The organism is Variovorax sp. 770b2 (assembly GCF_900115685.1).
Lineage (GTDB): Bacteria > Pseudomonadota > Gammaproteobacteria > Burkholderiales > Burkholderiaceae_C > Variovorax.
The window spans coordinates 56,939-113,589 of record NZ_FOXJ01000008.1 but is presented as its reverse complement, the minus strand read 5'-3'; the positions used below and the strand labels follow the sequence as shown (position 1 = coordinate 113,589).

The 56,651-nt window shown below is 67.6% G+C and carries 49 protein-coding genes and 1 riboswitch (2 of these 50 running past the window's edge); of the genes, 9 read left to right on the top strand and 40 right to left on the bottom strand.

Annotated features, from left to right (window positions below):
* Positions 1–598: the 3' portion of an HAD-IIB family hydrolase gene (locus BM133_RS29930; protein WP_093442303.1), read on the top strand. The gene continues 251 nt to the left of window position 1, outside the view; the window shows 598 of its 849 coding nt (coding positions 252–849); the start codon falls outside the window, past its left edge; it ends in the stop codon at positions 596–598.
* Here BM133_RS29930 and BM133_RS29925 read toward each other — a convergent pair.
* Entirely contained in the window at positions 588–1,853 is a 1,266-nt protein-coding gene (locus BM133_RS29925; RefSeq protein WP_093442300.1) for an MFS transporter, read from the bottom strand. The two genes, BM133_RS29930 and BM133_RS29925, sit on opposite strands and share 11 nt — an antisense overlap.
* Before the next feature lie 88 nt (positions 1,854–1,941).
* On the opposite strand from BM133_RS29925, the gene BM133_RS29920 reads away from it, so the two are divergent.
* A complete protein-coding gene (locus BM133_RS29920; protein WP_093442298.1) occupies positions 1,942–2,517 on the top strand; it encodes a TetR/AcrR family transcriptional regulator in 576 nt (191 codons plus the stop codon).
* A gap of 21 nt (positions 2,518–2,538) precedes the next feature.
* On the opposite strand, the gene BM133_RS29915 is transcribed toward BM133_RS29920, so the two are convergent.
* The 5 genes from BM133_RS29915 to uvrA form a co-directional block, all read right to left on the bottom strand.
* The gene (locus tag BM133_RS29915) at positions 2,539–3,585 is read right to left on the bottom strand and encodes a T3SS effector HopA1 family protein (RefSeq protein WP_093442295.1); all 1,047 of its coding nucleotides are present in this window, start codon (positions 3,583–3,585) and stop codon (positions 2,539–2,541) included.
* A gap of 177 nt (positions 3,586–3,762) precedes the next feature.
* Entirely contained in the window at positions 3,763–4,731 is a 969-nt protein-coding gene (locus tag BM133_RS29910; RefSeq protein WP_093442293.1) for a Bug family tripartite tricarboxylate transporter substrate binding protein, read from the bottom strand.
* Between the two features lie 94 nt (positions 4,732–4,825).
* Positions 4,826–5,872, bottom strand: a complete 1,047-nt coding sequence (locus tag BM133_RS29905) for a histone deacetylase family protein (RefSeq protein ID WP_093442291.1) — start codon at positions 5,870–5,872, stop codon at positions 4,826–4,828.
* A 36-nt stretch (positions 5,873–5,908) separates the two neighbouring features.
* Positions 5,909–6,958 (bottom strand): ornithine cyclodeaminase, encoded by a 1,050-nt coding sequence (locus tag BM133_RS29900; RefSeq protein WP_093442288.1) that lies wholly within the window; start codon positions 6,956–6,958, stop codon positions 5,909–5,911.
* Positions 6,959–7,193: 235 nt separating this feature from the next.
* Complete coding sequence (gene uvrA, locus BM133_RS29895; protein WP_093442286.1) at positions 7,194–12,944, bottom strand: excinuclease ABC subunit UvrA; 5,751 nt, start codon at positions 12,942–12,944, stop codon at positions 7,194–7,196.
* 176 nt (positions 12,945–13,120) lie between these two features.
* On the opposite strand from uvrA, the gene BM133_RS29890 reads away from it, so the two are divergent.
* The 3 genes from BM133_RS29890 to BM133_RS29880 all read left to right on the top strand — a co-directional run bounded on the left by BM133_RS29890 (position 13,121) and on the right by BM133_RS29880 (position 16,814).
* Positions 13,121–14,233 (top strand): ABC transporter substrate-binding protein, encoded by a 1,113-nt coding sequence (locus BM133_RS29890; RefSeq protein WP_093442283.1) that lies wholly within the window; start codon positions 13,121–13,123, stop codon positions 14,231–14,233.
* Between the two features lie 178 nt (positions 14,234–14,411).
* Positions 14,412–15,524: an ABC transporter substrate-binding protein gene (locus BM133_RS29885; protein WP_093442281.1), complete on the top strand. Its 1,113-nt coding sequence runs from the start codon at positions 14,412–14,414 to the stop codon at positions 15,522–15,524.
* Between the two features lie 174 nt (positions 15,525–15,698).
* On the top strand, positions 15,699–16,814 hold the full coding sequence (locus tag BM133_RS29880; RefSeq protein WP_093442278.1) for an ABC transporter substrate-binding protein: 1,116 nt from the start codon (positions 15,699–15,701) through the stop codon (positions 16,812–16,814).
* Between the two features lie 31 nt (positions 16,815–16,845).
* Here the strand turns inward: BM133_RS29880 and BM133_RS35255 are convergent, their stop codons facing one another.
* The 13 genes from BM133_RS35255 to BM133_RS29820 form a co-directional block, all read right to left on the bottom strand.
* Positions 16,846–16,992, bottom strand: a complete 147-nt coding sequence (locus tag BM133_RS35255; RefSeq protein ID WP_177224982.1) for a hypothetical protein — start codon at positions 16,990–16,992, stop codon at positions 16,846–16,848.
* A gap of 127 nt (positions 16,993–17,119) precedes the next feature.
* Complete coding sequence (locus BM133_RS29875) at positions 17,120–18,814, bottom strand: MFS transporter (protein WP_093442274.1); 1,695 nt, start codon at positions 18,812–18,814, stop codon at positions 17,120–17,122.
* A gap of 180 nt (positions 18,815–18,994) precedes the next feature.
* Positions 18,995–19,639, bottom strand: coding sequence for a 2-hydroxychromene-2-carboxylate isomerase (locus BM133_RS29870; RefSeq protein ID WP_093442272.1), 645 nt, complete (start codon positions 19,637–19,639; stop codon positions 18,995–18,997).
* Positions 19,636–19,902, bottom strand: a complete 267-nt coding sequence (locus BM133_RS29865; RefSeq protein ID WP_093442269.1) for a DUF1289 domain-containing protein — start codon at positions 19,900–19,902, stop codon at positions 19,636–19,638. The genes BM133_RS29870 and BM133_RS29865 overlap by 4 nt, the downstream gene beginning before the upstream one ends.
* Positions 19,899–20,387 (bottom strand): YbaK/EbsC family protein, encoded by a 489-nt coding sequence (locus BM133_RS29860; RefSeq protein WP_093442266.1) that lies wholly within the window; start codon positions 20,385–20,387, stop codon positions 19,899–19,901. The genes BM133_RS29865 and BM133_RS29860 overlap by 4 nt, the downstream gene beginning before the upstream one ends.
* A gap of 39 nt (positions 20,388–20,426) precedes the next feature.
* Complete coding sequence (gene rhtB / locus BM133_RS29855) at positions 20,427–21,065, bottom strand: homoserine/homoserine lactone efflux protein (RefSeq protein WP_093442264.1); 639 nt, start codon at positions 21,063–21,065, stop codon at positions 20,427–20,429.
* A 25-nt stretch (positions 21,066–21,090) separates the two neighbouring features.
* Positions 21,091–22,011 carry a hydroxymethylglutaryl-CoA lyase gene (locus tag BM133_RS29850; RefSeq protein ID WP_093442261.1) on the bottom strand — a complete coding sequence of 307 codons (921 nt, stop codon included), beginning with the start codon at positions 22,009–22,011 and terminating at the stop codon, positions 21,091–21,093.
* Positions 22,012–22,170: 159 nt separating this feature from the next.
* Positions 22,171–23,340, bottom strand: coding sequence for an acyl-CoA dehydrogenase family protein (locus tag BM133_RS29845; RefSeq protein ID WP_093442259.1), 1,170 nt, complete (start codon positions 23,338–23,340; stop codon positions 22,171–22,173).
* A complete protein-coding gene (locus BM133_RS29840) occupies positions 23,337–24,578 on the bottom strand; it encodes a CaiB/BaiF CoA transferase family protein (protein WP_093442256.1) in 1,242 nt (413 codons plus the stop codon). Before BM133_RS29840 ends, BM133_RS29845 begins: the two co-directional genes overlap by 4 nt.
* The gene (locus tag BM133_RS29835) at positions 24,575–25,588 is read right to left on the bottom strand and encodes a Bug family tripartite tricarboxylate transporter substrate binding protein (RefSeq protein WP_093442254.1); all 1,014 of its coding nucleotides are present in this window, start codon (positions 25,586–25,588) and stop codon (positions 24,575–24,577) included. The genes BM133_RS29840 and BM133_RS29835 overlap by 4 nt, the downstream gene beginning before the upstream one ends.
* 27 nt (positions 25,589–25,615) lie before the next feature.
* Positions 25,616–26,005 (bottom strand): cupin domain-containing protein, encoded by a 390-nt coding sequence (locus BM133_RS29830; RefSeq protein ID WP_093442251.1) that lies wholly within the window; start codon positions 26,003–26,005, stop codon positions 25,616–25,618.
* Complete coding sequence (locus BM133_RS29825) at positions 26,002–26,751, bottom strand: IclR family transcriptional regulator (RefSeq protein WP_093442249.1); 750 nt, start codon at positions 26,749–26,751, stop codon at positions 26,002–26,004. Before BM133_RS29825 ends, BM133_RS29830 begins: the two co-directional genes overlap by 4 nt.
* Positions 26,752–26,840: 89 nt before the next feature.
* The gene (locus tag BM133_RS29820; protein WP_093442246.1) at positions 26,841–27,761 is read right to left on the bottom strand and encodes a 2-hydroxyacid dehydrogenase; all 921 of its coding nucleotides are present in this window, start codon (positions 27,759–27,761) and stop codon (positions 26,841–26,843) included.
* 88 nt (positions 27,762–27,849) lie between these two features.
* Between BM133_RS29820 and BM133_RS29815 the strand changes: the two genes are divergently transcribed.
* Positions 27,850–28,164: an EthD family reductase gene (locus BM133_RS29815; RefSeq protein WP_093442244.1), complete on the top strand. Its 315-nt coding sequence runs from the start codon at positions 27,850–27,852 to the stop codon at positions 28,162–28,164.
* Between the two features lie 19 nt (positions 28,165–28,183).
* On the opposite strand, the gene BM133_RS29810 is transcribed toward BM133_RS29815, so the two are convergent.
* The 8 genes from BM133_RS29810 to BM133_RS29775 all read right to left on the bottom strand — a co-directional run bounded on the left by BM133_RS29810 (position 28,184) and on the right by BM133_RS29775 (position 38,221).
* On the bottom strand, positions 28,184–29,122 hold the full coding sequence (locus BM133_RS29810; protein ID WP_093442241.1) for a DUF4349 domain-containing protein: 939 nt from the start codon (positions 29,120–29,122) through the stop codon (positions 28,184–28,186).
* Between the two features lie 89 nt (positions 29,123–29,211).
* Positions 29,212–31,212 carry an acetyl-CoA carboxylase biotin carboxylase subunit gene (locus BM133_RS29805; RefSeq protein ID WP_093442239.1) on the bottom strand — a complete coding sequence of 667 codons (2,001 nt, stop codon included), beginning with the start codon at positions 31,210–31,212 and terminating at the stop codon, positions 29,212–29,214.
* Positions 31,205–31,879, bottom strand: coding sequence for a DUF4126 domain-containing protein (locus tag BM133_RS29800; RefSeq protein ID WP_093442236.1), 675 nt, complete (start codon positions 31,877–31,879; stop codon positions 31,205–31,207). The genes BM133_RS29805 and BM133_RS29800 overlap by 8 nt, the downstream gene beginning before the upstream one ends.
* A 16-nt stretch (positions 31,880–31,895) precedes the next feature.
* Positions 31,896–32,687 carry an enoyl-CoA hydratase/isomerase family protein gene (locus tag BM133_RS29795; protein WP_093442685.1) on the bottom strand — a complete coding sequence of 264 codons (792 nt, stop codon included), beginning with the start codon at positions 32,685–32,687 and terminating at the stop codon, positions 31,896–31,898.
* Between the two features lie 22 nt (positions 32,688–32,709).
* Positions 32,710–33,573 (bottom strand): alpha/beta hydrolase family protein, encoded by an 864-nt coding sequence (locus BM133_RS29790; protein ID WP_093442234.1) that lies wholly within the window; start codon positions 33,571–33,573, stop codon positions 32,710–32,712.
* Between the two features lie 20 nt (positions 33,574–33,593).
* Complete coding sequence (locus BM133_RS29785) at positions 33,594–35,222, bottom strand: carboxyl transferase domain-containing protein (RefSeq protein WP_093442231.1); 1,629 nt, start codon at positions 35,220–35,222, stop codon at positions 33,594–33,596.
* Positions 35,219–36,901, bottom strand: a complete 1,683-nt coding sequence (locus BM133_RS29780; RefSeq protein ID WP_093442228.1) for an AMP-binding protein — start codon at positions 36,899–36,901, stop codon at positions 35,219–35,221. Before BM133_RS29780 ends, BM133_RS29785 begins: the two co-directional genes overlap by 4 nt.
* Positions 36,902–37,048: 147 nt before the next feature.
* Entirely contained in the window at positions 37,049–38,221 is a 1,173-nt protein-coding gene (locus tag BM133_RS29775; RefSeq protein ID WP_093442226.1) for an isovaleryl-CoA dehydrogenase, read from the bottom strand.
* A gap of 140 nt (positions 38,222–38,361) precedes the next feature.
* Between BM133_RS29775 and BM133_RS29770 the strand changes: the two genes are divergently transcribed.
* Positions 38,362–39,390 (top strand): AraC family transcriptional regulator, encoded by a 1,029-nt coding sequence (locus BM133_RS29770; protein ID WP_093442223.1) that lies wholly within the window; start codon positions 38,362–38,364, stop codon positions 39,388–39,390.
* A 29-nt stretch (positions 39,391–39,419) separates the two neighbouring features.
* On the opposite strand, the gene BM133_RS29765 is transcribed toward BM133_RS29770, so the two are convergent.
* The 5 genes from BM133_RS29765 to BM133_RS29745 all read right to left on the bottom strand — a co-directional run bounded on the left by BM133_RS29765 (position 39,420) and on the right by BM133_RS29745 (position 45,008).
* The gene (locus BM133_RS29765; RefSeq protein ID WP_093442220.1) at positions 39,420–39,746 is read right to left on the bottom strand and encodes a thioredoxin family protein; all 327 of its coding nucleotides are present in this window, start codon (positions 39,744–39,746) and stop codon (positions 39,420–39,422) included.
* A 59-nt stretch (positions 39,747–39,805) separates the two neighbouring features.
* Positions 39,806–40,498, bottom strand: a complete 693-nt coding sequence (locus tag BM133_RS29760) for an HAD family hydrolase (RefSeq protein ID WP_093442218.1) — start codon at positions 40,496–40,498, stop codon at positions 39,806–39,808.
* A gap of 55 nt (positions 40,499–40,553) precedes the next feature.
* Positions 40,554–42,440, bottom strand: coding sequence for a phosphomethylpyrimidine synthase ThiC (gene thiC / locus BM133_RS29755; RefSeq protein WP_093442215.1), 1,887 nt, complete (start codon positions 42,438–42,440; stop codon positions 40,554–40,556).
* Positions 42,441–42,527: 87 nt separating this feature from the next.
* A riboswitch (TPP riboswitch) is annotated at positions 42,528–42,633 on the bottom strand.
* Positions 42,634–42,669: 36 nt separating this feature from the next.
* Positions 42,670–43,101, bottom strand: coding sequence for a YchJ family protein (locus tag BM133_RS29750; RefSeq protein ID WP_093442212.1), 432 nt, complete (start codon positions 43,099–43,101; stop codon positions 42,670–42,672).
* A 65-nt stretch (positions 43,102–43,166) separates the two neighbouring features.
* Positions 43,167–45,008 carry an ATP-binding response regulator gene (locus tag BM133_RS29745; RefSeq protein WP_093442210.1) on the bottom strand — a complete coding sequence of 614 codons (1,842 nt, stop codon included), beginning with the start codon at positions 45,006–45,008 and terminating at the stop codon, positions 43,167–43,169.
* Between the two features lie 127 nt (positions 45,009–45,135).
* On the opposite strand from BM133_RS29745, the gene BM133_RS29740 reads away from it, so the two are divergent.
* Positions 45,136–45,870, top strand: coding sequence for a helix-turn-helix transcriptional regulator (locus tag BM133_RS29740; RefSeq protein WP_093442207.1), 735 nt, complete (start codon positions 45,136–45,138; stop codon positions 45,868–45,870).
* A 15-nt stretch (positions 45,871–45,885) separates the two neighbouring features.
* Here BM133_RS29740 and iaaH read toward each other — a convergent pair whose 3' ends face one another.
* The 8 genes from iaaH to BM133_RS29700 all read right to left on the bottom strand — a co-directional run bounded on the left by iaaH (position 45,886) and on the right by BM133_RS29700 (position 56,023).
* On the bottom strand, positions 45,886–47,394 hold the full coding sequence (iaaH, locus tag BM133_RS29735) for an indoleacetamide hydrolase (protein ID WP_218158407.1): 1,509 nt from the start codon (positions 47,392–47,394) through the stop codon (positions 45,886–45,888).
* Between the two features lie 126 nt (positions 47,395–47,520).
* Positions 47,521–49,179: an alpha,alpha-trehalase TreF gene (treF, locus tag BM133_RS29730; protein ID WP_093442205.1), complete on the bottom strand. Its 1,659-nt coding sequence runs from the start codon at positions 49,177–49,179 to the stop codon at positions 47,521–47,523.
* Positions 49,180–49,262: 83 nt separating this feature from the next.
* Entirely contained in the window at positions 49,263–50,393 is a 1,131-nt protein-coding gene (locus BM133_RS29725; protein WP_093442202.1) for an acyl-CoA dehydrogenase family protein, read from the bottom strand.
* Between the two features lie 31 nt (positions 50,394–50,424).
* Entirely contained in the window at positions 50,425–51,675 is a 1,251-nt protein-coding gene (locus BM133_RS29720) for a M20 family metallopeptidase (RefSeq protein WP_093442200.1), read from the bottom strand.
* 92 nt (positions 51,676–51,767) lie between these two features.
* Positions 51,768–52,952 carry an acetyl-CoA C-acyltransferase gene (locus BM133_RS29715; protein WP_093442197.1) on the bottom strand — a complete coding sequence of 395 codons (1,185 nt, stop codon included), beginning with the start codon at positions 52,950–52,952 and terminating at the stop codon, positions 51,768–51,770.
* Positions 52,953–53,015: 63 nt separating this feature from the next.
* Positions 53,016–54,836 (bottom strand): bifunctional isocitrate dehydrogenase kinase/phosphatase, encoded by a 1,821-nt coding sequence (gene aceK / locus BM133_RS29710; protein ID WP_093442195.1) that lies wholly within the window; start codon positions 54,834–54,836, stop codon positions 53,016–53,018.
* Positions 54,837–54,849: 13 nt separating this feature from the next.
* Complete coding sequence (can, locus tag BM133_RS29705; protein ID WP_093442193.1) at positions 54,850–55,584, bottom strand: carbonate dehydratase; 735 nt, start codon at positions 55,582–55,584, stop codon at positions 54,850–54,852.
* A gap of 31 nt (positions 55,585–55,615) precedes the next feature.
* A complete protein-coding gene (locus BM133_RS29700; RefSeq protein ID WP_093442191.1) occupies positions 55,616–56,023 on the bottom strand; it encodes a MerR family transcriptional regulator in 408 nt (135 codons plus the stop codon).
* Positions 56,024–56,143: 120 nt separating this feature from the next.
* Between BM133_RS29700 and BM133_RS29695 the strand changes: the two genes are divergently transcribed.
* On the top strand, positions 56,144–56,651 hold the start of the coding sequence (locus BM133_RS29695; protein ID WP_093442188.1) for an MBL fold metallo-hydrolase. It continues 563 nt past the right edge of the window; only the first 508 of its 1,071 coding nucleotides appear in the window; its start codon is at positions 56,144–56,146; its stop codon lies beyond the right edge, outside the window.

The following is a 56,651-nucleotide window of genomic DNA, read 5'->3' as shown; positions in this document are numbered from 1 at the left end:
CTGGCCGGTCGATGCGATCGTGGCGGAGAACGGCGCGGTGGCGCTGCTGCCCACGGCGGATGGGCGGATCCAGAAGCGCTACCAGCAGGATGCGCCCACGCGCGCCGCCAACTTCGAGCGCATGCAGGCGGTGCTGGCGCGCATCGAGCGCGAGATCCCGGGTGCGCAGCGCGCCACCGACTCGGCGGGGCGTGAGACCGACATCGCCATCGACCACAGCGAGTTCGTGCAGCTGGACGAGGAGACCATCGCGCACGTCGTCGCGCTGATGCGCAGCGAAGGCATGCATGCCACGGTGAGCAGCATCCACATCAACGGCTGGTACGGCGACAACGACAAGCTGGAGGGCGCGCGCTGGATCGTGCGCGAGCTCTGGGGCCGCACGCTCGACGATGAGCTCGACCGCTGGGCCTACGTGGGCGACTCCACCAACGACCAGCTGATGTTCCGCACCTTCGCGAGCAGCATCGGCGTGGCGAACGTGGCGCGCTTCGTGCCGCAGCTGGAGCACCTGCCGCGCTACGTGACGGAGGGCGAGCGCGGCGTCGGCTTTGCCGAGGCGGCGCGCGCGATGCTCTCGGTGCGCGCTAGCCGCTGACCGGCAGGCTGCGCGCGTTGCTGCGCAGCGCCGCCCATTGCCGCCAGATGCCGAAGGCCGTGATCAGCAGCAGCACTGCCGCATAGCCTTGCACCGTGTTCAGCAGGCCGAGCGGCTTCACCAGGAAGCCCGCCAGCATCGCGGGCAGGCTGAACGCGAGGTAGCAGACCACGAAGATGGCGGCGAACAGCTCGCCGCGCTCGTGCGAATCGGCGAGCGGCGCCAGCGTCTGCACCAACGCCGAGAACGCGCCGCCGAAGCCCAGGCCCGCGATCGCGGTACCCACAAAGAACAGCGCGAGCGATTTCGTCGCCAGCGACGCCAGCAACAACACCAGCCCCACCGCGATGCTGGCCGCGCCGAAGACGACCGTGCGCGGTGCGGGGAAGCGGCCGAGCAAGGTGGGCGCGAGCGCGCCGAAGCCCGAGAGCACCGCCACCGTGAGGCCGTTGACCACGCCGTTGTCGACATGGAACACATGCAGCATCAGCGACGGCGCGAGCGACAGGTACAGGCCGCCCAGCGCCCACACCGCGATGAGCACCGGGAGACCCCGCACGAAGTCGGCCCGGGCTCGCGTGGGAATCGACACGCGCGGCACCAGCGAAGCAAGAGCGCCAGCGCGCGGCGTGACGGTCTCGGGCATCCACAGCACCACCGCCGCGCCGACAGCGAACACCACGGCCAGCACGCCGAACACCAGCGTCACCGGCTGGTCGGTGAACCTGACCGCCATGCCGGTCAGCAGCGCCCCTACCGCGAGCCCCGCGAGCGGCGACACGCTGGTGATCAGCGCGCCCAGGCGCTTGCGCGATGCCGGCGCGGCCTCCACCACCGCCGCGCTCAGCGCGCCGCTGGCGATGCCCGTGGCCACGCCCTGCACGATGCGCGCGACGATCAACCCGGCGATGTCCTCTGCCAGCACGAAGAGCCCCATCGCCACCGCCTGCAGCACCAGCGCCGCCAGCACCACCGGGCGGCGGCCGATGTGGTCCGAGAGCGAGCCGGCGACCAGCAGCGAGATCAGCAGCGCAATCGCATAGATCGCGAACGCCACCGTGAGCATCGACGCCGAGAAGCCCCAGGCGTGCTGGAACACCACGAACAGCGGCGTGGGCGCGGCCGCGGCGAAGAAGAAGGCGAACAGCACCGCGGCCAGCAGCGGGAAACCGACCGCCGACGGCAGGCGCCAGGGCTTGGAACGGGCAGCGACGTCGGCGGTGGCAACGGCGAGTTCAGGGCAGGAGGAAGGCATTGGAGATCCTTAACGCAATTTTTTTAGCTTTTGTGATTCTAGACCTGTAGATTCACTAAAGCAAACAACTTTGCGTTAAAGTCTCTCCATGAACGATGTCGTCCTTCCCAGCAAGCGTCCCGGCGGCCGCAGCGCCCAAGTGCAGGCGCTGGTGCGCACTGCCCTCGAACAACTGGTGGCCGAACAGGGGAGCGAGCGCGTCACCGTGCCGGCCGTGGCCGAACGCGCGGGCGTCAGCGCCTCCAGCATCTACCGCCGATGGGGGGATCTGTCAGGGCTTCTGGCCGAGACGGCCACGCGCCGGCTGGACCCGGACCGGCCGCTGCCGAACACCGGCGCGCTGCGCGCAGACCTGACCGCGTGGGCGCAGGAGCTCATCACGCACCTGGCGCAGCCCTGCAGCAAGTCCTTGCTGAAAGCCGCGGCCGCGCTGGCCACCGGCGATGCGGACACCGACTGCCTGCGCAACCGCCGCAGGGAAGCGCTGACGCTGGTCGAGCAAGCCCAAGCCCGCGGCGAGCACGCGCCCGAGGCGCAGCAGGTGATCGATCACCTCATTGCGCCAATCGTGTTCCGGCTGGTGTTCGGGGCCGAACCGGTGAAGCCGGAACTGGCAGAGCGGCTGGTGGGCGAGCTGTTTGCGATTGCGGCAAGCAGTATCTGAGGCCCGCAGCAGGCCAGCCCCTCATTCATGAGGCTTCATTGGATCCAGGCCTGCCTGCTCGAAGAAGCGCCGAACGAGCCGGTAGAACATGACCTGCTGGCGTCCGCTGTGATTGAGGGCACACAGAATGACTTCGCACCGAAACTTGCCGAAGCTCTGCTGCGTGACCACCAGAAGCGCGAGCAGATTCTGGGTGCTTGCGGCAAAGTTCACGCCCACCATCAGCGGCTCCGAACCGATCGACACCCCGTGTGCCACCCGCAGCGTCATACGAGGCAGTTGTTCGCGAAAGCAGTGGGGTAGAAGCTGGCCGAGGCCGGCGACGATCTGCGTCTGCTCGGAGTCACCCGTGAGATAGATCACCAGGTTGTCCGAGCGAACCGACATTCCCTGCATCGAGTCGCAGAACTTGAACGAATGGACCGTCGTGCGGTTCTGCAGCACCTTGAACACCCCCTTGATCGCCGAGCCGCAGTGGCTCGGATTGATATTGATGTAGATGCGACGCGTGACGAGGGTCACGAGCGGAATCACGGGAGTGAACACGCAAAACCCGGTCATGGCAGAGCGAGTGAAGCGGGTGCTGAAGTCACTCGCCAGCCGGCCCACCATGGGTGCGAAGAACTCGCTGCCGTTGCTGGGCGCGTTGTTGTGGTTTCCGTAGAGGTGGTAGAGCTGCACCACGCGCTGATGACTGCAAACGTCGTGCGTCGGTCCGTATGTCTCCCACACCAGCTTGAGCAGTTGGAGGAACCCCTCGCTACAGACCGGCCCCAGCGCAAATTTCAGCTGGCTGATCTCCTGGAGAAGATTGCGCAGGTGCAACTCCTCGGCGGAGGGAAATCCGATGCCGCTGACGATGGCGAGCTTGCCCACCTGTTGCAGGCTGCCCGAGAGCGGCTGGACATGGTTGCAGGTGCGGTGGGTGCAACGCACCTGGCCGAGCGGATATCGCTCGCGAACGATCTCGCGGATTTCATGGTCGCTCCACGGCGGTCCCCGGCCAGCGTCTGCGTAAAGCGTGAAGTTGGTCCCGCATCGCTGGCACCTCATGACGATTTCGCGCATGGTCCCTCCGCAGATGTGTTGAAAAGGCCGATAGACGGCTCTGACACATGATCGCCCCGCCAGGTGCTCGCACCGGGCGGGAGCGAAGGGCGAGCGTAAGCCTGGGTCGCCGGCGTGGCAAGCGACTCGCTCCGGCACCGAGAAAGCCTTGCGAGGGCGCGCTCAATCGCCGCAGGCTCACTTCTCCTTGGCCAACCCCAGCTTCTCGATCACCACCTTCTCCTTCACCACCGTGTCCTGCGCAAACTTGGTGTACGTCGCCGAGCTCATGTAGTTGGGCAGCATGTCGTAGCGCCCGAGCGAGGCCACGTAGCTCGGCTCCTCCATCGCCTGCTTGAACGCATCGTGCAGCTTCTTCACCACCTCGGGCGACGTGCCCTTGGGCGCGCCGATGCCGAAGGGCGAGTTCTGCACGATGTCGTAGCCCAGCTCCTTCAGCGTGGGCGCATCGGGGAACTTGGCCAGGCGCTTCTCGCCCCAGGTGTTGAGCACGCGCAGCTTGCCGGCCTCCACTTGCGGCGCGAAGCCGGTGCTGTCGGCGGCGGCCATGAGCTGCCCGCTGACCACGGCGAGCATCAGGTCTGCGCTGCCCTTGTAGGGCACGTGCTGCAGTTCGATGCCGGCCTTCTGCGCAATGATTTCGGTCGTGAGATGCGGACTCGTCAGGTTGCCGGTCGAGCCGTAGGTGAGCTTGCCGGGGTTGGCCTTGGCGTAGGCGACGAAGTCGGCCCAGGTCTTGAACGGGCTGTTGGCCGGCACCACGATGCCGAAGGCGTAGCCGGTGACGTTCAGGACGTAGGTGATGTCCTTGAGCGGGTCCCAGTTGATCTTGGTGGTGTAGCCGAGGCGAAACACGCCCAGCGGAATCTGCGCGACCGTGTAGCCGTCGGGCTGTGCGGTCTGCAGTGCCTGCGCGGGCAGCGTGCCGCCGGCGCCGGGCTTGTTGTCGATGATGACCGGCTGGCCGAGGATCTTGCTCGCGTTGTCGGCGAGCTGGCGCATCGTGATGTCGGTCGGGCCGCCCGCGGGGAACGCGATGACCAGCTTGATGGGCTTGGCGGGAAAAGCCTGGGCAAGTGCCGCCAGCGGAGAAGCGAGGCCGCACGCGGCGAGCGTGGCAGCGCAGAGAAGGGAACGGCGGGACATGGCAAAGGCTCCTGAACTTGAAGAACCGCGGATTGGGCCCTGCCCCGCCCGATGCGGCAATCGGGGCTCACCCGATGGCTGTCGCCGACGTTCCTCAGCCCGCCGCCTGGCCGAAACCTTCGAGCACGTTCACTGTGTTGACGCCCACTTCGGCCACCGCATAACCGCCTTCGAACACGAACACCGTGGGTAACCCCACGCGCGCGAGGTCTTCTCCCATGCGCAGGTAGTCGTCGCTTTTCAGCTTGAAGCCGGAGATCGGATCGCCCTCGAAGGTATCGACGCCGAGCGAGACCACGAGTGCGCCGGCCTTCACTCGGGCGATGCCGTCGAGCGCCGTTTTCAGCGCTGTGCGCCATGCGGTGAAGTCGGTGCCGCGCGGCAGCGGCAGGTTGTGGTTGAAGCCCTCGCCCTGCCCTGCGCCGCGCTCGTCGGCGTGGCCGAGGTAGTACGGGTAGTCGGTGAACGGATCGCCGTGCAGGCTGGCGAAGTGCACGTCGCTGCGCTCGTAGAAGATGGCCTGGGTGCCGTTGCCGTGGTGGTAGTCCACGTCGAGCACCGCGACACGCTCGACGCCCGCATCGCGCAGGGCCTGCGCGGCCACCGCGGCGTTGTTGACGAAGCAGTAGCCGCCGAAGAAATCGACGCCCGCATGGTGACCGGGAGGCCGCGTCAGCGCAAAGGCCGAGCGCTCGCCACCGACAACGCGCTGCGTCGCAGTCCACGCGCAGGCCGCGCCCTGTCGCGCAGCGGCCCAGCTGCCGGCCGTGAGCGGCGTGCCCGCATCGAACGAGAAGAGGCCCATGCGCGCCGGAAAGCTCTGCGGCAGCACATCGGTGCGCATGCCGCGCGTGGGCCAGTACGACGGGAGCGCGTCGCGCGATGCATTCGCCGGATCGAGTGCCACCCACTCGTCCCACGCGCCGGCGATGAAGTCCAGGTAGCGCGGCGCATGCACCTTGGCGAGCAGCGCGCCGTCGAGCGCATCGGGCGCCTGCAGCGAACCGAGGCCCCGGCGCTCCAGCTCATGCTTCACATGGTCGACGCGGGCCGGCACCTCGAAACAGGGCACCAGCTCGCCACGGAACATTTCGACTTTGCCCTGGTGCAGTGCGTGCTGGTCGTTGTAGATGGTGCGCATGAAGAAAAACAGGGTCGGCGTTGCGGATGCCGCCGATCATGCCGCACGCCGCAGCACCGCCCGGCGCCTGCCGGACGCGGTGAGCCCGAACAGGTCCTTGGGGTCGTCCAGCTCCGGCACCAGCGCGATCTTCTGGCCGATGCCGCGCTCGATGGCCAGCTGGTGGATGTAGCGCAGCGCGGTGTAGTCCTCCAGCGCGAAGCCGACCGAATCGAACACCGTGACCTGCTCGGCGGTCTCGCGCCCGGGCACTTCGCCGAGCAGCACCTTCCAGAGTTCGTACACCGGGAAATCGGCCGCCAGCTGCTGGATCTCGCCCTCCACGCGGGTCTGCGCCTCGTACTCGACGAACACGCGCGCGCGGCGCAGCACGTCGGGGTGCAGCTCGGTCTTGCCGGGCGAATCGCCGCCGACCGCGTTGATGTGCATGCCCGGCTCGATCATCTCGGGCGTGAGCACGGTCGCGCGGCCCTGGTAGGCGGTGACGGTGGTGACGATGTCCGCGCCGCGCACCGCCTCGGCCACGGAGCGGGCACGCACGATTTCCAGCGGCGTGCAGGCCGAGAGATGCCGCACCAGCTTGTCGGTGGCGTGCAGGTCGGTGTCGAACACGCGCACTTCCTCGATGCCCAGGAGCGCGTGGAAAGCCAGTGCCTGGAATTCGCTTTGCGAGCCGTTGCCGATCAACGCGAGCACGCGCGAATCGGGCCGCGCCAGGGCCTGCGCGGCCATCGCCGAGGTGGCGGCCGTGCGCAGCGCGGTGGTGAGGGTGAGTTCGGACAGCAGCACCGGATAGCCCGTGTCGACCTCCGCCAGAACGCCGAAGGCCATGACGGTCGGCAGCCCGACCGAGGTGTTGTGCGGATGGCCGTTGACGTACTTGAAGGCGTAGGCGCCATCGTCGGCCACCGGCATCAGCTCGATCACGCCGAGGTGCGAATGGCTTGCGACGCGCGCCTTCTTGTCGAACTCGCGCCAGCGCATGAAGTCGTCGCGCAGCGCGTCGGCCAGCGCCTGGAGGAATTGCGGAACGCCGGTTTCATCCACCAGGCGAACCAGGCTGTGAACATCGATGAAGCGGGTCATGACATGGCTCCTTGCGTAGCCCGGCACGGCGCTTCATCCCCTCGCATGTCGACTCCACCATGGCTGATTCAGGATGCGCCTGCGCCAAGGGTTCAAGCCATTCTGCGCCCGCTTTCAGTCCATTGCGAGCCCCTTCGCGGAACACCGCGGAACCGGCTTTGCCGGGCCGCAGGTGTTGCCCCCGGCAGGGGGAAGACGCGCGCAACACGAAGTGCGCGAAGGCTCGGGGCGAGCGCTATCGCGCCAGTACCGGTGCCAATGCCACGCCCGTGTGGGTAGCCAAGCGCACGACCTCTTCAGGCGGCGCTGCCGCAACGATGCGCCCGCCGGCGTTTCCGCCTTCCGGACCGAGGTCGATGATCCAGTCCGCCTCGGCGATCAGGTCCAGGTCGTGCTCGATCACCACCACGCTGTGGCCGCCGTTCACCAGCCGGTGCAGCACGTGGATCAGCTTCTCGACGTCGGCCATGTGCAGGCCGACCGTCGGCTCGTCGAGCACGTACAGCGTGTGCGGCGCCTTCTGGCCGCGGCGGGTGATGTCGTCGCGCACCTTGCTGAGCTCTGTCACCAGCTTGATGCGCTGCGCCTCGCCGCCCGAGAGCGTGGGCGACGGCTGCCCCAGCGTGAGATACCCGAGCCCCACGTCCTTGAGCAACTGCAGCGGATGGCTGATGTTGGGCATGGCCGAGAAGAACTCGACCGCCTCGTCCACCTCCATCTTCAGCACGTCGCCGATGCTCTTGCCGCGCCAGCTCACGGCCAGCGTCTCGGGGTTGAAGCGCGCGCCGTGGCACACCTCGCAGGGCACCTTCACGTCGGGCAGGAAGCTCATCTCGATGGTGCGCACGCCCGCGCCTTCGCAGCCCGGGCAACGGCCTTCGCCGGTGTTGAAGCTGAAACGCGCCGGGCCGTAGCCGCGCGCCTTGGCTTCGAGCGTGTCGGCAAAGAGCTTGCGGATGGTGTCCCAGAAGCCGATGTAGGTGGCCGGGCAACTGCGCGGCGTCTTGCCGATGGGGGTCTGGTCCACCTCGAGCACGCGGTCGATGGTCTCGTACCCCTCGACCTTGCTGCAGCCGGACCAGGCCGCGCGCTTGCCCGCGGCATCGGCGTCGCGGCCGGCCTTGGTCATGCGCTGGATCACGATGCCCTGCACGCTGGCGAGCAGCACGTCGCGCGCGAGCGTCGACTTGCCCGAGCCGCTGACGCCGGTGACCACCACGAGGCGGTGCAGCGGCAGCGTGGCGGTCACGTCCTGCAGGTTGTGCAGGTCGGCGCCGTGCACGGTGAGCCATTGGCCGCTGTCCTCCGCCTTGGGATTGGGCGAGGGAATCAAACGCCGGGCCTGCAGCGGATGCTTGATGGCATCGCGCAGGTACCGCCCGGTCTGCGAATCGCCCGCGGCCTGGATGTCGGCCACCGAGCCTTCGGCCACCAGCCGCCCGCCGCGCTTGCCCGCGCTCGGGCCGATGTCGATGATGTGGTCGGCACGGCGGATGGTGTCTTCGTCGTGCTCCACCACCACCAGCGTGTTGCCCTTCTCGCCGAGCTTGTGCAGCGCGTTCAACAGGATCTGGTTGTCGCGCGCGTGCAGGCCGATGGTCGGCTCGTCGAGCACGTAGCACACGCCCTGCAGGTTGCTGCCCAGCTGCGCGGCCAGGCGGATGCGCTGTGCCTCGCCGCCGGAGAGCGTGGGCGCGCCGCGGTCGAGCGTGAGATACCCCAGGCCCACTTCCTCGAGGAATTCGAGGCGGCTCTTGATCTCGGGCACGAGGTCGCGCGCGATCTCGGCTTCGCGGCCGGTGAGCACCAGGCCTTCGAACCACTGGCGCACCTCGGTCACGCTCATGCGCGCGAGCTCGGTGATGCCGATGCCGCCCGAACCGTCGGCCGCGGTGCCGAAGCCGACCGCGCGCGCCGTGGCGTTGAGCCGCGTGCCTTCGCAGGTCGGACACGCGGTGTCGGCCAGGTCTTCGATCTCGGGCTCGGCGAAGGTCTGTTCGCGGCCCTTGTTGTCGTCGTCGCGGATGGAGTCGTCGAAGACCTTGCGCTGGTCCTTGCTGAGCTTGACGCCCGTGCCCACGCAATCGGGGCACCAGCCGTGCTTGCTGTTGTAGCTGAACAGGCGCGGATCGAGCTCGGCGTAGCTGGTGCTGCAGACCGGGCAGGCGCGCAGCGTGGAGAACACGTTGACGCGACCGAGGCCTGCGGCGGACACGCCGGCCATCATCGCGGCCTTCAGGCCGTCGAGCTGGCTCAGCACATGCACCACGCCCTTGCCGTGTTCGAGCGCCTTGGTCAGCGCCTCGCGCAGCTCGGTTTCCTTCGAGGGCAGCACGTCGAGGCTGGCCACCGGCAACTCGATGCTGTGCTCCTTGAAGCGGTCGATGCGCGGGAAGCCCGTGGTCGGCAGGAAGTCGCCATCGACGCGCAGGTGCGTGAAGCCACGCGGGCGCGCCCAGTCGGCCAGCTCGGTGTACACGCCCTTGCGGTTGCTCACCAGCGGCGCGAGCAGGCCGATGTGCTGGCCCTTGAAGTTGCGCATCAGCTGCGCGGCGATGCTGTCGGGCGTCTGCGGCTGCACGGCCGCGCCGTCGTGGATGCAGTGCTGGATGCCCAGCTTCACGTACAGGAGGCGCAGGAAGTGCCACACCTCGGTGGTGGTGCCCACCGTGCTCTTGCGGCCGCCGCGCGAGAGGCGCTGCTCGATGGCCACGGTCGGCGGAATGCCATACACCGCGTCGACCTCGGGCCGGCCCGCCGGCTGCACGATGCTGCGCGCATAGGCGTTGAGCGATTCGAGGTAGCGCCGCTGCCCTTCGTTGAACAGGATGTCGAAGGCCAGCGTCGACTTGCCCGAGCCGCTCACGCCCGTCACCACGCTGAACTTGCCGCGCGGAATGTCCACGCTCAAGTTCTTCAGGTTGTGCTCGCGCGCGTTGACGATCTCGATGGCGTTGCTGCCGGGCGCCGTCTTCGCATTCGCGATGTAGCGCCTTGCCGCGCGTTCTGCCACCTTGTAGGCCTCGGGGCCGATGGCCAGTTCGTAGTCGGCCAGTGCCGCGCCGGTGAGCGAGGCGCGGTTCTCGCGCAATTGCTCGGGCGTGCCTTCGGCCACCACCTTGCCGCCGCCCTCGCCGCCTTCGGGGCCGAGGTCGATCAGCCAGTCGCTCGCGCGGATCACGTCCAGGTTGTGCTCGATCACGATGAGCGAATGCCCGGCGTCCAGCAGCTTGCGCAGCGCGCGCATCAGGCGCGCGATGTCGTCGAAGTGCAGGCCCGTGGTCGGCTCGTCGAACAGGAACAGCGTGCCCTTGCGCGCGACCGATTGCTTGCTCGCGGTCGCGCTTTTCGCGGCTTCGGCGAGGAAGCCCGCGAGCTTCAGGCGCTGCGCCTCGCCGCCGGAGAGCGTGGGCACGGGTTGGCCGAGCTTCACGTAGTCCAGGCCCACGTCGGAGATCGGCTGCAGCACGCGCAGCACGTCGCGGTCGGCCTCGAACACCACGGCCGCCTCGGCCACGGTGAGGTCGAGCACGTCGGCCACGTTGTAGCTTCTGCCCTTGCGCTCCACGCGCACTTCGAGGATTTCGGGGCGGTAGCGCTTGCCGTCGCAATCGGGGCAGCGCAGGTACACGTCCGACAGGAACTGCATCTCGACGTGCTCGAAGCCCGAGCCGCCGCAGGTCGGGCAGCGCCCGTCGCCCGAGTTGAAGCTGAACTTGCTCGCGGTGTAGCCGCGCTGGCGCGAGAGCGCCGCGGTGGCGAAGATCTCGCGGATCGCGTCCCACGCGCCCACGTAGCTCGCGGGGTTGGAGCGCGCGGTCTTGCCGATGGGCGACTGGTCGACGAAGACCACGTCGCCCAGGTGATCGGCGCCCAGCAGGCGGTCGTGCGCGCCCGGCGTTTCCGTCGCCTTGCCGAAGTGGCGCATGAGCGCGGGTGCCAGCACGTCCTGGATCAGCGTCGATTTGCCCGAGCCGCTGACGCCGGTGACGCACACCAGCCGCGCGAGCGGGAATTCGACCGTCACGTTCTGCAGGTTGTGCTCGCGCGCGCCTTCCAGGATGAGCCGGTGCGTGTTCTCGCTCACGAGCCGCTTGAAGCCCATGCCGATCTTCTTGCGCCCGCCCAGGTACTGGCCGGTGAGCGTGTCGGCGTCGCGCAGTTGGTCGGTGGTGCCGTCGAACACGATCTGACCGCCGCGAATGCCGGGGCCGGGGCCCATGTCGATCACGCGGTCGGCCGCGAGCATCACGGCCGGATCGTGCTCGACCACCACCAGCGTGTTGCCCGCATCGCGCAGGCGCAGCATGGCCTCGGTGATGCGGTTCATGTCGCGCGGGTGCAGGCCGATGCTGGGCTCGTCGAGCACGAAGAGCGTGTTGACCAGCGAAGTGCCCAGCGCGGTGGTGAGGTTGATGCGCTGCACCTCGCCGCCCGAGAGCGTGCGGCTCTGGCGATCGAGCGTGAGATAGCCGATGCCCACGTCGTGCAGGTAGCGCAGGCGCGTGGTGATTTCCTCGAACAGCAGCTTCAGGGCCTGCGCCTCGCCTTCGCTCGCGGGGCTGCCGTTGCCGTGGTGCTCGACGCGGTCGAAGAACCTGCGCAGCCGCTCGATGGGCAGGAGCATCAGGTCGTGCAGGCAGAGGCCGGGCAGCGCCTCGAGTTGCGCGCGCGACCACTTCACGCCGGTCGGCATGAAGCGCTTTTCGGGTGGCAGCACCGCGTCGGCGTCTTCCTTGCTGCCGATGCGCCACAGCAGGCTGTCCAGCTTCAGGCGCGCACCACTGCAGACGGGGCACGGCGTGTAGCTGCGGTACTTGGACAAGAGCACGCGGATGTGCATCTTGTAGGCCTTGCTCTCCAGGTAGGCGAAGAAGCGGCGCACGCCATACCACTGCTTGTTCCAGTTGCCTTCCTTGTAGTTGGGCGTGCCCTCGATCACCCAGTGCTTCTGCTCGTCGGTGAGCTTGTTCCAGGGCGTGTCGCGCGGAACGCCGGCCGCCTCGGCGTGGCGCATGAGGTCGTCCTGCGCCTCTTTCCACGCGGGGGTCTGGATGGTCTTGATCGCGCCGGCGCGCAGCGTGAGCTTGTCGTTCGGGATCACGAGGCCGAGATCCACGCCGATCACGCGGCCGAAGCCGCGGCAGGTCTCGCAGGCGCCGACGGCCGAGTTGAACGAGAACATCGACGGGATCGGGTCGGTGTAGCGGATGTCGCTCTCGGGGCAGTGCAGGCCGGTGGAGAACTTCCAGACGTCCGTCGGAGCGTTTTCTTCAGCGCCCGTGGCATGCACGGTGACGCGCCCGCTGCCGCGCTTGAGCGCCACCTCGATGGCTTCGACCACGCGCGAACGCTCGGCGCTGGAGATGCGGAAGCGGTCGGCCACCACGTCGAGCACCTTGCGCGGGCCGGTGGGCGTGGCCACTTCGCGTTCCGACTGCACGCGGGTGAAGCCGCTGGCCGAGAGCCACTGCGTCACTTCCTCAGCCGACGTGCCCGCCGGCAGCTCCACTGGAAAGGTGACGACCAGCCGCGGATCGCCCGCCGCGGCCGCGCGCTCGGCGATCTGCGCGTAGATGCTGTCGGGCGAGTCGTGGCGCACCGGCAGCGCGGTCTCGCGGTCGAAAAGCTGCGCCGCGCGGGCGTAGAGCAGCTTCAGGTGGTCGTTCAGTTCGGTCATCGTGCCGACCGTGGAGCGCGAGGAGCGCACCGGGTTGGTCTGGTCGATGGCGATGGCGGGCGGCACGCCCTCCACCTTGTCGACGGCCGGCTTGTCCATGCGGTCCAGGAACTGGCGCGCGTAAGCGGAGAAGGTCTCCACGTAGCGCCGCTGGCCTTCGGCATAGAGGGTGTCGAACACGAGGCTCGACTTGCCCGAGCCGCTGGGCCCGGTGACCACGGTCATCTCGCCTGTGCGGATGTCGAGGTCGAGGTTCTGGAGGTTGTGCTGGCGCGCGCCGCGAATCCGGATGGAGCCCTGTGTCATGAATGCCTTGGGGGGTGGGGCAAACATTCTAGGGAGAGCACCGTGACGCATCTGTGCACTGCGTCACATGGTCCGGGCTTACGCAGGGGTTTGTCCGGATTCAGGCACTGACACTTTTGATAACAAATACGACGTTTGTTTTCAACTTCTCTCCGAGCATTCCCCGAAAGGCCTCCATGACGAAGACGCGAACGCTTTGCGCTGCCGCCATTCTGGCGTTGACGGCGATGGGCGCCTCGGCCCAGATCCTCATCGGCCAGACGGCCGGCATGACCGGTTCCGTGGCCGCCAGCGTGAACGAGACCATCGGTGGCGCCCAGCTGGTGATCGACGCAGCCAACGCCCAGGGCGGCATCCACGGCGAGAAGATCGAGGTGATCCGCATGGACGACGCCTTCGACGTGAAACGCGCCGGCGACAACGCCCGCGTGCTGATCGAGGACAGGAAGGTGCTCGCGCTCTTCATGAGCCGCGGCACGCCGCACTCGCAGGCCATCATCCCGTGGCTCGACAAGAACGAGGTGGCGCTGATCGGCCCCTCCACCGGCGCCATGGTGCTGCACAAGCCGCTGCAAAAGCACGTGTTCAACGTGCGCGCCACCTACCAGCGCGAAGCCGAGAAAGCGGTGCAGCACCTCCTGACCATCGGTCTCACGCGCATCGCCGTGGTGTACGTGACCGATTCGTTCGGCAAGGACGCGCTCGAAGGCGCGATGACCGGCTTCACCAAGGGCAAGGCCACGCCGACGGTGACCATCCCGGCCGACCGCGACAAGCCCGACTACACGGCGATCGTGCCGGCCATCAAGGACGCCAACGCGCAGGCGGTGCTGTGGATCGGCTCGGGCGTCGCGGTGGTCGACGGCATCAAGGCACTGCGCGCGTCGGGCTCGGCGGCGCAGGTGGTCACGCTGTCGAACAACGCGTCGTCGGGCTTCATCAAGCAGCTGGGCGATGCGAGCCGCGGCGTGATCGTGACGCAGGTGTTTCCGAACGAACGCTCGCTCGGCCAGCCCATGGTGAAGGAGGCGCTCACGCTCGCCAGGGCCAAGGGGCAGGCGGAGCTCTCGCCCGCCGCGCTCGAAGGCTTCGCTTCGGCGAAGGTGCTGGTCGAGGCACTGCGCCGCGCAGGCCCCAGGCCCACGCGCGCCAAGGTGCTCGCTGCGCTGGAAAGCATCCGCAGCTACGACCTCGGCGGCGGTCTCGAAGTGAGCTACACGCCGCAGGACCACAGCGGCATCGACTTCGCGGACCTGGCGATCATCAGCGACGGGCGCTTCAAGCGCTGAGCCTCCGCCCTCTTTCTCCTCTGTTGCGGCCCGCCGGCTCCCCGGCGGGCCGTTGTTCTTTGCGATTCTGCAAACAATGGTTTGACAGGGTTTCCACGAGCAAACTAATGTCACCAGTAGCAACACATTACACATCTTCTGACAGAGGCAAATTCGCCTCGTGGAAAGGCTTTGTTCGATGAAGACGATGTTCGCGTCCTGCGCCGTTGCGCTACTCCTGGCAGCGGTGGCCCCTGCGGCGTCGGCCCAGATCCTGATCGGCCAGTCGGCCGACCTCTCGGGCCCGGTGGCCGCCAGCGTGAAGGAAACAATCCTGGGCTCGCAACTGGTGATCGACCAGGTCAACGCCCAGGGAGGCATCAACGGCGAGCAGGTCGAGGTGATCCGGCTGGACGACGGCCTGGACGCCAAGCGCTCGCTGGAAAACACCCGCATCCTGATCGAGGACAAGAAGGTCGTCGCGCTGCTCTTGAACCGCGGCACGCCCAACACGATCGCGGTGATCCCGCTGCTCGACAAGTACGGCGTGGCGCTGGTCGGCCCTTCGACCGGCGCGATGGCCCTGCACAAGCCCTTGCAGAAGAACATCTTCAATGTGCGCTCGACCTACCAGCGCGAGGCCGAGAAGGCGGTGCAGCACCTGCAGACCACCGGCATCCAGCGCATCGCCGTGGTCCAGGCCGAGGACTCCTTCGGCAAGGACGCGATGGAAGGCGCGAACAAGGGCTTCGAGAAGGCGAACCTGAAGCCGGCGGTGGTGGCGCTGGCCGACCGCAACAAGCCCGACTATTCGGTGATCGTGCCGCAGATCACCAAGGCCAATGCGCAGGCCGTGCTGTGGATCGGCTCGGGCACCGCGGTGACGGAAGGCGTGAAAGCGCTGCGCGCAGCGGGCTCGGCGGCGCAGATCATCACGCTGTCGAACAACGCCGCCTCGGGCTTCATCAAGGAACTGGGCACGGCGAGCGCGGGCGTGATCATCACGCAGGTGCTGCCCTATGAGCGCTCGTTCGGCCATCCGCTCATCAAGGAAGCGATGGCGCTCGCCAAGGCCAAGGGGCAGAACGAGTTGTCGCCCGCGCTGCTCGAGGGCTTCGTCGCCACCAAGGTGCTGGTGGAGGCGCTGCGCCGCACGGGCCCCAAGCCCACGCGCGCGAAGCTCATCGCCACGCTCAACAGCTTTCAGTACGACGTGGGGGGCGGGGTCGACGTGAGCTATTCGCCGACGGACCACACGGGCATCGACTACGTCGACCTGTCGATCGTGAGCGAAGGCCGGTTCAAGCGCTGACCGCGCCCTCTTTCCTTCCCCGCAAAACGGCCCGCCGGCGCACCCGGCGGGCCGTTTTGCATTGGGGCATTGAAAACAACGGTCCGCAGGGTTTCCACAAGCAGGAAAATGTCACTTTCAGAAACACACTACACATCTTTTGACAATGATGAGCAGTTTGTGGAAAGACTCCCGATGAAGAAGACATTCAAGTCCTGCGCCGCCGCGCTCGTGCTGGCGGCAGCCGCCCAGGGGGCGTCGGCCCAGATCGTGATCGGCCAGTCGGCCGACCTCTCCGGTCTGGTCTCGGCCAGCGTGAAGGAGGCGATCCTGGGCTCGCAACTGGTCATCGACCAGGTCAATGCGCAAGGCGGCATCAATGGCGAGCGGATCGAAGTGATCCGCATGGACGACGGCTTCGACCCCAAGCGCTCGGTGGAAAACACGCGCATCCTGATCGAGGACAAGAAGGTCGTCGCGCTGCTGCTCAACCGCGGCACACCCAACGCGCTGGCCGTCATTCCCCTGCTGGACAAGTACGGCGTGCCACTGGTCGGCCCCTCGACCGGCGCGATGGCGCTGCACCAACCGGTGCCCAAAAACATCTTCAACGTGCGCTCGACCTACCAGCGCGAGGCCGAGAAGGCCGTGCAGCACCTGCACACCATCGGCATCCAGCGCATCGGCGTCGTGCAGGAGCAGGATTCGGCTTTCGCCACCGACGCGATGGTGGGCGCCACCCGGGGCTTCGAGAGCGCGAAGATGAAGCCCGCGGTGCTGGTGCCGGCGGACCGCCGCAAGCCCGACTACGGCACCATCGTCCCGCCACTGACCCAGGCGAACGTGCAGGCGGTGCTCTGGATCGCTTCGGGCACGGCCGTCACAGAAGGCGTGAAGGCGCTGCGCGCAGCCGGATCGGCCGCGCAGGTGATCACCCTGTCGAACAACGCGGCGGCGGGCTTCATCAAGGAACTGGGCACTTCCAGCGGCGGCGTCATCGTCACGCAGGTGCTGCCCTATGAGCGCTCGTTCGGCCACCCGCTGATCAAGGAAGCGATGGCGCTCGCCAAGGCCAAGGGGCAGAACGAGTTGTCGCCCGCGCTGCTGGAGGGCTTCGTCGCGACCAAGGTGCTGGTGGAGGCGCTGCGCCGCACAGGCCCCAAGCCCACACGCGCGCGGTTGCTTGCCACGCTCAACAGCTTCCAGTACGACGTGGGCGGCGGGCTCGACGTGAGCTATTCGCCGACGGACCACACGGGCATCGACTACGTCGACCTGTCGATCGTCAGCGAGGGCCGGTTCAAGCGCTGATCGCCTCCGCCGCACGCCTTCCCTGTTTTCCTTACTTCGGCGCGGCGGCAGGCGCAGGCTCGTGCGTGGTGTCCCCACCATGCTTCTCGCCCGACATGTCGACCTTGTCGCCGGCCTTGGAGATCACGTACAGGGCAATGGCGGCGAAGATGACGAAGCCGACGGCGAGTTTCCACATGGGTGTTGTCTCCTGGAGAGGGTGAGGGATGGCTGGGGTTCAAGAAAAGGGCCTCATGCCGATGGATGGCATGAAGCCCCTTTGTTGAACGGAGGACCGCTTGCGCAGCCCTCCTTCGCGTGTGCGATCAGTCGTTCGCGTAGATGTCCACGTCCTTCGTCTCGCGGATGAAGAGGGTGCCCACCACGAGCGTGATGCCCGCGATGATGATCGGGTACCACAGGCCGTTGTACATGTTGCCGGTGGAGGCCACGATGGCGAAGGCCGTGGTCGGCAAGAGGCCGCCGAACCAGCCGTTGCCGATGTGGTACGGCAGGCTCATCGAGGTGTAGCGGATGCGCGTGGGGAACATCTCGACCAGCATCGCGGCGATCGGGCCGTAGACCATCGTCACCAGGAGCACCAGCCAGAACAGCAGCAGGATGGTCAGCACCTTGTTGATCTTCGCCGGGTCGGCCTTGCTCGGGTAGCCCGCGATCTTCAGGTCTTCGGCCACGCCCTTCTTGAAGGCCGCGATTTCCTTGGCCGAGCCTTCGTCGAACTTCAGGTTCACGACGTTGCCGATGGGGGCCTCGACCGTCTTGTCGCCGATCTTCACGACGGCCTTGGAACCCGGCGCGCCGGCCACGTTCTCATAGCTCACCGAGTTCTGCACCAGGTAGCGCTTGGCGATGTCGCACGAGCTCTTGAAGTCGATCTCGCGGGCCACCGGGTTCCCCTGGAACGAGCAGGTCGCCGGGTCGGCCGTCACCGTGACGCCGGCCGTCGCCTGCGCGCGGGCCAGGTCCGGGTTGGCGGCTTCGGTCAGCATCTTGAAGACCGGGAAGTAGGTGACCACGGCCAGGAGGCAGCCGGCCATGATGATCGGCTTGCGGCCGATCTTGTCCGACAGCGTGCCGAAGATCACGAAGAACGGCGTGCCGAGCAAAAGCGCGGCGGCGATCATCAGGTTGGCCGTGGTCGCATCGACCTTCAGCTGTGCCGTGAGGAAGAAGAGCGCATAGAACTGGCCCGAGTACCAGACCACCGCCTGGCCCGCCGTGAGGCCGACCAGCGCCAGGATCACGATCTTCAGGTTCTTCCACTCGCCGAACGATTCGGACAGCGGCGCCTTGGAGGTCTTGCCCTCGGCCTTCATCTTCTGGAAGGCCGGCGATTCGCTCAACGAGAGACGAATCCACACCGAGATGCCCAGAAGCAGGATCGACACCAGGAACGGAATGCGCCAGCCCCAGTCGTTGAAAATCGCTTCGCCCAGCCATTCGCGAACGCCAAGAATCACCAGCAGGCTCAGGAACAGGCCCAGCGTTGCCGTGGTCTGGATCCACGAGGTGTACGCACCGCGCTTGCCGTGCGGCGAGTGCTCGGCCACGTAGGTGGCGGCACCGCCGTACTCACCGCCGAGCGCCAGGCCCTGCAGCATGCGCAGCGCGATCAGGATCACCGGCGCCGCGACGCCGATGGTCGCGTAGCTGGGCAGGAGGCCGACGATGAAGGTCGACAGGCCCATGATCAGGATCGTCACGAGGAAGGTGTACTTGCGCCCGATCATGTCGCCCAGGCGGCCGAACACGATGGCGCCGAACGGACGCACCAGGAAGCCGGCGGCAAACGCCAGCAGCGCGAAGATGAAGGCGGCGCCCGCATCCAGCCCGCTGAAGAACTGCTTGGCGATGATCGCGGCAAGCGAACCGTAGAGATAGAAGTCGTACCACTCGAACACGGTGCCGAGCGAGGAGGCGAAGATGACTTTCTTCTCCTCCGAGGACATGGGCCGGGGGGCCGGGTGCGGCACTCCCCGTGAATCTAGTGTGGCGGCCATTGCGTCGTCTCCTGTGTGTTTGCGTTCATGCGGCGCCCGATATCCGGGGCCGTGCGGCATTCTTGGAGGCGTGACTGACCCGAGACTTGCGCGAAACTGAACCGATGCTTACGGATTAAGGTGAAACCCGTGGTGCGCGTTTCAGCCTGTAAGAAATCGCAACCCTCCGCGGGTTTGTCCTCAGGGCTTGCTGTTGCGCAGCAATGAGGGGCGCTGGTCGGCGCCGGCCCATTGCGGACCGTCGAACCACGCATCGCCCGACAGGTACGCGCGCAGCATCGCGAGGCCGTCGAAGCCCCAGAAGAGACGACCGTCGACCGCGTAGGCGGGCGTGCCGAACACGCCGAGCGCGAGCGCCTCGTCGGTGTTGCGCTTCAGGAGCGCCTTGCTCTCGTCGCTGCCCGCTTCGCGCTTCGGCTTCAGTTGCGCGGTGAGCGCGGCGAGCCGCGCGGCATCGGCCGCTTCTTCGCCGCCGCGCCACACGTTGCGCAGGATGGTCTCGGCCGCGAGGCGGCTGATGCTGCCGTCGTCGCTCGTCGATACCGCAAGCCGCAGGTGCGGCAGCGGGTTGTAGGGGTGCGAGGCCGGCATCTCGATCTGGATGCCATGCGCATGCCCGAGCCACAGCACGTGGCGATAAGTCCAGCTGCGTTTCGACGGAATCTCGGCCGGCCCGAGCTGGCCGTGCTGCTTGAGGATCGCGCCGAGCAGCACCGGCTTGTAGGCCACGCTGTAGCTCAACCCTTCGAGCGCCTCCGGCAGGTGCTCGAACGCGAGGTGCGCGTAAGGCGAAATGAAGTCGAGATAGAAGTCGATGTGCTTCATGCGTCGTGGTCTCCAAAGGTCTCCGGAACGCGCCAGATGCCGGCCCGGGCCCGCAACTCTATCGCGCGCCACACGCCGCGCCGCCCGTCGTCTTCCATCTTGCTCCAGCCCGCGATCTCGGGAATGGTGCGCAGGCACCCTTCGCAGAAGCCGCTCAGGCGGTCCATGCGGCAGACCGAGGTGCAGGGCGAGGGAACGTCTTCGGGCAGCTCGCGCACGGCCACCGCACGGGCGGCCAGTGTTTCTGCTTCCGCGAAGTTCAAACCACGTCCGCCACCGGCGCGCCGGTGAGGGTTTCGAGGTCCTGCGGCCTGAGCTGGAACACCGCGTGCGGATGGCCCGCCGCGGCCCAGATCTCCTCGAAGCGGAACAGCTCGCGGTCGATCAGCACCACGGGTTTCGTCGCATGCCCCACGGGCGACACGCCGCCGATGGTGAAGCCGGTGCGCGCCTTCACGAACTCGGCATCGGCGCGGCCGGTCTTGCCGATGAGCGCATCGACCTTCTTCTCGTCCACGCGCTTGTCGCCCGAGGTGATGACCAGCACCGCCGCGTCGTCGCTCTTGCGGCGAAAGATGATGCTCTTGGCGATCTGCCCGACCGAGATGCCCAGCGCATCGGCCGCCTGCTGCGCCGTGCGGCAGGCGTCGTCCAGCATGCGCGGGGAATGGGGGTGGCCGGCGTCCTGCAGCACGCGGGAGACGCGCTGCACGCCTTCGGGGAGGGAGTGGAGTTCAGAGCCGCACATGGGTTCGAATTTAAGAAAAGACCGCGCGAGACCGCGCCATCAGGCGCTGCGCTTGAACATGAAAAGGAACGCGCCCATCGCCATCAGCACGCCGCCGAAGACGCGGTTCTGCGCGCGCCGCGCGCGCACCGAGCGCAGCACGCCCTGCAGCCGCGCGGCCAGCCAGGCGTAGCCGTGCATCACGGTCACGTCGACCATCACCGTCGTGGCCAGCAGCACCAGCAGCTGCAGCCACAGCGGCCGCGTCGGCTGGATGAACTGCGGCAGCACGGCCGCCATGAAGACGATGCCCTTGGGGTTGGTCACGTTGGTGAGAAAGCCGCGCAGCACGCGCTGCGGCGCCGTGAGATCGGGCTCGCCGGTGGCCTGCGCGGCGTCGCCGTCGACCTTCGCAACCGGCGCGCGCCACTGGCGCCAGCCCAGCCAGAGCAGATAGCACGCACCGACCACCTTGATCACCGTGAACGCGGTGGCCGAGGCGGTGAGCACCGCGCCCACGCCGAGCCCCGCCACCAGCAGGATCACCGCCAGCCCCAACTGCAGGCCGACGATGGTCGCCGTCGTGCGCCGCACGCCGTAGCAGAGGCCATGGCTCATGCTGAGCACCGCGCCCGAGCCGGGCGAAACCGCGATGACGCAACTGGCCACCAGAAATGCAAGCCAGACATGCAGGTCCACGAAAACTCCTGTGCGTGTGTGTGTTTCAGCCGGCCCGCTTGGTGCGGATGGCCTTCGATGCGCGCGAGTTCGGCTCGCGCCCCAATGCCTCGCTGATGTAGACGCCCGCGTCGATCAGCTTGTCCAGGTCGATGCCGGTCTCGATGCCCATGCCGTGCAGCATGTAGACCACGTCTTCCGTGGCCACGTTGCCCGTCGCGCCCTTGGCGTAGGGGCAGCCGCCCAGGCCCGCCGAGGACGACTGGAAGTTCCACACGCCCATCTCGAGCGCCGCCAGCGTGTTGACCAGCGCCTGCCCGTAGGTGTCGTGAAAGTGGCCGGAAATGGCATCGACATCGAAGTGCGCGAGGGTGGCCTCCATCGCCGCCTGCACCTTGCGCGGCGTGCCCACGCCGATGGTGTCGGCCACGTCCACGCGCTGCACGCCGATGCCCTTCATCAGTTGCGCGAGGTAGGCGACCTTGGCCGGGGCGATCTCGCCTTCATAGGGGCAACCGACCGTGCACGACATCGCGCCGCGCACATGGATGCCCTTCTCGCGCGCCGCCGCCACCACGGGCGCGAAGCGCTCGATGCTCTCGGCGATCGAGCAGTTGATGTTCTTCTGGCTGAAGGCCTCGCTCGCGGCGCCGAACACCACGATCTCGTCGGGCCACTCCTCGCGCGGCGCGGCGATGGCGGCCTCGAAGCCCTTCATGTTGGGCGTGAGCACCGAGTAGAGAACGCCGGGCTTGCGCTGGATGCCGTGCATCACCTCGGCGTTGTCGGCCATCTGCGGCACCCACTTGGGCGAGACGAAGCTGGTGACTTCGATCTCCTTCAGGCCGGCGTCCTGCAGGCGGTGCACGAGGCCGATCTTGATCTCGGCCGAGACGGGCTGCTTTTCGTTCTGCAGGCCGTCGCGCGGGCCGACGTCGACGAGCTTGACGCGGGTGGGGAGTTTCATGGATGTCTCTGGTGTCGCGGGAGGATGGAAAGCCGCCTCCGATTGTCGGGCACCTGGGAACACCCTGCCTGGTACACAAGTTCCGGAAGGTAGCAATGCGCGCCAGCGGGGTTGCAAATGGCGCCAGCCGCGGCCTGGCGTGCGAAAACCGGCGAAGGATCAGTACGACTTGGGCAGCCCCAGCGCCTTCTCCGCGATGAAGTTCAGGATCATCTGTGGGCTCACCGGCGCGATGCGCGGGATGTAGCTCTCGCGCAGCAGCCGCTCGACGTGGTATTCCTTCGCGTAGCCCATGCCGCCGAGCGTGAGGACGGCGTTCTGGCACGCGTCGTGCGCCGCCTCGGCCGCCAGGTACTTGGCGGCGTTGGCCTCGATGCCGCAGGGCTCGTTCGCGTCGTAGAGCGTGGCGGCCTTGAGCATCATGAGATCGGCTGCCTCCAGGTTGGCCCAGGCGCGCGCGAGCGGATGCGCCACGCCCTGGTTCTGTCCGATGGGCCGGCCGAACACGACGCGCTCCTGCGCGTACTGCGCAGCGATGCGCAGCGCGGCGCGGCCGATGCCGATGGCCTCGGCGGCGATCAAGATGCGCTCGGGGTTCAGGCCGTGCAGGATGTATTCGAACCCGCGCCCCTCCTCGCCGATGCGGTCTTCCTCGGGCACTTGGAGGCCGTCGATGAAGAGCATGTTCGAGTCCACCGCCGCGCGCCCGAGCTTGTGGATCTCGCGCACCTCGACCTTGCCGCGGTCCAGCGCCGTATAGAAAAGCGTGAGGCCCTGCGTGGGCTTCTTCACCTGGTCGATGGGCGTGGTGCGCGTGAGGATCAGCATGCGGTCGGCCACCTGCGCGGTCGAAATCCAGATCTTGCGGCCGTGCAGCAGGTAGCCGCCGCTCGGTTGGCGCACCGCCTGGGTCTTCAGGCGCGTGGTGTCCAGGCCCGCATCGGGCTCGGTCACGGCGAAGCAGGCTTTCTCGGTGCCCGCGATCAGCGGCGGCAGGAAGCGCTGGCGCTGCGCCTCGGTGCCGAACACCACCACCGGGTTGAGGCCGAAGATGTTCATGTGCACCGACGACGCGCCCGACATGCCCGCGCCCGACGCGCTGATGGCGCGCATCATCAGCGCCGCCTCGGTGATGCCCAGGCCCGCGCCGCCCTGCGCCTCGGGCATCGCGATGCCGAGCCAGCCGCTCTGGGCGACGGCGCGATGGAACTCGTGCGGGAACGCGGCGCGCTCGTCGTGGTCGCGCCAGTAGTCGATGGGAAAGTCTTCGCAGAGGCGTTCGATGGCCGCGACGAGCGAGCGCTGGTCTTCGTTCAGGGAGAAATTCATTCGCTGTCTTTCGCAGGTTCCGGTTGCAGGGTGACGCCGCGCGCGAGCAGGCGGTCGATGTCTTCGTCCGCGTAGCCCGCTTCGCGCAGCAGTTCCACGCTTTGCTCGCCGATGCGCGGCGCGGGGCGGCGGATCGATGCGGGCGTGGCGCTGTAGCGCCCGACCGGCGCGAGCGTGCGGATGCGGCCTTCGCTCGGATGGTCGAATTCGGGAAAGAAACCAACCGCGCGCAGGTGCGGGTCGTCGAGCAGGCTCTCGGTGCTGTGCAGGCGCGCGACCGGGATGTCGGCCGCTTCCAGCACCGCCATCCATTCGTCGCTGCCGCGCGTGGCCATCACCTCGGCCACGAACGCATAGACCGCGCCGATGTTCGCGGCGCGCGCCGTGTGCGTGCCGAACATCGGCGAGGCGCGCAGCTCGGACCGGCCGATCACGTCGAAGAAGGCCTGCCAGTGCTTGTCGTTGTAGATGAGCACGCTGAGGTAGCCGTCCGCCGTTGCATAGGGCTTGCGGTGCGGCGCGAGCAGCCGCGCGTAGCCGGTGGGGCCGAGCGGCGGCTCGAAGCTGTGGCCGCCGAGGTGGTCGCCCATCACGAACTGCGAGAGCGCCTCGAACATCGGCACCTCGACCGCCTGGCCCTTGCCGGTGCGCTGTGCGCTGAGCACGGCGGCGAGCAGCGCGATGGCCGCCTGCAGCCCCACGGCGCGGTCGGCGAGCGTGACCGGCGCATAGCGCGGCGCATCGCCGCTTTGCTGCGCGAAGAGCGAGGCGACACCGGCCGCGCCCTGGATCAGGTCGTCATAGGCGGGCTTGCCGGCATACGGGCCTCCTTCGCCGTAGCCGAAGGCGCCGAGGTAGACGATCTTCGGATTGACCGCCGCCACGGCTTCGTAACCGAGCCCGAGCCGCGCCATCGCCTGCGGTCGCGTGTTGTAGATGAGCGCATCGCAACCCGCCGCGAGCCGCAGGCACGCCTGGCGGCCTTCGGGTTGCTTCAGGTCCAGCACGATCGAGCGCTTGTTGCGGTTCAGGTGCAGGGCCATCGCACCCATGCCGGCGTGGCGCATCGGGCCGACCGCGCGCAGGTTGTCGCCCGAAGGCGGCTCGACCTTGATGACGTCGGCGCCGAGGTCGCCGAGCGTCTGCGTGGCGTAGGGGCCCATCACCACGGCCGTGAGGTCGAGGATGCGGATGCCCTGCAGCGGGCCGGCAGCGGGCGTGTCTTCTTGCGAACTCATTCGGGTTGAATGCCCGCGGCCTGGATCAGCTTCTTCCACTTGGCCAGCTCGGACACGGTGAACGCACCCAGCTCCTCCGGCGTGCTGCCGAACGCATCGAAGCCCAGCTTGCTCACACGCTCGCGGAACACTGCACCGTTGGCCATCTCCGCGAGCGCCTTGTTCAGCTTCAGCACGATGTCGCGCGGCGTGCCGGCCGGCGCGAACACGCCGTTCCACGAGGTGATGTCGAAGCCCTTGAGCTCGGGCGTGTCGGCCAGCGGCGGCAGTTCGGGAAAGAGCTTGGTGCGCTCCTGCGTGGTGACCGCGATCGCGCGCATCTTGCCGGCCTTCACCGTGGCGAGACCCGCGGCGAGATCGACCACCATCATCGACACCTGCCCGCCGATCAGGTCGGCGATCGCAGGCGGCGTGCTCTTGTAGGGCACGTGCAGCATCGGGATGCCGCTCATGCGCGAGAGCGTGGCGCCGCTCACGATGCCGGTGCTGTTGCCGCTCGCGTAGGTGAGCTTGCCCGGGTTGGCGCGGCCCCAGGCCAGCAGCTCGGCCACGCTCCTGACCGGCAGGTCGTTGTTGACCACCAGCATGAACGGCAGGTTGCCCATGCGGCTCACCGGTGCGAAGTCCTTCACCGGGTCGTAGGGCAGGTGCTTCATGAGGCTCGGGTTGGCCGAGTGCGTGGTGTTGGTGGTCATGAAGAGCGTGTAGCCGTCGGGCGGCGCCTTGGCCACCGCTTCCGCACCGATCACGCCGTTGGCGCCCGCCTTGTTGTCGACGATGACCGAACCCTTCAGGGCCTCGCCCAGCATCTGGCCCGTGATGCGCGCCACCGCGTCGGTGCCGCTGCCGGCCGCGAAGGGCACGACCAGGCGGATCGGCTGCTTCGGGTAGCCGCTGTCCTGCGCGAAGGCCCAGGGCGCGGTGCCGGCAAGGCCCGCGGCGGCACCGAGGGCCAAGAAGCGGCGGCGGCTTTCCACCGCGACTGTTTCTGTCGCGTTCTTCGTCTGCATGGTTTTTTGTCTCCGGGTGGTTGTCGTTCAGGGCCGGATCACGCGCTCCGGCAGTTCCTCGTACGGCGGGCTGTAGATCACCAGCACGCGCACCGGCTCGTCGCTCACCACCGTGAAGGTGTGCATCGCGTCGGCCGGAAAAAAGCAGCTGTCGCCGGGGTGCAGCTCCTGCCGCTGGCCGCCCACCTCGGCGACCGCGCGGCCTTCGAGCATGTAGCAGACCTGCTCGATGCCCGGGTGCGCGTGCGGCAGCGCGCCCTTGCCCTTCTGGATGTGGCCCACGAGCACCTCGAGCTGCTTCGCGCCCACGGTCTCGGGGCCGATCAGGCGCTTGTTCAGCGTGCCGGTGTGGTTGGCCGGGTGGTAGCCGGTGATCTCGTCCTCGCGGACGAAGTAGCGTGCAGCGGTTGCAGTCATCGGGGGCTTTCTGTCTTGGGTTCGATCGCAAGGCACGCCGAGCGCAGCATCGCGGCGATCTCCTCGATGCGCGGCTCCATGCGGTAGCGCGGGCCGGCGACCGAGATCGCATAGGCCTCCCCGCCGATGCGCAGCGGCCAGGCCAGGCCGATCAGGTCGGGAATGCTCTCGCCGAGGTTGCCGTACCAGCCGCGCGCGGCGGAGCGCTGCAGTTCGGCCTCGATGGCGTCGGTGGTGGTGAGGGTGGCGTCGGTCAGCGGCAAGAGCGCCATGCCGTCCAGGAGCTTGCGGCGCGCATCGGGCGCGAGCGTGGAGAGCAGCGCGCGGCCCAGCGAGTTGGCATACGCCGGCCGTGTCTCGCCCGACTCGGCGGTGTAGCGGATGCGCTGCGGCGCGCTCAGCACGTCGAGGTAGACCACCTGAGTCGCATCGCGGAACTTGCCGAACACCACGGTTTCGCGGGCGGCGTCGCGCAGTTCTTCGAGCGTGGCCTTCACCCGGTCGAGCACCGGGTCGTGCGCGGCGATGACCTGTGCCATCGCGAGCAGCCGGCCCGTCGGGTAGTAGCCCTGGCGGCGGCCGGTCTCGTACATGTAGCCCTGCTCTTCGAGCGTGCGGATGAGGCCGAGGCAACTGGACACCGGCATGTCGAGCAGCCGCGCCATCTCGGAGAGCGCCAGCGGCTGCTTCTCCCGGGCGAAGAGCTCGACGATCTCGATCACGCGAAACGCTGTTTTCACAACCATGAATAAATTTTCGCGTATGTGAAAAACAAAAGCGTCAGGGTTTCCCCTTCATTCGCGTCCTTTCAACGAGATCGTGTGGGCGCATCGCGTCAGTAGCCCCGGACTGGATCGACGATGCCGTTGATCGGCAGCCCCTCTTCCATCGCGCGGATCTTTCCGGCGATCTGGGTGATGGATTCCTCCCGCAGCGTGCGCGCCGAGCCGTGCGGGGTCACGGTGATCTTCGGGTGGCGCCAGAACGCATGGTCGGCCGGCAGCGGCTCGACCTGGAACACGTCGAGCGTCGCGCCCGCGAGTTCGCCAGCATCGAGCATGGGGACGAGGTCGTCTTCGACCAGATGCCCGCCGCGCGCGATGCTGATGAGATAGCCCCCGGGCTTCAGCTTGCCCAGGGTCTTGCGGTTCAGGATGCCGCGCGTGGCCTCGGTCAGCGGCAGCAGGTTGACCAGCACGCGCGTGGACGAAAGGAATTCGTCGAGCTGCGCCTCGCCGCTGAACACCTGCACGCCATCGATGACCTTGGGCGAACGGCTCCAGCCCAGCACGGGGAACTCGAACTGCGCGACCGCCCTGGCCACGCGTTCGCCCAGCACGCCGAGCCCCATGATGCCGACCGGAAAATCGCGCCGCAGCTTCGGCTTGCGATAGCTCCACCTGCCTTCGCGCGCGTCCGCCTCGTACACGTCGAACTCGCGGAAGTGGCGGATGAGCGTGTGGCACACGTATTCGGCCATCTGCACCGACATGCCCGCATCGTCGAGCCGCACGATGCGCGTGTGCGCGGGCACCTGGAGCTTGAGCAGCGCATCGACGCCCGCGCCGATGTTGAAGATGCCGCGCAGCTGCGGCTGCTGGTCGATGAATTCCTGCGGCGGCGCCCACACCACGGCATGGTCGGCCTGCGGCGCGCCGGGCTTCCAGGCTTCGACGAGGGCATCGGGGAGTTCGGCCTGGAGGCCCTCGATCCAGGGGTCTGGGCGGTTGTCGGTGAGGTAGACGGTGATTCGCATGGGGACGAATCTTAGTGAGGCCGCTGACGCGGCGTGAACGGATGGCTATGCTCGAACGCCAACCACCTCACCTCATCAGGAGACACCCGTGATCAGATTCAGCGTGATGTACCCCTACGCGCCCGGCGCCCGCTTCGACCATACCTACTACCGCGAGAAGCACATGCCGCTGCTGAAGGCGCGCATGGGCGATGCCTGCCTCTCGTACGCCATCGACAAGGGCCTGGCTGGCGGCGCACCCGGCTCGCCGCCCACCTACGTCGCCATGTGCCATGTGCTCAGCGAATCGGTCGAGGCCTTCCAGACGGCATTCGGGCCGCATGCCAAGGAGATCCGGGGCGACCTCGAGAACTACACCGACATCGCGCCTGTCATACAGATCAGCGAAGTGGTGGTGGGCTGATCGCCCAGCGCCCATTCGCTCACGCCGCCTTCGCACGGCGGCGGCGCCACACCAGCCGCACCAGCCACACCACCGGCAGCCCCACCAGCAACAGCCACGGCAACACCGCCGCCAGGAAGGTGATGAGCATGCCCACGCTCTCTGCCAGCACCGAGCCGGCTTCGCGCAGCGCACGCACCATCGGGTTGTAGCTGCGGCCCCCTTGCGACAGCGTGCGCGTCGGCGTGAACTGAATCTGGATGTGCTGCTTGGTGGTCTGCTGCTCGAGCACCTTGCGCTGCGTGGCGCTGCTGTCGAGTTCGGCCTGCGTGTCGGCCAGCGTGCGCTGTATTTCCAGCAGGTCGGACATGTCGCGCTTGGTCGTCTTGTCGCGCAGCATGAGCCGCAGGCTGTCGCGGAACTCGACGCGGTTCTTGATGCGCGCCTCGACGTCGATCACCTCGGCCGTCTTGTCCTCGCTCGTGGTGTTCTGCGACACCACGTTGGCCACGCCGGCCAGCCCGCTGAGCAGCTTGTCGACATCGGCCGGCGCCACGCGCATCTCCAGCATGGCGTTGCCCGGTTGCTGCGGGGTCTCGCGCAGCAGCGAAGACGACAGCAGCTCGCACTGCAGCGTGCCGCAGAGGTCGCGCACCTTGCCCCAGGCATCGGCCAGTTGCTCGGGCGGCACCTGGACATTCAGATCCTGCCGCACCGCGAGATAGCGCTGCAGCGGCGTGCCCTGGGACAGGTCGGTGGAAACCCCAGCGCTCGGCGGCGCTTGTTGCTCTCGGGCCTCCCCCGCCTGTTTCATCCGCATGGACCCGCCGGGGGCCGAGATGGGCTCGGCGGGGGGTGCCGCCCCCGTGGCGCCGCGCCTGTCGCAGCCGCCCAGCGCCAGGGCAGCGGCCAGGACCAGCAGGAAGATGCCCGACCGGCGGCCGGTGGCGGGCGAGAACGGGTGCGTGCGATGCGTCATGAAAGATCCCTTGAAGTGATGACTACCGCAGCTGATACGGGCGAACCCCGGCAACGGGGTTAACGAAATTCGCGGAACCCCCGCGAATTTCAGGCCGCGGCGGCCATCCGCAACAGTTCCTCGCCTTCGGCCACCTGCTCGCCGGGCGAGAACATCAGTTCCTCGACCGTGCCGTCGGCGGGCGCTGCGATGGTGTGCTCCATCTTCATGGCTTCCATCACCGCCAGCGGCTGGCCGCGGCTGACCTTGTCGCCGGCCTTCACGGCGAAGGACACCACCTTGCCGGGCATCGGCGCGGTGAGCCGGCCGCCTTCGGCCTGCGTGTCGCCCGCGTGGGCGAGGCGGTCGATGGCGGTGATCTTCGTGGCGCCCTTCGCGGCGAACACGTGGGCCGTGGCGCCGTCCAGGTGCACGTCGAGCGTCTGGCGCGAGCCGCCGAACTCGACCTCGAACTCGCCCGTGGGGAACCGGCCGATGACCAGCGGCCCGGCCGTGCCGCCGGCTTCGAGCCAGAGTCCGCCGTCGCGCTTGTAGGTCAGCACGGCTGTCTGCGGCGCACCGCGGAACTCGAAATCGAAGTGGCGCCGGTACTCGCCCAGCGCACGCCAGCCATCGCGGCGGGCAAAGGGATCGGGCATCTTCGCGGGCCACTCGGTGACCAGCGTGCGCGTGATCGCGGCGGCGGCCGCCAGCGGCAGGCCCAGCGCCTCGCGGTCGAACAGCACGGCGCGCTCGCGCTCGATCAGCGCGGTGTCCAGGTTGGCCTTGGAGAACGATTCGGTCGCCAGGATGCCGCGCAGGAACTGCACGTTGGTCGCCACGCCCACGATCTGCACCTGCGCGAGCGCCGCGTCGAGCCGGGCCAGCGCCTCGGCGCGCGTGCTGCCGTGCACGATCAGCTTGGCGATCATCGAGTCGTAGAACGGCGAGATCTCGCCGCCCTCGCGCACGCCGTCGTCGATGCGCACGCGGCTGCGCTGGAAGGCGGTCGCCTGGGGCTTGCGGTACACACGCAGCGTGCCGGTGGCGGGCAGGAAGTTGTTGTCGGGGTTCTCGGCGCAGATGCGCGCTTCGATCGCGTGGCCGTGGATCTGCAGTTCGGATTGCTTGGCGGGCAGCGTCTCGCCCGAAGCCACGCGCAGTTGCCATTCGACGAGGTCGAGGCCGGTGATCGCTTCGGTCACCGGGTGCTCCACCTGCAGGCGCGTATTCATCTCCATGAAGAAGAAGTTCATCTCGCCGCCCTCGCGCTGCTCGACGATGAATTCCACCGTGCCCGCGCCCACGTAGTTGACGGCGCGCGCAGCGGCCACGGCGGCATCTCCCATTTCCTTCCGCATCGCCTCGGTCATGCCGGGCGCGGGCGCTTCTTCCAGCACCTTCTGGTGGCGGCGCTGCACCGAGCAATCGCGCTCGAACAGGTAGACACAGTTGCCGTGCGTGTCGCCGAACACCTGGATCTCGATGTGGCGCGGGCGCTGCACGTATTTTTCGATCAGCACCGCGTCGTCGCCGAAGCTGTTGATGGCTTCGCGCCGGCACGACGCCAGCGCCGCGGCGAAGTCCTCGGCCTTGTCGACCGCACGCATGCCCTTGCCGCCGCCGCCCGCGCTCGCCTTGATGAGCACCGGGTAGCCGATGCGGTCGGCCTCGCGCTGCAGCAGCGCCGGGTCCTGGTCGTGGCCGTGGTAGCCGGGCACCAGCGGCACGCCGGCCTTTTCCATCAGCTGCTTGGACTCGGCCTTCAGGCCCATCGCCTTGATCGCCGAGGGCGGCGGGCCGATGAAAACCAGGCCCGCGTCGGCGCAGGCCTGCGCGAACTCTTCGTTCTCGCTCAGGAAGCCGTAGCCCGGGTGCACCGCCTCGGCGCCCGTGGCCTTGGCGGCTTCGAGGATTCGCTCCCAGCGCAGGTAGCTTTCCTTGGGCGCGCTGCCGCCGATGTGCACCGACTCATCGCAGGCGCGCACATGGTTGGCGTGCGCATCGGCATCGGAATACACGGCGACCGTGCGGATGGCCATGCGGCGGGCGGTTGCGGCAACACGGCAGGCGATCTCGCCACGGTTGGCAATGAGGATCTTCTTAAACATTCGGAGTGTCTCCCGGAGGATTCTTTTTCAGTTGAAACGCAGGCACGACGCCCGGATCGGGCCGGCCGCTGAAGATGCGGGCCACGCGGCTGAACAGCGCGCGCAAGAAACGCCAGCTCTTGCGGATGAGCCACACGCTGAGCACCAGCACGACGACGAACAGCACGAGAAAAACGAGCGGATGCGCGACGGCCAGCCACAGCCCCGCAGGCACCATCGTGTCTTCGACCAGCGAGGCGCCCACGTTGGAAAACGGCTCGGGCGAGGTGTTGATGGCCGCCCGCGTCGTGGCCTTGGCCGCATGCGCGGTGGCCGCGAAACCGCCGCCGACCAGCGCGGCGACGATGGCCATCACGCCATGGTCCGCGCCGAACACGCTGGCCGCGAGCGCGGCGCCGGCGGGAATGCGGATCGCGGTGTGAACCACGTCCCACAGCGAGTCAAGCCCCGGGATCTTGTCGGCGAAGAACTCGATGAACACCATGAAGCCGCTGGCCGCGATCACCACCGGATGCGCCAGCAGTTGCAGCCCGCTCGGCAGCGGAACCCAGCCGAAGTAGCCGACGATGCCCGTCAACAGCACGACCAGGTACAGCCGCACGCCGCTGGCCCAGCCGATGGCGGCGGCCAGTGCGAGCAATTGGGGCATGTCGAGGCTGGTGTTCATGGCGCGGCCTTGCCTGTCAGCCTGCGAGCCAGGAGGGCTTGCGCTTCTGCAGGAAGGCCTGCACGCCCTCGCGGCCTTCGTCGCTTGCACGGATGTCGGCGATGCCTTCGACGGTCTTCGCGATGAGCGCGTCGTCGATCTCGCGGCCGTCCACGTCGGCGATCAATTGCTTGCAGGCGCGCACGGCGGCCGGGCTCGCGCCGGTCAGCGCCTTCAGGAGTTCGTCGACCTTGGCATCGAGCGCATCCGCGGCCACCACCTCATGCACGAAGCCGATGCGATGCGCCTCGGCGGCGGTGAAGCGCTCGGCCGTGAGGAAGTAGCGCTGCGAGGCGCGCGTGCCCATCGCGCGCAGCACATACGGGCTGATGGTCGCGGGCACGAGGCCGATCTTCACTTCGCTGAGGCAATACCAGGCGGTGTCCACGCTCACGGCCATGTCGCAGGCGGCGACGAGCCCCATGCCGCCCGCATACACATCGCCCTGCACGCGTGTGATGGTGGGCTTGGGGCACTCGGCGATGGTGCGCAGCATGTCGGCCAGCTTGCCCGCGTCGGCGATGTTCTCGTCGCGCGTGTAGTCGGCCATGCGGCGCATCCAGTTGAGGTTCGCGCCGGCGCAGAAGGCCGGGCCGTTGGCGCCGAGCACGATGGCTTTCACCTGCGGCGCGGCGCCGGCTTCGGTGAAGGCCTGCGTCAGCTCGGCGATCACGATGTCGTCGAAGGCGTTGCGTGCGTCGGGCTGGTCGAGCCAGATGCGGGCGATGGCGCCTTCCAAGTTCAGCTGCAGTTTGGTGTAGTCGCTCATGTCCGTCGTGTCTTGTCTGTCGTCATTGCGCATGCCGGGCCAGGCCGAGCTTCGCGAGGAACTGCTCCACCATGGGCACCCAGATCGCGGTGTTGTCGCGGCCTTCGAAGAAGGCGTGGCCGTCGTTGCCGTAGGGCGGCACGCCCTCGAAGCGCACGTCGGCGCCCTGGGCCCTGTACGCCGCCAGCAGGCGGCTCGCCAGCGCGGGTCCGAAGAAGTGATCGTTCTCGGAATAGACCCACAGCATCGGCACCTTGGTGGTCGATGCGTAGCGGCCGAAGGCATCGACCAGCTTCGCTTCGCTGCATACGTCGTCCGGGCCGCGCGAGCCGCGTCCGCCCGCGAAGTTGATGGTGCCGACCACGCCCGCGGGGTTCAGGCTCGACAGCGCCAGCACGCCGAAGCCGCCGGCCGACTTGCCCAGCAGCACCATGTGCTGCGCATCGGCGTAGGGCAGCGTGCGCGCGTAGTCGAGCGCCGCGCCGATGTCCTTCGCGGTTTCGAGCCCGGCCTGCACGTAGTCGGGGTTGGCGCAACTGAAGTAGTTCTCGGCCCAGGGCCCGTCGGACTTTCCGTAGCCGCGGCGCAACGGGTTGATGACCAGGAAGCCACGCTTGGCGAAGAACTCCGCCTGCCGCGCATAGCGGTCCTGCATCTTCGGAAAGTCGGTGGGCGAACGCGGCGTGCCGTGATTGATCACCAGCACCGGAAACGGCCCGTCGCCCTCGGGCCTGTATTCGACGCCGGCCAGCTTGATGCGCGACTCGCCGAAGAAGCCCTTGACCGTCATCGGTATCTCGACATCGCGGCGCGCCACGTTCTGCGCGTGCGCGCCCAGCGCCGTGAAGAGCAGGGCCGCGATGAGCGATAGCTGGCGAAGCGTCATGAACGTTTCCTTGACGGACCCTACATCCGGAAGATGCCGAACTTCGGCTCGGGAATCGGCGCGTTGCGCGACGCGGCCAGGCCCAGCGCGAGCACGCGGCGCGTATCGGCCGGATCGATGATGCCGTCGTCCCACAGCCGCGCGGTCGCGTAGTAGGGATGGCCCTGGTCCTCGTACTGCTGGCGGATCGGCGCCTTGAAGGCTTCTTCCTCGTCCTGGCTCCAGCTGCCGCCCTTCAACTCGATGCCGTCGCGCTTGACCGTGGCCAGCACGCTCGCGGCCTGCTCGCCGCCCATCACGCTGATGCGCGCGTTGGGCCACATCCAGAGGAAGCGCGGGCTGTACGCGCGGCCGCACATGCCGTAGTTGCCGGCGCCGAAGCTGCCGCCGATGATGATGGTGAACTTGGGCACGTTGGCCGTGGCCACGGCCGTCACCATCTTGGCGCCGTGGCGCGCGATGCCTTCGTTCTCGTACTTGCGGCCGACCATGAAGCCGGTGATGTTCTGCAGGAACACCAGCGGCGTCTTGCGGTGGCAGCACAGCTCGATGAAGTGCGCGCCCTTCTGCGCCGACTCGCTGAACAGGATGCCGTTGTTGGCGATGATGCCCACGGGCATGCCCTCGATCTCGGCGAAGCCGCAGACCAGCGTGGCACCAAAGCGCGCCTTGAACTCGTGGAACTCGCTGCCGTCGACGATGCGCGCGATGATCTCGCGCACGTCGAAGGGCTTGCGGGTGTCGGTGGGGATCACGCCGTAGAGCTCTTCGCGCGGGAACGCGGGCGCGCTCACCGCCGGTTGTGCCGCCGCCTGTTGCGCAGCAGCCTTCGCGTTGAGATTGGCAACCGCCGAACGCGCGAGCGCCAGCGCATGCAGGTCGTTCTGCGCGAGGTGGTCGACCACGCCCGAGAGCCGGGTGTGCACGTCGCCGCCACCGAGGTCTTCGGCCGTGACGACCTCGCCCGTGGCCGCCTTCACGAGCGGCGGGCCGCCCAGGAAGATGGTGCCCTGGTTCTTCACGATGATCGATTCGTCGCTCATCGCCGGCACATACGCACCGCCCGCCGTGCACGAGCCCATGACCACCGCGATCTGCGGAATGCCCTGGGCGCTCATGTTGGCCTGGTTGTAGAAGATGCGGCCGAAGTGGTCGCGGTCGGGAAACACCTCGTCCTGGTTCGGCAGGTTGGCGCCGCCCGAGTCGACGAGATAGATGCAGGGCAGGCGGTTCTGCTCGGCGACTTCCTGCGCGCGCAGGTGCTTCTTCACCGTCATCGGGTAGTAGGTGCCGCCCTTCACCGTCGCGTCGTTGCAGACGATCATGCAATCGACGCCGTTCACGCGGCCGATGCCGGTGATGATGCCGGCGCCGGGCGCCGATTCGGCCCCCTTGGCATCGAGGTACATCGCATGCGCGGCCAGCGGCGCGAGCTCCAGGAACGGCGTGCCGGGGTCGAGCAGCTCGGCCACGCGGTCGCGCGGCAGCAGCTTGCCGCGCGCGGTGTGCTTGGCGCGTGCAGCCTCGCCGCCGCCCTGTTCCACTTTCGCGAACTGCGCGTGCAGGTCGTCGACCAATGCGCGCATGGCTGCTGCGTTGGCCTGGAAGTCGGCTGAACGCGCATTCAGTTTGGTTTCGAGTTTGCTCATGCTGTCTTTTCTTGAGTCAGACCGAGTTGCTCGGTCATGGCATCGCGGATCTTGAATTTCTGGATCTTGCCGGTCACCGTCATCGGGAACTCGGTGACGAACTGGATGTACCTGGGCACCTTGTAGTGCGCGATCTGGCCCTTGCAGAAGTCGCGGATCTCGGTGTCGGTCGCGGTCTGGCCGGGCTTGACGATGATCCAGGCGCAGAGTTCTTCGCCGTATTTTTTGTCGGGGAGGCCGACCACCTGCACGTCCTGTACCTTCGGGTGGCGGTACAGGAATTCCTCGATCTCGCGCGGGTAGATGTTCTCGCCGCCGCGGATCACCAGGTCCTTGATGCGGCCCACGATGTTGACGTAGCCCTCGGCGTCCATGGTGGCGAGGTCGCCGGTGTGCATCCAGTGCTCGGCGTCGATGGCCTCGCGTGTGCGCGGCTCGTCTTCCCAGTAGCCGTGCATCACCGAATAGCCGCGGGTGCAGAGCTCGCCCGACTTGCCCACGGGCATGACCGCGCCGGTCTCCGGATCGATGATCTTCACCTCGAGGTGCGGCTGCACCGTGCCGACGGTGGACACGCGCTTGTCCAGCGGCGTGTCCGTGCTGCTCTGGCAGCTCACCGGGCTGGTCTCGGTCATGCCGTAGGCGATGGTGATCTCGTTCAGGTGCATCTGGTCGACCACGCGCTTCATCACCTCGGTCGGGCACGGCGAGCCGGCCATGATGCCGGTGCGCAGCGTGGAGAGGTCGAACTCCTTGAAGCGCGGATGGTCGAGTTCGGCGATGAACATCGTGGGCACGCCATGCAGGCCGGTGCACTTCTCGGCCTGCACGGTCTCCAGCACCGTGAGCGGATCGAAGCCGTCGTTCGGGTACACGATGGCCGAGCCGTGCGTGAGGCAGGCCAGGTTGCCCAGCACCATGCCGAAGCAGTGGTACAGCGGCACCGGAATGCAGAGCTTGTCGATGGGCGAGAGCTTCATGCACTCGCCGATGAAGAAGCCGTTGTTCAGGATGTTGCGGTGCGTGAGCGTCGCGCCCTTCGGAAAGCCCGTGGTGCCGCTGGTGAACTGGATGTTGATGGGGTCGGTGGCCTTCAGCGTCTTCTGGACCTGTGCCACGCGCGGGTCGGCTGCATCGCCGCTGGCGAGCAGCTGGCTGAAGCGTTGCATGCCCGGCTCCTGCACATCGGCGGCCGCCTTGCCGTCGATCCAGAAGGTGTGCTGCAGCTGCGGCAGGCGCTTGGCGCCCAGCTCGCGCAGCATGCCCAGGTAGTCGCTGGTCTTGAACTGCGCCATCGTCACGAGCACCTTGCAACCGACTTTGTTGAGCGCGTATTCGAGCTCCGAGGTGCGGTAGGCCGGGTTGATGTTCACAAGGATCAGGCCGACCTTGGCGGTGGCGATCTGCATCAGCACCCAGGGTGCGTTGTTGTGCGACCAGATACCGACGCGGTCGCCGGGCACGAGGCCCAGGTTCAGCAGCGCGCTCGCGAGGCGGTTCGATTCAGTCTGCAGCTCGCGGTAGGTGAAGCGCAGGCCTTCGTGGCGGCTGACGAGGGCTTCGCGGTCGGGTTGTCGCGCGACCATGTCGTCGAAGAAGTCGCCGATGGGTTGTTCGATGAGAGGGACGTCGGTGGCGCCCTTGCCGTAGCTCTCGGTCAACGCAGCAGTCATGCTCATGTCCTTCCTTGTCTCCGTTTGTCTTGCTCCTTCCCCCGCTGGGGAAAGGTTGGGATGGGGGCAAGCAACGCTGGTTGAATGCAGTGCCTCATCGAACGCTGCGTGCCCCACCCCTGCCCTCCCCGGAGGGGGAGGGAGAAAAACATCCTAGGCGGTTTCCGCGAACAGCTCGCGACCGATCAGCATGCGGCGGATCTCGCTCGTGCCCGCGCCGATCTCGTACAGCTTGGCGTCGCGCCACAGCCGCTCCACCGGAAAGTCCTTGGTGTAGCCCACGCCGCCCAGCGCCTGGATCGCCTCGCCGGCCATCCACGTCGCCTTCTCGGCCGAGTAGAGAATCGCGCCGGCCGCGTCCTTGCGGAAGGTGCGCGCATGGTCGTTGCGGTCGCAGGCCTTGCCCACCGCGTACACGTAGGCGCGCGTGGCCTGCCACGTCGAATACATGTCCGCCAGCTTGCCCTGCATCAGCTGGAACTCGCCGATGCTCTGGCCGAATTGCTTCCGCTCATGGATGAAGGGCAGCACTGCGTCCATGCACGCGGCCATGATGCCCAGCGGGCCGCCCGAGAGCACGGCACGCTCGTAGTCCAGGCCGCTCATCAGCACCTTCGCGCCCAGGCCTTCGCCGCCGAGCACGTTCTCTTCGGGCACTTCGCAGTTGTCGAAGAACAGCGGGTAGGTGTTGGAGCCGCGCATGCCGAGCTTGTCCAGCTTGGTGCCTGCAGAGAAGCCCTTGAAGTTCTTCTCGACGATGAAGGCCGTCATGCCGCGCGCGCCCATCTCGGGCTCGGTCTTGGCGTAGATGACCAGCGTGTCGGCGTCGCCGCCGTTGGTGATCCACATCTTGCCGCCGTTGAGCACGTAGAAGCCGTTCTTCTTCTCGGCCTTGAGCTTCATGCTCACCACGTCGGAGCCGGCGTTGGGCTCGCTCATGGCCAGTGCGCCGACGTGCTCGCCGCTCACCAGCTTGGGCAGGTACTTCTTCTTCTGCGCGTCGCTGCCGTTGCGGTGGATCTGGTTCACGCACAGGTTGGAGTGCGCGCCGTACGACAGGCCCACCGAGGCCGAGGCGCGCGAGACTTCTTCCATGGCCACGATGTGCGCCAGGTAGCCCAGCTCGGTGCCGCCGAACTCTTCCTTCACCGTCATGCCGTGCAGGCCGAGTTCGCCCAGCTTCTGCCAGAGGTCGTGCGGGAACAGGTTGTCGCGGTCGATGTCGGCGGCGCGCGGCGCGATTTCATTCGCGGCGAAGTCCTGGATGGCGCTGCGCAGCGAGTCGATGTCCTCGCCCAGGTCGAAGTTCAGGCCGGGATCGTGCATGTGTCTTGTCTCCTCTGAGGGGTCGGCGCGCAGGGCTGCCCACGCGGAATGGCGCTTGGAACAATTGCAGCTTACGCCTCGCCGCGCCGCAATTGGCGCCACAATGGTTGCAAATTGCGCCACGCCTTTACCGTTCGACCATGACCTCGCCCGCCTTCCTGAAGCCCGCCCGCGCCGTCACCCCCATGGCCTTCGTGAGAGCCATCGCGAAGGGCTACGAGCGGTATGAAAAGGACCCCGCCGAGGCCCTGAAGGCGGCACAGATCACGCCGCGCGAGCTGGCCCGGCCGGGCGCACGGGTGACGGCGGCGCAGTTCGAAGCGCTCTCGGAACATGCCATGCAGGAGCTGGACGACGAGGCCCTGGGCTGGTTCTCGCGGCGCCTGCCCTGGGGCAGCTACGGCATGCTGTGCCGCGCCTCGCTGACCTCGCCCGACCTGGGCGTGGCCATCAAGCGCTGGTGCCGCCACCACCGCCTGCTGACCGAGGACATCGGCCTCGCGCTCGAAGTGTCGGGCGGCGTGGCCACGCTGCGCATCGCCGAGAACCGCCCGCTGGACGAGGCCTTTCGCGAGTTCTGCCTGGTGACCAGCCTGCGCTTCATGCACGGCTACATGTGCTGGGCGATCGACTCGCGCATCTCGCTGCGCAACGCCACCTTTCCGTTCGCGGCGCCGCCGCACCGCGACGCCTACGCCCCGATGTTCACGCCCGAGGTGCGCTTCGACGCAGCAGAGGCCTCCTTGAGCTTCGATGAGCGCTACCTCGCGCTGCCGCTGCAGCGCGACGAGCGCGCACTGCGCACCATGCTCAAGCGCGCGCTGCCGCTCACCATCCTGCAGTACCGCCGCGACCGCCTGCTGGGCCAGCGCGTGCGCGAACTGCTGCGCTCGCGTGCCGCCGAGGCCACCACCGCGGAGGCACTGGCCGGCCTGCTCAACGTGTCGAGCCGCACGCTGCACCGGCAACTGCACGAGGAAGGCACGTCGCTGCAGACGCTGAAGAACGAAGTGCGCCACGAGCTCGCCGTGGAGCAGTTGCGCCGCACCAACCGCCCGATCAAGCAGGTGGCGCTGGCGGTGGGCTTTCGCAACGAGAAGAGTTTTTCACGCGCGTTCCTGCAATGGACCGGGCATGCGCCGCGGGACTTCCGGCAGCAGGGCCTGTAGCGGCGAAGGCGCGAAGAGGCGAAGAGGCGTCAGGCCGGCTGCGCGATCTTCGCGAGCACGTCGGCGATGGACTGGCTGTCCTCCGGCCGCACGAGCTTGGCGACTTCCTTGCCGTCGCGCATGAACACCAGCGTGGGCCAGAGCCGCACGTTGAACGAACGGCCCAGCGGGCGGCCGCTGCCGTCCTCGACCTTGATGCGCGGGATGTCCGGGTATTGGGCGAAGGCCTCGGCGATGTTCGGTTGCGCGGCCTTGCAGATGCCGCACCAGTTGGTGCCGAACTCGACCACGGCGGGCCCCGAGCGTGCGTCGATCTCGGCGCGGTCGGGTTGTTCTGTCTTGTATTCGGAGGTCATGGGCTGTGGTTCCTGTATTCCTGCGACTTGGAATCGATGCCGTTCATTCCACCAGAAACTCAGGCCGCCTGCAGGCCGTAACCCGATAGCAACGCGGGCAGTTCGGTCATGTCGCTGAACACCTTCACCGCGCCCACGCTCAGCAGTGGACCTGGCCCGCTGTGGCCGGATTCGCCCGTGCTGTAGCCGAACACCGTCGCACCCGCGGCCACGCCGGCCATCGCGCCGGTGACCGTGTCTTCGACGACCGCGCAGCGCTTCGGATCGACGCCCAGCGCTTCGGCGGCGGCCAGGTACACGTCGGGATGCGGCTTGGAGCGCGGCATTTCATGGCCGCTGAAGATGCGCCCTTCGAAGCAGTCGAGCAGCCCGACCTTGGCCAGCTGCAGTTCGACCTTGTGGCGGTCCGCGCCCGAGGCACAGGCAATGCGGCCCTTGAGCATCGCGTGGATCTGGCGGATGGCCGCGGGGGCATGGGGGATCGCGGTGAGGTCGCGTTCGAGTGCTTCGTTGCGGCGGGCCCTGAAGGCCCGAAGCCAGTCGTCGGTGATCTTGACGCCGGTCTTCGATTCGATCAGCGCGGCCTCGTCCTTCACGGCCTTGCCGGTGAAGGTGTTCATCGACTCCTCGGTGCTGAGGTGCCAGCCGAGCTCGCCGAGCATCTCGGCGAGCACGCGGTTGGTGATGGGTTCGGAATCGACGAGGACGCCGTCGCAGTCGAACAGGACTGCGGCGAAGGGAAATGGGGTCATTGCGCTGGAGGGGGTTCGGGGGAGTCCCCCATGGTAGCAATGCCCCCCGGCGCGCTCAGGACACCGAATGGATCGGGATGTAAATCTCCCCGCCGCCCGCCATGAACTCCTTGGACTTCTGCTCCATCCCCTCGGCCAGGGCCTCTGCCTCGGCCACGCCCTTCTTCGCGGCGTACTCGCGCACTTCCTGCGTGATCTTCATCGAGCAGAACTTGGGTCCGCACATCGAGCAGAAGTGCGCCACCTTGCTGGAGTCCTTGGGCAGCGTCTCGTCGTGGAATTCGCGCGCGGTGTCGGGGTCCAGGCCCAGGTTGAACTGGTCCTGCCAGCGGAACTCGAAGCGCGCCTTGCTCAGCGCATCGTCGCGTGAGCGCGCACCGGGGTGACCCTTGGCCACGTCGGCCGCATGCGCCGCGATCTTGTACGCGATGATCCCCTGCTTCACGTCGTCGCGATCAGGCAGGCCCAGGTGTTCCTTGGGCGTCACGTAGCACAGCATCGCGGTGCCGGCCCAGCCGATCATCGCGGCGCCGATGGCGCTGGAGATGTGGTCGTAGCCCGGCGCGATGTCAATGGTCAGCGGCCCGAGCGTGTAGAACGGCGCCTCGTGGCAGTGCTTGATCTGCTCGTCCATGTTGGCCTGGATCATGTGCATCGGCACGTGGCCCGGGCCTTCGATCATGGTCTGCACGTCGTGCTTCCATGCGATCTTGGTGAGCTCGCCCAGCGTGCGCAGCTCGGCGAACTGCGCCTCGTCGTTGGCATCGGCGCCCGAGCCCGGACGCAGGCCATCGCCCAGCGAGAAGCTCACGTCGTACGCCTTCATGATGTCGCAGATGTCCTCGAAGCGCTCGTAGAGAAAGCTCTCCTTGTGGTGCGCGATGCACCACTTGGCCATGATCGAGCCGCCGCGCGAGACGATGCCCGTCATGCGGTCGGCCGTCAGGTGAATAAACGGCAGCCGCACGCCCGCGTGGATGGTGAAGTAGTCGATGCCCTGCTCGGCCTGCTCGATCAGCGTGTCGCGGAAGATCTCCCAGGTCAGGTCCTCGGCCACGCCGCCCACTTTTTCCAGCGCCTGGTAGATCGGCACGGTGCCGATGGGCACGGGCGAGTTGCGCACGATCCAGTCGCGCGTGGTGTGGATGTTCTTGCCGGTCGAGAGGTCCATCACGTTGTCGGCGCCCCAGCGGATCGCCCACACGAGCTTCTCGACCTCTTCCTCGATGCTCGAGGTGACGGCCGAGTTGCCGATGTTGGCGTTGATCTTCACCTTGAAGTTGCGGCCGATGGCCATCGGCTCCACTTCGGGGTGGTTGATGTTGGCGGGAATGATCGCGCGGCCACGGGCCACCTCGTCGCGCACGAACTCGGGCGTGATGATGCGCGGAATGCTCGCGCCCATCGGGTTGCCGGCCACGCGCTTGGCGCGCTCCTCGTTGGCAAGGTATTCAGCCATCCATTCGCGCTTGCCGTTCTCGCGCAGCGCCACGTATTCCATCTCGGGCGTGACGATGCCGCGGCGCGCGTAGTGCATCTGCGTGATGTTGGCGCCCGATTTGGCGCGACGCGGCGTGCGCTGCAGGGCCGAGGCGGCGGCGCGCAGCTCGGCCAGGCGCTGGGCGTCGTGGTCGTGGGCGTGCTTCAGGCCCTCGTCCAGCGCCTGGTGCGAGCGGCCCTCGTAGCTCTCGGTGTCGTTGCGCTCGGCGATCCACGCATCGCGCACGCCCGGCAGGCCGCGGCGCACGTCGATGTCGACCTTGGCATCTGTGTACGGGCCCGAGGTGTCGTAGAGCGAGACCGTCTCGCCATTGGTCAGCAGCACGTCGCGCACCGGCACGTTCAGATCGGGCCGGCTGCCCGGGATCAGGCACTTGTGCGATGCGGGAAAGGGCTCGCGCGTGAGCGAGAGCAGGGAGGTGAACTTGTCGGGGGCATTCATGCGGGGCACTCCTTGTTGAGGGAAAGGGTGCTCCGCAATCGCTCGGTGGACTTGGGGCCGTCGCGGAAGGTGGGCGACGGGACCTGGGTCAGGGAGTGCAGCTCTTCTTACGCCGGTATGACCCGGATCAAGTTCGCGGGTCGGCAGCTTTGCCATCTCAGCACACCACGTGTGTGCACCCCGGAGCGGGGCTGATTGTGCGAGCCCCGGCCCGGCGCGTCAACCCGTCTCAGGCCACGGGGTGTTGCAGATCGCCTTCCAGGTAGTACCAGCGTTCGCCTTCCCGGACGAAGCGGCTGCGCTCGTGCAGGCGCGCGGCGGTGCCCGTGCTGCTGCGCTGGCGCGCGACGAATTCGACCTCGGCATGGTCGGCATCGAGCACCGAGCGCGAGCGGATGTCCAGCCCCAGCCACTTGACGCCCGGCTCGAACTCGATCGACGCCGGCCGCTTGGACGCGTGCCAGGTGGCCAGCAGATACTCGGCGCGCTGCAGCACGAAGGCCGAATAGCGCGAGCGCATCAGCGATTCGGCGTCGGGGGCGGGCGTGTTCTCGAAATCGTCGAGATAGCGGCCACAGCACAGGGCGTAGCCGATGGGCTTGTCGCGGCGGTCGGTACGACCGCAGGGGCAAGGTCCGGTGGTGGGATCGATGGCGCTCATGAAGACCGCTATTGGAACACCTCGCGGCGGTCCCTCCGATGGGGCAACCCCGGAGCCAGGCGAAGCTAGCCGACGCGGCTTGCGGCGATCGCGTCCTGCAGCGCCCGCGCATCGGCCGGTTTGTAGATCAGCGCATAGCCCGCGCGCTCGACCTCCACCCGGTTGGCATGGGCGGTTTCGCCCGTCAGGATGACCACGTTGCGCGCCTTGCCCACCGCCTGCAGCGCCTGCGCAGCGGCCAGCCCCGAGAGGCCGCTGCCCAGGCGCAGGTCGCTCAGCATCAGGTCGAACACGCCGCCGTGCTGCAGCGCCTCGCGCGGGTTGGCCGCCAGCGCCACCTCGTGGCCCCAGCCCGAGAGCAGCGAGCGCATCGCCTCGCGCACGGGCTGCTCGTCGTCCAGCACCAGGATGCGGATCGCGGGGGTCGTCCGGCCAGAACCCTGTCCGGCCGGTCCGGCCGGTTCGGCCGATTCGGCCCGTGCCTCGGTCTCCGGCACCTCGACGGGCGCCGGCGCCTCCTCCAGCACCAGCGAAAAGGTGCTGCCGCGCGCCGGCGTGGAGCGCACCTCGATGCGCGAGCCCATCACCCGCGCCATGCCGGCCACCAGCGACAGGCCCAGCCCCAGGCCGCGGCTGCGGTCGCGCCCCGGGTTGTCGACCTGGAAGAACTCCTCGAACACGTGCTCCCGGTGCTGCGCCTGGATGCCCACGCCCGAGTCGCGCACCTCGATGCGCCAGGCCGGCACGCCGTTCGCCGGACGCTGCACCCGCCGCGCGAGCACGAAGACCGTGCCCGCGGGCGTGTACTTGATGGCGTTGTCCACGAGATTGCCCAGCACGCGCGCCAGCATGCGCGCATCGGCCCGCACCACCGCCTCGGTCGGGCGGATGCGCAGCGCGAGCCCCTTGGCGTCGGCCAGCGCCGCGAAACGCCCCTGGAGCGATTCGAAGACCGGATCGAGGTACAGCGGCTCCAGCCGCACCGGGGTCGCGCCGCCGTCGAGCTGCGCGATGTCCAGCAGCGCGTCGATGGAGCCTCGCAGCGCATCGACGCTGTCGCGCATGAAGCGCAGGTTGTCGGCGCGCGGCGCGGTGCGCGTGTCCAGCGCGTCCACGAAGATCGCCAGCGCATGCATCGGCTGGCGCAGGTCGTGGTTGGCGGCCGCGAAGATGCGCGCGCGCTGCGCCGCGAGCTGCGCCACGTGGTCGAGCTGGCGCGCCAGCGCATCGGCCAGGCGCGCCTTCTCGAAGCCGGTCTCGATGGCGCTCACGATCAGCCGGTTCTGCTTGCGTGCGTAGTAGAGCGCGGCGAACATCTGCGAGACCACCAGGCAGCCCATGATGAGCGTCACGTTGCCCGGCTCGACCGCCAGCCGCAGCGCCATGCCCAGGAACATCGGCACGCTGAAGCACACCGCCGCCAGCCACCACTGGGCCAGCGCCGCGATGACGACGCTGGAAACCCCGCTGACGAAAAAGTACATCAGCAGGATCAGCGTGAGGTCGGTGTGCGGAAAGAAGAGCCACGGCGCAAGCCCCCAGATCAGCCCCGGCACCAGCATGCGCAACTCCAGCCGCCGGCGCGTCTGCACCGCCGTGGCGACGTCGATGCCGGCCGGGTCCACGCGGCGCAGGTGCCGGTGGCGCTGCCACTGCGAGGTGTGCACCAGCACGCCCCAGACCAGCGCACCCGGATTGTGGGTGAGTACGAGAAAAGTTATCCAGAAGATGGCGGCGACGGTGGCCGCCATCAGCGGCGTGTCGAAGGTGTCGACCACGTAGGCCCGCGCAAGGCTCTGGTCGACCAGCGGATTGGCATTCGGCGACTCGACCCAGTAGTCGCGGATGCGCTGCAGCATTCCCCCGGGAAAGGGCTTGCGGACGGGGCTGGAGGGGGAGGTGCGCATGGGCGGAAACCGGGCCGCAATTTTGCGCGCTTTGGACCCTGCCGGCGTGCGCCCACCGGGACATCCACCCTTGGCGCGGCGCTTGCTAAACGTTAGCCTTACATGCGACAACCAGAGCGAGGCGGCGATGTACCTGACAGGCTCCGAACAGCAGGCACTGCGCGGCGTATTCACGCTGCTGGCGCAGGAGCGCGGCGAAAGCGATATCCGCGAGCGCCTGGGCTGGGCGCTGCTCGACCTGCTGCATGCGGACCAGTTCGCCTCCTTCGTGTGGAACGCCCAGAGCGGCCGCTTCGACAGCCGCGTGGCGCTCAACATGGACCCGGCCAACCTCGACCGCTATGGCGAATGGCACCAGCACCACGACCCGATCACCTTCGTGCTGCAGTCTTGCCGCCGCGCCACGCGCGTGACCGACGTGATGCCGCAGCGCGAGCTGATGCGCACGGCCTTCTTCACCGACTTTCTCTCGCGCGACGGGCTGCACTGGGGCATGAACCTGCACGCCTTCGAGGGCAACCGCGCGCTGGGCGACCTGCGCATCTGGCGCCGCAAGGGGCGCGGCGATTTCGGCGACCACGAGAAGGGGCTGCTCGACCTGATCGAGCCCGCGTTCATCGGCGCGCTGCAGCGTGCGCAGCGCACCGCGGCTGCGGTGCCCATGCCCGCCGAGGCTTCATGGAATGCCCTGAGCGCGCGCGAGCAGGAGGTCGCACGCGCCGTGTGCGAAGGCCTGACCGACAAGGAGATCGCGCGGCGCATGGCAGTGAGCGTGCCGACGGTGCGCACCTACCTGCGGCGCATCTTCGACAAGCTGGGCATCGAGCGCCGGTCGGCACTGGCCGGCTTCGCCAGGCGCTGACACCGCAGGGCCGCCCTACTTCGCCTTGGGCGCGGGCAGGCGACCCAGCACGCCTTCCACCGCCATGCCGACGGCGAGCAGCTTGCGGTCGCTGCCGGCGGGCCCGTCGAGCTCCAGCCCGATGGGCAGTCCACTTGACGCACCAAGGCCCGAAGGCAGTTGAACGCCCGGAATCCCGGCATTGCTGCCGGGGTCGGTGTTCTGGATCAGCGCGCCGAAGTTCTCGGGGCTGCTGGCCTCGGGCGCGGCGGCCAATGCCACGCGCGGCACCGTCGGGAACACGAGCGCATCGAGCTTGTTCTTCGCGAAGGTGTCGCGATAGAGCTTCTGCAATGCGGGCCGCGCGACGCGCATCGCGTGGTCGTAGGCCGGCTTCGCATCGACCACCCCGTTCGGCGCGGGGAGCTTGCGCGGGATCACGAAGGCCTCGAAGGTGCCCTTGACGTCGGGGCTCGCGATGCCGGCGGTGAGCTGCGCGATGTCGATACCGGTGCGGTACTTCGCGAGGTACGCGACCATGTCGTCGTGCGCCTCGTACAGCGCGAGCGGGAAGCCGATGGCGCCGTTGAGGTCCATGAGTTTGGGCATCTCCACGTCCACCAGCGTGACGCCCGCTGTGCGCAACTTGGCGAGCGCGGCATCGGTGGCAGCACGCGTGTCCGCATCGAGGTTGGCGTAGAAGGCCGGCACCACGCCGAGGCGCACGCGCTTGAGGTCGGCGGGCTTCACCGGCGCGCCGCCTGCGATCACGCGGTCGAGCAGCGCGACGTCGGCCATCGACTGCCCCATCGGCCCCGCGGTGTCGCGCGTGTGCGAGATCGGCGCGATGCCCTGCTGCGAATAGCGTCCCATGCTCGGACGCAGCGACGCGCATCCGTTGAACGCGCACGGAATGCGCACCGAACCGCCCGTGTCGGTGCCCAGCGCCGCCGGCGCCATGCGCGCGCCGAGCGCCGCGCCATTGCCAGACGACGACCCGCCCGCGATGCGGCTCGCGTCGTAGGCGTTGCGCACGCCGACCTCGGGGCCGGTCTGGAACGCGGGGTTGTAGCCCGTGACGCCGAAGGCCAGTTCGTGCATGTTCGTCTTGCCGAGGATGACGGCGCCGGCCGCGCGCAGCTTCGCGACCACGGGCGCATCGGCGGCAGGCACGAAGCCCTTGAGCGCGGGCGAGCCGGCCGTGGCGGGCAGGCCCTGCACCTGGATGTTGTCCTTGATGACCACCGGCAGGCCGGCCAGCGGCTTGCAGGCACCGCCGCGTTTTCGCTGTGCATCGGCGGCGCGCGCGGCCTTCAGCGCGCCGGCCTCGTCGAGCGTGACGAAGGCATTGAGGTTCGCCTTCGCCTTGGCCTCTGCGAGGTAGGCCGAGACCAGCTGCTCGCTGGTCACCGTGCCGGCGCAAAGCTGCTGCACCGCATCGCTCGCGGTCAGCGTGGCGATGTCCACGGCGGCGGGCTGCGCTTGCGCGGAGGCGCCGAGGCACAACAGGGCCGCGGCGAAGGAAGCAGGTTTGAAGATGGACATGGCAAGGACCTCCGACGAAGAGATCGCCATGCTGCGCCGCCGGCGCCATCCTGTCTGTCATCGAAACCGATGACATGGGATGGAAGCTCTACCGGAACGTCACCCCTTCGGACCGCACACCGGAGGTCAAGGGCGCTTCAATTCGGGATAGATCGTCATCAGCTGCATGGCCACGCCGTTGGTCCAGCCGAAGCCGTCCTGCAGGACGTATTCGCCGCCGCCGGCTTCGCCGCGACCGTCCACCACGTTGTACTTCTCGACCAGCCTGCCGCTGCCGGCGTAGACCTGCTGCACCTTGCCCATCCAGCGCGTCGCGATGTCGCGCGCAAGCGCATCCTGGCCATAGCGCCGGAGACCGTCCACCGCGACCCATTGCAGCGGCGCCCATCCGTTGGGCGCATCCCATTGCTGGTCGGTCGGGGTCGGCGTCGTCACGAGGCCATACGGCTTCACCAGTTCCTTGCCTGTCCAGGCGGCCACGCGCGCTGCCTGCGCCGGTTCCGCGAGGCCGACGAACAGCGGGTACAGCGTGGCGGCACCCGGTCGGCCAGTCGGCTGCTGCTTGACCCACTGGTAGTCCACGTAATGGCCGCCGGCTTCGTTCCACAGGTACTTCTGCACCGCCAGCCGGCGGCGTTCGGCGCGTTGCGTGAAATCGCTGGTGCACGCGGTGTCCTGCACGCGCTCGCAGCCCAGGCGGATCGCGCTCTCCAGACCGTACAGCAGGCTGTTCAGGTCCACGGGCACGACCGCGGTGGTTTCGATGGTGGCCAGCGTCTTGCCGTCGGCGAACCAGCGGCTGCTGAAGTCCCATCCGCTTTCCGCGGCGGCGCGCACGTCGCGATAGACCTCGGCGGCGGGGCGGCTGCTCTTCTTCGCCAGTGCGACATCTTCCGCATACGACTCGTCGCGCGGCACGGCGCGGTCGTCGTAGTAGCGGTTCAGCACGCTGCCGTCGGCCAGCGCCACCACCCGGCGGTGCGCGGTGCCGGGCTTGAGGCCGCTCGCGCCCTCCATCCAGAACGCGTACTCGCGCTGCAGCTGCGGCAGGTAGCGCGCATAGGCGCCGGCCTCGTCCTGCGTGGACAGGAGGCCGACCATCTTGAAATAGAAAGGCGGTTGCGACCGGCTCAGGTAGTAGCTGCGATTGCCGTTCGGAATATGGCCGTAGCGGTCGATCAGGCTCGCGAAATTGCCGACCATGTCGCGTATCGCGCGCGGCTCGCCGTTCTGCAGCAGCCCCAGCATGGTGAAGTACGAGTCCCAGTAGTACACCTCGCGAAAGCGCCCGCCCGGCACCACGTAGGGTCCGGGCAAGGGCAGCAGCGAGGAACCGGCGGCGGGCTTGCGAGGTTGCTGCGTCAGGTGCGGCCAGAGACTCGCGATGTGCTGCGCGAGCGACTGCGAACGATCGCTGACGTAGACGTCGCCGTTGTCCTGCGGCAGATTGAAATGCTGCCGCACGAAGCTGGACAGGTCGAAACCGGGGCGGTCCTTCTCCCGCCTGTACTGCGCGGCGACGGTGGCGGGCGAGCTCTTGGGTACGGCATCGACGAAAGTCTTGCCGTCCTTGAAGACCTGGCCCAGCTGCACCGCGGCGAACAGCTCCGGATACAGCGCGGAAGGCGGCGCCGGGTACGCCGCGGCAGGCCTGGAGGCAACGAGTACTTCGGCATTCGCGGGCGCGTCGAACGCGCCGAATGCCAAGCCAGCCATCACGGCGGCAGCCGCAACCATCGAGAAGCGCGGACGACGATGCAGCGTGGCCGCGAATGCCTGGGTCATGTCGGTCTCCCCTGTGTTGGTCAGCGGAAACTTTACAGGACGGGTGGCGATCGGCGATCGTCACCCTGTCGCCCGGCGGGGCTTCAGGCCAGGGCGCGTTGGATCAACAATTTCTGGATGTCCGACGTGCCTTCGTAGATCTGGCAGACGCGCACATCGCGGTAGATGCGTTCGAGCGGAAAGTCGTTCACGTAGCCGTAGCCGCCCAGCGTCTGGATGGCGGCGCTGCACACGCGCTCGGCCATCTCGCTCGCGAAGAGCTTGGCCATCGCCGCTTCCTTCAGGCACGGCAGGCCCGCGTCTCGCAGGCTCGCGGCATGCCAGATCAGCTGGCGCGCGGCTTCGAGCTGTGTCGCGCATTCGGCCAGGCGAAAGCCCACGGCCTGCTGGTCGAAGATCGAGCCGCCGAAGGCCTGGCGCTCCTTGGCGTAGGCCAGCGCCACGTCGAACGCGCTGCGCGCCATGCCCACGCTCTGCGCGGCGATGCCGATGCGGCCGCCTTCGAGCGCGCCGAGCGCGATCTTGTAGCCCTCGCCTTCGGCGCCGATCAAGTTTTCCGCCGGGATGCGGCAGCCGTCGAAGTTGATCTGCGCGGTGTCGCTGCTGTGTTGGCCGAGCTTGTCTTCCAGGCGTGCGACGGCGTAGCCGGGCGCGTCGGTGGGCACGATGAACGCGCTCATGCCGCGCTTGCCTGCGCCCTTGTCGGTCACCGCGATGACGATCGCAACCTGCCCGTTCTTGCCGCTGGTGATGAACTGCTTGACGCCATCGATCACGTAGCCGTCGCCGTCCTTGCGCGCGGTGGTGCGCAGGCTCGATGCATCGCTGCCGGCCTGCGGCTCGGTGAGGCAGAAGGCGCCGAGCATCTGGCCTTGCGCCAGCGGCTCGAGCCACTTCTTCTTTTGCTGCGCGTTGCCGTAGCGCATGAGGATGGCGTTGACCGGGCAGTTGGTCACGCTGATCGCGGTGCTGGTGCCGCCGTCTCCGGCCGCGATTTCTTCGAGCACCAACGCGAGCGTGAGGTAGTCCAGGCCCGCGCCGCCGTGCTCTTCGGGCACGCAGATGCCGTAGGCGCCCAGCGCCGCGAGGCCCTGGTGCGCTTCCTTCGGGAAGCTGTGTTCGCGGTCCCACTTGGGGGCGTTGGGCCAGAGTTCGGCTTGCGAAAAATCGCGCACCGCGTCGCGGATGGCTTCCTGGTCGGCACTGAGCAGCATGGTGTGTCTCCTTCTTCTTTCTTCTTCGTGCTTACTTGCCTGAGCCCAGGTCCATGATCAAGCGCGCGGCCATGTACAGGCGGCGCGGGATGCTGCTGATGTCCACGTACTCGGCCTTGTCGCTGTGATAACCGAAGCCCGGCAGGCCCAGGCTCTCGATGACCGGCTTGCCCGAGAGCGCCGCATAGGCCGCATCGGTGCCGCCGCCGGTGCGCTCTTCCACGCCGAGGTTGCCGCCGGCTTCCTTGTAGAAGGCCACGGCCTTGTCGACCAGCTTCTTGCCGCCTTCGCCCGCGTTGAAGGCCGGACGGCCGCGCGTGACCAGCACCTTGACATCGGCTTCGGGCAGCTTCTTTTGCTGCGCCTTTTCTTCGAGCGTCTTCATGGCGGCCTCGAAGTCTTCGTTGCGCGCGTAGCGCACGTCGGCATTCAGAGTGGCGCTCGCCGGGATGATGTTCGACACGTTGCCGGCCTTGGCGATGGTCCAGTTGAAGCGCAGGTTCTTCGCCTTGTCGTCGATGCTCATCGTGCGCAGCACGAGGTCCGAGGCCTCGACCAATGCATTGACGCCCAGCTCCGGCGCGGCGCCCGCGTGCGAGGCCTTGCCGGTGATGTTGACCTGCACGTAGGCGATGCCCGAGGTGCCGAGCGAGAGCTTTTCGTCGCCCGCGCCGGTGGGCTCGAACGAGAGCACGTAGTCGGCCAGCCTGGCCTCTTCCTGGATCAGGTCGCGCGAGCCGAAGGAGCCTTTTTCCTCGTCGGTGTTGAACAGCACGGTGATGGTGCCGTAGTCGCGCACGCCGTAGTCCTTCAGCAACTTGAGCGTGTGCAGGATGACCGCGTTGCCGCCCTTGTCGTCGGCGATGCCGGGGCCGTAGGCCTTGTCGCCCTCGACCTTGAACGGCGCCTTGGCGAGCGTGCCCTTCAGGTACACCGTGTCCATGTGCGAGAGCAGCAGCAGGTTCTTGCCGCCGCGGCCCTTGAGCTTGCCGATGATGTTGTCGCCGACCACGATGCCGGCCGACTTGCTGCGCGTGACGGTGAAGCCCAGCGTCTTGAGTTCGCCTTCCAGGTAGTTGCCGGCGGCGGCAATGCCTTCGGCGTCGCCCGTGCCGGTCTCGATGTTGACGAGTTTTTCCAGCGTCTTGACGACCGCGGGCTGCTCGTCGGTCGCGGCCTGGAACAGCACGTTGTCGCGCTTTTGCGCCCAGCTGGCGGCAGGTGCCAGGAAGGCGGTGGCCAGCAGGGTGGCCAGGGCGGTGCGGTGGATGGATGGGCGCATGAAATTTCCTGCTCTGACGCAATATTGATTGTTGAAATGCCGGATGGCGAAAGCCGGCGCGCCCTCCCTCGGACGCCGTCGGCCCGTGCTGTTTAGAGCAATTCGAGTGCCACGGCGGTGCCTTCGCCGCCGCCGATGCACAGCGTGGCCACGCCGCGCTTCTTGCCGCGCGCCTTCAGCGCATGGATCAGCGTGACCATGATGCGCGCGCCGCTCGCGCCGATCGGGTGGCCCAGCGCGCAGGCGCCGCCGTTCACGTTGACGATCTCGTGCGATACATCGAGCTCGTGCATCAGCGCCATCGGCACCACGGCGAAGGCCTCGTTCACTTCCCAGAGGTCCACGTCCTTGACGGTCCAGCCGGTTTTCTTGAACAGCTTGGCGACCGCGCCGACCGGGGCGGTGGAGAACCACTCGGGCTCCTGCGCATGCGTGGCGTGGCCGACGAGGCGGGCGATGGGCTTGGCGCCGATCTTCTTCGCGTGCGACTCGGTCATCATCACCAGCGCGGCGGCGCCGTCGTTGATCGACGAGCTCGATGCGGCGGTGATGGTGCCGTTCTCTTTCTTGAACGCGGGCTTGAGCGTGGGGATCTTGTCCAGCTTGACCTTGCCCGGTCCTTCGTCGATGGAGATCACGGTGTCGCCGCCGCGGCCCTTCACGGTGACGGGGGTGATCTCTTCCTTGAACGCGCCCGATTCGGTCGCGGCCTTGGCGCGCTGCACGCTGGCAATCGCGAAGGCGTCCTGCTGCTCGCGGGTGAACTTGTACTTGGCCGCGCAGTCTTCGCCGAAGGTGCCCATCGAGCGGCCCGGCTGGTAGGCGTCCTCCAGGCCGTCGAGCATCATGTGGTCATAGATCTTGTCATGGCCCATGCGGTAGCCGCCGCGGCCCTTGAGCATGAGGTAGGGCGCGTTGGTCATGCTTTCCATGCCGCCCGCGACGATCACGTCGTGCGTGCCGGCCAGGAGCAGGTCGTGCGCGAGCATCGCGGCCTTCATGGCCGAGCCGCACATCTTGCTGAGCGTGACCGCGCCCGCGCTGTCGGGCAGGCCGCCCTTGTACGCGGCCTGGCGCGCCGGCGCCTGGCCCTGGCCGGCCATGAGGCAATTGCCGAACAGCACTTCGCCCACGCTCTCGGGCGCGATGCCGGCGCGCTCGACCGCGGCCTTGATGGCAGCGCCGCCCAGGTCGTGCGCGGAGAGGGAAGAAAAGTCGCCTTGAAAGCCACCCATGGGGGTGCGGGCGGCGCCGACGATGACGATGGATTCGGACATGAGGGTCTCCTTCTGAAATGTGATGAAAGTGAAACGGACGACCGCAGCCGTGGCGGCAATCGGTCAGAAATGGGTCGCGTGCCCCTCGTGCTGGAAGCGCTGCGATTCTTCGTACGGGAACACATCGAGCATCTGCCCTGCCTGGATGCGTTCCTTGTGGTGCTGCCAGAAGGCAGCGTCGAGCAGGTCGGCGTGGTGCGCCATGAAGGCGGCGCGCACGTCCTTGTTGCCGAGCAGGAAGGGCTCGAAGGTCTCGGGGAACACGTCCTTCGGGCCCACCGAGTACCAGACCTCGCCGCTCATCTCGTCTTCCTCGTTGCGCGGCGCGGGGACCTTGCGGAACTTGCAATCGGTGATGTATTCGATCTCGTCGTAGTCGTAGAACACCACCTTGCCGCCGCGCGTGACGCCGAAGTTCTTCCACAGCATGTCGCCGGGGAAGATGTTGGCGGCGACCATGTCCTTGATGGCGTTGCCGTACTCGACCACTGCGTGCTCCAGCTGGTCTTTCGCTCGCTTCGCATGGGCCGGGCTCTCGGGGTCGGCCAGCGTGTCGAAGGCTTCCTGCAGGTAGATGTTCAGCGGGATCATGCGGCGCTCGATGTAGACGTGCTTGAGCACCACTTCCATCTCCCCGTTGCCGTCGCGGTCGCCGATCTCCAGCTGGCTGGGCGCGAACTTCTGGATCTCCTCGATCAGCCCGGGCTCGAAGCGATCCAGCGGAAAACCCACGTCGCTGTATTCGAGCGTGTCGGCCATGCGGCCCACGCGGTCGTGCTGCTTCACGAGCATGTACTTGCCCTTGATCTGCTCGCGCGTGGTGTCCTTCTGCGGCGGATAGAAGTCCTTGATGACCTTGAACACGAACGGGAACGACGGCAGGTCGAACACCAGCATGACCATGCCCTTGATGCCGGGCGCGATGCGAAAGCGGTCGCTCGAATAATTCAGGTGCGAGAGAAAGTCGCGGTAGAAGAGCGTCTTGCCCTGCTTGGCCAGGCCGAGCGCGTTGTAGATTTCGGCGCGCGGCTTGCGCGGCATGAGCGAGCGCAGGAACTGCACCCAGGCCGAGGGCACTTCCATGTCGACCATGAAGTAGGCGCGCGCAAAACTGAAGAGCATCTGCAGGTCGTCTTCGCCGAAGAGCGCCGCGTCGATGTAGAACTTGCCGGTGCTGTCGTGCAGGATCGGCAGCGAGAACGGGATCTCGGTGAAGCCGTTCATGATCTTTCCGACCACGTAGGCGCCCTTGTTCCGGAAGAACAATCCCGAGAGCACCTGCAGCTGGAAGTTGGCGCGCAGCTTGACCTGGTGAAAGCGGTTCAGGATGACGTGCGCCACGCGCTCGGCATCGCGCCGCTTGTTCGCATAGCTGCCCTGCAGCGCGAAGTCGTCGAGCATCTGCACGAGGGTGTCCGCCAGCGTGTCGTGCGCGGGGTAGTAAGGGCGGTAGGTCGGCGCGCCGCGCGGCTCGATGTACTCGGTGCTGATCGCGGGGCGAACGAAGATGAAATCGTTCTGGAAGTACGCGCGGTGCAGGATCTTGGTGGTCACCGAGTTGAAGAAGCTCTCGGCCAGCTCGGGCTGGTGGTGGTCCACCAGGAGGCCGATGAAGTGCAGCTTGACCTGGTGCCACACCTCCATCGGCTGCTCGCCGGCCTTGAACTCTTTCTCGAGCCGGGCCACGGCCTCGTTCACGCGCAGGTCGTAGAACTCGATGCGCTCGCGCTGCGCCCGCTGCTGGCCATGCCAGTCGGCGGTTTCGAAACGGTGCTTGGCGCGCGCCGATTCGGCGCGGAACAACCGGTAGTGCCGGTTGAACCCATCGATCATCGCCTTGGCGATGTCGTAGGCCAGCGGTGAATCGAGGCGCTGCGGGAACATGGGCCCGGCCGGATTACTTCGCCGTGCCTTCGGTGCCGTCGGCGCCCGCCTGCGCGGAAGGCGAGGACAGCGCCGCCGCGCCCGCCGGCTTGCTCCACTTGTAGCGAATGCGCTGCACCGCGGCCTTGTACGCCGCATCCAGCGGCTTGGCGCCGTCCACGCTCAGGCCCAGGTCCTGCAGGAGGCCGTCGTGCACGCCGAAGGTCCAGCCGTGGATCAGCACCTTCTGGCCGCGCGCCCAGGCATCGACCATGACGGTGCTCACGGCCACGTTGACCACCTGCTCGGCCACGTTGAGTTCGCACAGCGCATCGACGCGCACTTCTTCGGGCAGGCTCTCGATCATCACGCTGTGGCGGTCGCGCACGTCCTGGATGTGGCGGATCCAGTTGTCGGCCAGGCCGATGCGCTTGCCGCTGAGGGCTGCCTTCACGCCCGCGCAGCCGTAGTGGCCCACCACCATGATGTGCTCGATCTTCAGGTGCTCCACCGCGAACTGGATCGCCGAGAGCGCGTTCAGGTCGGAATGCACCACGATGTTGGCGACGTTGCGGTGCACGAACACTTCACCCGGTTCCAGGCCGGTGATCTGGTTGGCGGGCACGCGGCTGTCGGAGCAGCCGATCCACATGTAGCGCGGCGTCTGCTGCTTCACCAGGCCGGTGAAGAAGCCGGGGCGGTCGCGTTCCATCTGTGCGGACCAGGCACGGTTGTGGGCGAACAGGTCTTCGAGGTTGTTGTCGGACATAGGTCTTGATTGTCGATGAGTCGTGTGCCGGTCAGGGCATCTGGGCCGCCTTGGCCGCTTTCTGGGCACGTGCCAGGGTGGCGCGGCCCTTTTTCTCGTGCTCCCGCACTTCGGCGAGATTGGCCTGCAGTTCGTCCATTTGCGCCTCCAGCTGCGCCCGGTGCGCCCCCAGCACGCCGAGGAACTTCTGCAGCTGCGGCACGGTGTCGCGCGGGCTGTCGTACATGTCCAGGATGTCCTTGGCCTCGGTCAGGCTCAGGCCCAGGCGCTTGGCGCGCAGCGTGAGCGTGAGCCGCGCCCGGTCGCGCGCGCTGTACACGCGCTGCAGGCCGGCGCGCTCGGGCGTGATCAGGCCCATGTCCTCGTAGAAGCGGATCGCCCGCGTCGTGAGGTCGAATTCCTTCGCGAGCTGGCTGATGGTGAAAGTTGGCGCGGACATGGAAGAAAAGGACGTTTCAGGACCGCCAGGAGGGGCGTTACGGGGGCGACAGCAGGTTTGGGCCGTGCTCCCTACAATGATGCCACCTACACATGACGTTTACGTAAACGTCAATCTTACATGAACCTCCTCGAACGCGAACTCCACTACACCCTGGGCGACACCCTGCCCGCGCCCGGCGAAGCCCTGGAAGTCGCGCCCGGCGTGCGCTGGATCCGCATGCGGCTGCCCTTTGCGCTGGACCACATCAACCTCTGGCTGCTGCGCGACACCATCGATGGCGTGGAGGGCTGGAGCGTCGTCGATTGCTGCATCTCGCACGACGAGGCGCGCGCGCAATGGGAGCAGATCTTCGAGACGCAGCTAGAGGGCCTGCCGATCCTGCGCGTGATCGTCACCCACATGCATCCCGACCACATCGGCCTGGCTGCCTGGCTGTGCGAGCGCTGGAATGCGCCGCTGTGGATCAGCGCCACCGACTACCACGTGGCCCGCGTGCTGAGCACCGCCGGCGACACGCTGGCGGGCGGCGATGCGGCGGCGGACTTCTTCGCCTCGCACGGCATGACCGACGCGGAGGGCATCGCCAAGATCCGCGCGCGCACCAACTACTACGCGAACATGGTGC

Excerpts from the sequence above, each read along its gene's own strand:
- BM133_RS29740 (WP_093442207.1), top strand. The coding sequence starts at position 45,136 with ATGTACCTGACAGGCTCCGAACAGCAGGCACTGCGCGGCGTATTCACG.
- BM133_RS29885 (WP_093442281.1), top strand. The coding sequence starts at position 14,412 with ATGAAGACGATGTTCGCGTCCTGCGCCGTTGCGCTACTCCTGGCAGCG.
- BM133_RS29925 (WP_093442300.1), bottom strand. The coding sequence starts at position 1,853 with ATGCCTTCCTCCTGCCCTGAACTCGCCGTTGCCACCGCCGACGTCGCT.
- BM133_RS29860 (WP_093442266.1), bottom strand. The coding sequence starts at position 20,387 with ATGTGCGGCTCTGAACTCCACTCCCTCCCCGAAGGCGTGCAGCGCGTC.
- treF (WP_093442205.1), bottom strand. The coding sequence starts at position 49,179 with ATGACCCAGGCATTCGCGGCCACGCTGCATCGTCGTCCGCGCTTCTCG.
- aceK (WP_093442195.1), bottom strand. The coding sequence starts at position 54,836 with ATGTTCCCGCAGCGCCTCGATTCACCGCTGGCCTACGACATCGCCAAG.
- BM133_RS29700 (WP_093442191.1), bottom strand. The coding sequence starts at position 56,023 with ATGTCCGCGCCAACTTTCACCATCAGCCAGCTCGCGAAGGAATTCGAC.
- BM133_RS29800 (WP_093442236.1), bottom strand. The coding sequence starts at position 31,879 with ATGAACACCAGCCTCGACATGCCCCAATTGCTCGCACTGGCCGCCGCC.
- BM133_RS29765 (WP_093442220.1), bottom strand. The coding sequence starts at position 39,746 with ATGACCTCCGAATACAAGACAGAACAACCCGACCGCGCCGAGATCGAC.
- BM133_RS29890 (WP_093442283.1), top strand. The coding sequence starts at position 13,121 with ATGACGAAGACGCGAACGCTTTGCGCTGCCGCCATTCTGGCGTTGACG.
- thiC (WP_093442215.1), bottom strand. The coding sequence starts at position 42,440 with ATGAATGCCCCCGACAAGTTCACCTCCCTGCTCTCGCTCACGCGCGAG.
- BM133_RS29725 (WP_093442202.1), bottom strand. The coding sequence starts at position 50,393 with ATGCTGCTCAGTGCCGACCAGGAAGCCATCCGCGACGCGGTGCGCGAT.
- iaaH (WP_218158407.1), bottom strand. The coding sequence starts at position 47,394 with ATGTCCATCTTCAAACCTGCTTCCTTCGCCGCGGCCCTGTTGTGCCTC.
- BM133_RS29805 (WP_093442239.1), bottom strand. The coding sequence starts at position 31,212 with ATGTTTAAGAAGATCCTCATTGCCAACCGTGGCGAGATCGCCTGCCGT.
- BM133_RS29920 (WP_093442298.1), top strand. The coding sequence starts at position 1,942 with ATGAACGATGTCGTCCTTCCCAGCAAGCGTCCCGGCGGCCGCAGCGCC.
- BM133_RS29910 (WP_093442293.1), bottom strand. The coding sequence starts at position 4,731 with ATGTCCCGCCGTTCCCTTCTCTGCGCTGCCACGCTCGCCGCGTGCGGC.
- BM133_RS29790 (WP_093442234.1), bottom strand. The coding sequence starts at position 33,573 with ATGACGCTTCGCCAGCTATCGCTCATCGCGGCCCTGCTCTTCACGGCG.
- BM133_RS29810 (WP_093442241.1), bottom strand. The coding sequence starts at position 29,122 with ATGACGCATCGCACGCACCCGTTCTCGCCCGCCACCGGCCGCCGGTCG.
- BM133_RS29880 (WP_093442278.1), top strand. The coding sequence starts at position 15,699 with ATGAAGAAGACATTCAAGTCCTGCGCCGCCGCGCTCGTGCTGGCGGCA.
- BM133_RS29875 (WP_093442274.1), bottom strand. The coding sequence starts at position 18,814 with ATGGCCGCCACACTAGATTCACGGGGAGTGCCGCACCCGGCCCCCCGG.
- BM133_RS29840 (WP_093442256.1), bottom strand. The coding sequence starts at position 24,578 with ATGAGTTCGCAAGAAGACACGCCCGCTGCCGGCCCGCTGCAGGGCATC.
- BM133_RS29715 (WP_093442197.1), bottom strand. The coding sequence starts at position 52,952 with ATGTCCGAATCCATCGTCATCGTCGGCGCCGCCCGCACCCCCATGGGT.
- BM133_RS29820 (WP_093442246.1), bottom strand. The coding sequence starts at position 27,761 with ATGCGAATCACCGTCTACCTCACCGACAACCGCCCAGACCCCTGGATC.
- BM133_RS29750 (WP_093442212.1), bottom strand. The coding sequence starts at position 43,101 with ATGAGCGCCATCGATCCCACCACCGGACCTTGCCCCTGCGGTCGTACC.
- BM133_RS29915 (WP_093442295.1), bottom strand. The coding sequence starts at position 3,585 with ATGCGCGAAATCGTCATGAGGTGCCAGCGATGCGGGACCAACTTCACG.
- BM133_RS29760 (WP_093442218.1), bottom strand. The coding sequence starts at position 40,498 with ATGACCCCATTTCCCTTCGCCGCAGTCCTGTTCGACTGCGACGGCGTC.
- BM133_RS29835 (WP_093442254.1), bottom strand. The coding sequence starts at position 25,588 with ATGCAGACGAAGAACGCGACAGAAACAGTCGCGGTGGAAAGCCGCCGC.
- uvrA (WP_093442286.1), bottom strand. The coding sequence starts at position 12,944 with ATGACACAGGGCTCCATCCGGATTCGCGGCGCGCGCCAGCACAACCTC.
- BM133_RS29825 (WP_093442249.1), bottom strand. The coding sequence starts at position 26,751 with ATGGTTGTGAAAACAGCGTTTCGCGTGATCGAGATCGTCGAGCTCTTC.
- BM133_RS29905 (WP_093442291.1), bottom strand. The coding sequence starts at position 5,872 with ATGCGCACCATCTACAACGACCAGCACGCACTGCACCAGGGCAAAGTC.
- BM133_RS29795 (WP_093442685.1), bottom strand. The coding sequence starts at position 32,687 with ATGAGCGACTACACCAAACTGCAGCTGAACTTGGAAGGCGCCATCGCC.
- BM133_RS29785 (WP_093442231.1), bottom strand. The coding sequence starts at position 35,222 with ATGAGCAAACTCGAAACCAAACTGAATGCGCGTTCAGCCGACTTCCAG.
- BM133_RS29770 (WP_093442223.1), top strand. The coding sequence starts at position 38,362 with ATGACCTCGCCCGCCTTCCTGAAGCCCGCCCGCGCCGTCACCCCCATG.
- BM133_RS29870 (WP_093442272.1), bottom strand. The coding sequence starts at position 19,639 with ATGAAGCACATCGACTTCTATCTCGACTTCATTTCGCCTTACGCGCAC.
- BM133_RS29900 (WP_093442288.1), bottom strand. The coding sequence starts at position 6,958 with ATGACCCGCTTCATCGATGTTCACAGCCTGGTTCGCCTGGTGGATGAA.
- BM133_RS29720 (WP_093442200.1), bottom strand. The coding sequence starts at position 51,675 with ATGCGCCCATCCATCCACCGCACCGCCCTGGCCACCCTGCTGGCCACC.
- BM133_RS29780 (WP_093442228.1), bottom strand. The coding sequence starts at position 36,901 with ATGAGCATGACTGCTGCGTTGACCGAGAGCTACGGCAAGGGCGCCACC.
- BM133_RS29830 (WP_093442251.1), bottom strand. The coding sequence starts at position 26,005 with ATGACTGCAACCGCTGCACGCTACTTCGTCCGCGAGGACGAGATCACC.
- BM133_RS29850 (WP_093442261.1), bottom strand. The coding sequence starts at position 22,011 with ATGAAACTCCCCACCCGCGTCAAGCTCGTCGACGTCGGCCCGCGCGAC.
- BM133_RS29845 (WP_093442259.1), bottom strand. The coding sequence starts at position 23,340 with ATGAATTTCTCCCTGAACGAAGACCAGCGCTCGCTCGTCGCGGCCATC.
- BM133_RS29775 (WP_093442226.1), bottom strand. The coding sequence starts at position 38,221 with ATGCACGATCCCGGCCTGAACTTCGACCTGGGCGAGGACATCGACTCG.
- BM133_RS35255 (WP_177224982.1), bottom strand. The coding sequence starts at position 16,992 with ATGTGGAAACTCGCCGTCGGCTTCGTCATCTTCGCCGCCATTGCCCTG.
- can (WP_093442193.1), bottom strand. The coding sequence starts at position 55,584 with ATGTCCGACAACAACCTCGAAGACCTGTTCGCCCACAACCGTGCCTGG.
- BM133_RS29745 (WP_093442210.1), bottom strand. The coding sequence starts at position 45,008 with ATGCGCACCTCCCCCTCCAGCCCCGTCCGCAAGCCCTTTCCCGGGGGA.